At 39.0% G+C, this 57,671-nt stretch carries 51 protein-coding genes and 1 pseudogene (1 of these 52 running past the window's edge); 18 read left to right on the top strand and 34 right to left on the bottom strand.

Annotation, left to right across the window (positions count from 1 at the left end; genetic code table 11):
* Nucleotides 1-801, top strand: partial view of a YfcC family protein gene (locus IA57_RS11495; RefSeq protein WP_036123820.1) — the 3' portion only. 693 nt of this gene lie to the left of the window's left edge; the window shows 801 of its 1,494 coding nt (coding positions 694-1,494); its start codon lies beyond the left edge, outside the window; it ends in the stop codon at nt 799-801.
* Between the two features lie 293 nt (nt 802-1,094).
* On the opposite strand, the gene IA57_RS11490 is transcribed toward IA57_RS11495, so the two are convergent.
* Nucleotides 1,095-2,042, bottom strand: coding sequence for an alpha/beta fold hydrolase (locus tag IA57_RS11490; RefSeq protein ID WP_036123817.1), 948 nt, complete (start codon nt 2,040-2,042; stop codon nt 1,095-1,097).
* A gap of 111 nt (nt 2,043-2,153) precedes the next feature.
* Here IA57_RS11490 and IA57_RS11485 point away from each other — a divergent pair, with 111 nt between their 5' ends.
* A complete protein-coding gene (locus IA57_RS11485; protein ID WP_036123814.1) occupies nt 2,154-4,325 on the top strand; it encodes an endonuclease MutS2 in 2,172 nt (723 codons plus the stop codon).
* A gap of 152 nt (nt 4,326-4,477) precedes the next feature.
* Nucleotides 4,478-4,897: a thiol-disulfide oxidoreductase DCC family protein gene (locus tag IA57_RS11480; RefSeq protein ID WP_036123813.1), complete on the top strand. Its 420-nt coding sequence runs from the start codon at nt 4,478-4,480 to the stop codon at nt 4,895-4,897.
* Between the two features lie 564 nt (nt 4,898-5,461).
* On the opposite strand, the gene IA57_RS11475 is transcribed toward IA57_RS11480, so the two are convergent.
* The 3 genes from IA57_RS11475 to aroC all read right to left on the bottom strand — a co-directional run bounded on the left by IA57_RS11475 (nt 5,462) and on the right by aroC (nt 8,786).
* Nucleotides 5,462-6,274, bottom strand: a complete 813-nt coding sequence (locus IA57_RS11475; protein ID WP_036123810.1) for a sulfurtransferase — start codon at nt 6,272-6,274, stop codon at nt 5,462-5,464.
* Between the two features lie 58 nt (nt 6,275-6,332).
* Nucleotides 6,333-7,643 (bottom strand): dicarboxylate/amino acid:cation symporter, encoded by a 1,311-nt coding sequence (locus IA57_RS11470; protein ID WP_036123807.1) that lies wholly within the window; start codon nt 7,641-7,643, stop codon nt 6,333-6,335.
* Nucleotides 7,644-7,724: 81 nt separating this feature from the next.
* The gene (gene aroC, locus IA57_RS11465; RefSeq protein WP_036123804.1) at nt 7,725-8,786 is read right to left on the bottom strand and encodes a chorismate synthase; all 1,062 of its coding nucleotides are present in this window, start codon (nt 8,784-8,786) and stop codon (nt 7,725-7,727) included.
* 188 nt (nt 8,787-8,974) lie between these two features.
* Between aroC and IA57_RS11460 the strand changes: the two genes are divergently transcribed.
* Nucleotides 8,975-9,832 (top strand): UDP-2,3-diacylglucosamine diphosphatase, encoded by an 858-nt coding sequence (locus IA57_RS11460; protein ID WP_036123801.1) that lies wholly within the window; start codon nt 8,975-8,977, stop codon nt 9,830-9,832.
* Here the strand turns inward: IA57_RS11460 and IA57_RS11455 are convergent.
* Nucleotides 9,821-12,748: an FAD-binding and (Fe-S)-binding domain-containing protein gene (locus IA57_RS11455; protein WP_036123798.1), complete on the bottom strand. Its 2,928-nt coding sequence runs from the start codon at nt 12,746-12,748 to the stop codon at nt 9,821-9,823. The genes IA57_RS11460 and IA57_RS11455 overlap by 12 nt on opposite strands.
* Before the next feature lie 140 nt (nt 12,749-12,888).
* Between IA57_RS11455 and IA57_RS11450 the strand changes: the two genes are divergently transcribed.
* A complete protein-coding gene (locus IA57_RS11450; RefSeq protein ID WP_036123795.1) occupies nt 12,889-13,404 on the top strand; it encodes a hypothetical protein in 516 nt (171 codons plus the stop codon).
* 53 nt (nt 13,405-13,457) lie between these two features.
* Here the strand turns inward: IA57_RS11450 and bshA are convergent, their stop codons facing one another.
* Both bshA and IA57_RS11440 read right to left on the bottom strand, forming a co-directional pair.
* On the bottom strand, nt 13,458-14,591 hold the full coding sequence (gene bshA, locus IA57_RS11445) for an N-acetyl-alpha-D-glucosaminyl L-malate synthase BshA (RefSeq protein WP_036123792.1): 1,134 nt from the start codon (nt 14,589-14,591) through the stop codon (nt 13,458-13,460).
* Between the two features lie 16 nt (nt 14,592-14,607).
* On the bottom strand, nt 14,608-17,526 hold the full coding sequence (locus tag IA57_RS11440; RefSeq protein ID WP_036123790.1) for a glycoside hydrolase family 3 N-terminal domain-containing protein: 2,919 nt from the start codon (nt 17,524-17,526) through the stop codon (nt 14,608-14,610).
* Nucleotides 17,527-17,681: 155 nt separating this feature from the next.
* Between IA57_RS11440 and IA57_RS11435 the strand changes: the two genes are divergently transcribed.
* Both IA57_RS11435 and IA57_RS11430 read left to right on the top strand, forming a co-directional pair.
* Nucleotides 17,682-18,083 (top strand): hypothetical protein, encoded by a 402-nt coding sequence (locus tag IA57_RS11435; protein WP_036123787.1) that lies wholly within the window; start codon nt 17,682-17,684, stop codon nt 18,081-18,083.
* Between the two features lies 1 nt (nt 18,084).
* Nucleotides 18,085-18,885, top strand: coding sequence for a TerC family protein (locus IA57_RS11430; protein WP_036123783.1), 801 nt, complete (start codon nt 18,085-18,087; stop codon nt 18,883-18,885).
* A 61-nt stretch (nt 18,886-18,946) separates the two neighbouring features.
* Here the strand turns inward: IA57_RS11430 and IA57_RS11425 are convergent, their stop codons facing one another.
* From IA57_RS11425 to IA57_RS11405, 5 genes are all read right to left on the bottom strand, one after another.
* Nucleotides 18,947-21,598, bottom strand: coding sequence for a DNA gyrase/topoisomerase IV subunit A (locus IA57_RS11425; protein ID WP_036123780.1), 2,652 nt, complete (start codon nt 21,596-21,598; stop codon nt 18,947-18,949).
* Between the two features lie 9 nt (nt 21,599-21,607).
* The gene (locus IA57_RS11420; RefSeq protein WP_036123776.1) at nt 21,608-22,084 is read right to left on the bottom strand and encodes a hypothetical protein; all 477 of its coding nucleotides are present in this window, start codon (nt 22,082-22,084) and stop codon (nt 21,608-21,610) included.
* A 3-nt stretch (nt 22,085-22,087) separates the two neighbouring features.
* Nucleotides 22,088-23,941 carry a DNA topoisomerase IV subunit B gene (locus IA57_RS11415; protein ID WP_036123773.1) on the bottom strand — a complete coding sequence of 618 codons (1,854 nt, stop codon included), beginning with the start codon at nt 23,939-23,941 and terminating at the stop codon, nt 22,088-22,090.
* Between the two features lie 248 nt (nt 23,942-24,189).
* Complete coding sequence (ettA, locus tag IA57_RS11410; protein WP_036123771.1) at nt 24,190-25,881, bottom strand: energy-dependent translational throttle protein EttA; 1,692 nt, start codon at nt 25,879-25,881, stop codon at nt 24,190-24,192.
* Nucleotides 25,882-25,920: 39 nt separating this feature from the next.
* Nucleotides 25,921-26,103 (bottom strand): CAL67264 family membrane protein, encoded by a 183-nt coding sequence (locus tag IA57_RS11405; RefSeq protein WP_036123769.1) that lies wholly within the window; start codon nt 26,101-26,103, stop codon nt 25,921-25,923.
* A 161-nt stretch (nt 26,104-26,264) separates the two neighbouring features.
* On the opposite strand from IA57_RS11405, the gene IA57_RS11400 reads away from it, so the two are divergent.
* The 4 genes from IA57_RS11400 (at nt 26,265) to IA57_RS11385 (ending at nt 29,297) form a co-directional block, all read left to right on the top strand.
* The gene (locus IA57_RS11400) at nt 26,265-26,699 is read left to right on the top strand and encodes an RrF2 family transcriptional regulator (RefSeq protein ID WP_036123767.1); all 435 of its coding nucleotides are present in this window, start codon (nt 26,265-26,267) and stop codon (nt 26,697-26,699) included.
* Between the two features lie 58 nt (nt 26,700-26,757).
* Nucleotides 26,758-27,495, top strand: coding sequence for an iron-sulfur cluster repair di-iron protein (gene ric, locus IA57_RS11395; protein WP_036123764.1), 738 nt, complete (start codon nt 26,758-26,760; stop codon nt 27,493-27,495).
* Between the two features lie 154 nt (nt 27,496-27,649).
* The gene (locus tag IA57_RS11390) at nt 27,650-28,852 is read left to right on the top strand and encodes a hypothetical protein (protein ID WP_036123762.1); all 1,203 of its coding nucleotides are present in this window, start codon (nt 27,650-27,652) and stop codon (nt 28,850-28,852) included.
* Complete coding sequence (locus IA57_RS11385) at nt 28,833-29,297, top strand: hemerythrin domain-containing protein (protein WP_036123759.1); 465 nt, start codon at nt 28,833-28,835, stop codon at nt 29,295-29,297. Before IA57_RS11390 ends, IA57_RS11385 begins: the two co-directional genes overlap by 20 nt.
* 7 nt (nt 29,298-29,304) lie before the next feature.
* On the opposite strand, the gene IA57_RS11380 is transcribed toward IA57_RS11385, so the two are convergent.
* The 6 genes from IA57_RS11380 to IA57_RS11355 all read right to left on the bottom strand — a co-directional run bounded on the left by IA57_RS11380 (nt 29,305) and on the right by IA57_RS11355 (nt 34,618).
* A complete protein-coding gene (locus IA57_RS11380) occupies nt 29,305-30,564 on the bottom strand; it encodes an alginate export family protein (protein WP_036123755.1) in 1,260 nt (419 codons plus the stop codon).
* Between the two features lie 26 nt (nt 30,565-30,590).
* Nucleotides 30,591-31,307 (bottom strand): SCO family protein, encoded by a 717-nt coding sequence (locus IA57_RS11375; protein WP_036123751.1) that lies wholly within the window; start codon nt 31,305-31,307, stop codon nt 30,591-30,593.
* 13 nt (nt 31,308-31,320) lie between these two features.
* Nucleotides 31,321-32,094, bottom strand: a complete 774-nt coding sequence (locus tag IA57_RS11370) for a formylglycine-generating enzyme family protein (RefSeq protein ID WP_036123746.1) — start codon at nt 32,092-32,094, stop codon at nt 31,321-31,323.
* Between the two features lie 35 nt (nt 32,095-32,129).
* Entirely contained in the window at nt 32,130-33,596 is a 1,467-nt protein-coding gene (gene nirK / locus IA57_RS11365; protein WP_036123744.1) for a copper-containing nitrite reductase, read from the bottom strand.
* A 201-nt stretch (nt 33,597-33,797) separates the two neighbouring features.
* Nucleotides 33,798-34,082: a GNAT family N-acetyltransferase gene (locus IA57_RS11360; protein WP_036123743.1), complete on the bottom strand. Its 285-nt coding sequence runs from the start codon at nt 34,080-34,082 to the stop codon at nt 33,798-33,800.
* Between the two features lie 2 nt (nt 34,083-34,084).
* Complete coding sequence (locus tag IA57_RS11355) at nt 34,085-34,618, bottom strand: NADPH-dependent FMN reductase (RefSeq protein ID WP_036123740.1); 534 nt, start codon at nt 34,616-34,618, stop codon at nt 34,085-34,087.
* Between the two features lie 302 nt (nt 34,619-34,920).
* On the opposite strand from IA57_RS11355, the gene IA57_RS11350 reads away from it, so the two are divergent.
* On the top strand, nt 34,921-36,564 hold the full coding sequence (locus IA57_RS11350; RefSeq protein WP_036123737.1) for an acyl-CoA carboxylase subunit beta: 1,644 nt from the start codon (nt 34,921-34,923) through the stop codon (nt 36,562-36,564).
* Nucleotides 36,565-36,622: 58 nt separating this feature from the next.
* Nucleotides 36,623-37,045 carry a DoxX family protein gene (locus IA57_RS11345; RefSeq protein ID WP_036123735.1) on the top strand — a complete coding sequence of 141 codons (423 nt, stop codon included), beginning with the start codon at nt 36,623-36,625 and terminating at the stop codon, nt 37,043-37,045.
* A gap of 39 nt (nt 37,046-37,084) precedes the next feature.
* On the opposite strand, the gene IA57_RS11340 is transcribed toward IA57_RS11345, so the two are convergent.
* The 4 genes from IA57_RS11340 to IA57_RS11325 all read right to left on the bottom strand — a co-directional run bounded on the left by IA57_RS11340 (nt 37,085) and on the right by IA57_RS11325 (nt 41,894).
* On the bottom strand, nt 37,085-38,539 hold the full coding sequence (locus IA57_RS11340) for a vWA domain-containing protein (RefSeq protein ID WP_051881057.1): 1,455 nt from the start codon (nt 38,537-38,539) through the stop codon (nt 37,085-37,087).
* Nucleotides 38,540-38,622: 83 nt separating this feature from the next.
* Entirely contained in the window at nt 38,623-39,693 is a 1,071-nt protein-coding gene (locus IA57_RS11335) for an AMP-binding protein (protein WP_036123732.1), read from the bottom strand.
* 3 nt (nt 39,694-39,696) lie between these two features.
* Nucleotides 39,697-40,857, bottom strand: a complete 1,161-nt coding sequence (locus tag IA57_RS11330) for a CPBP family glutamic-type intramembrane protease (RefSeq protein WP_036123729.1) — start codon at nt 40,855-40,857, stop codon at nt 39,697-39,699.
* 2 nt (nt 40,858-40,859) lie between these two features.
* Nucleotides 40,860-41,894, bottom strand: a complete 1,035-nt coding sequence (locus tag IA57_RS11325) for an o-succinylbenzoate synthase (protein ID WP_036123726.1) — start codon at nt 41,892-41,894, stop codon at nt 40,860-40,862.
* A gap of 181 nt (nt 41,895-42,075) precedes the next feature.
* On the opposite strand from IA57_RS11325, the gene IA57_RS11320 reads away from it, so the two are divergent.
* From IA57_RS11320 to IA57_RS11305, 4 genes are all read left to right on the top strand, one after another.
* Entirely contained in the window at nt 42,076-42,978 is a 903-nt protein-coding gene (locus IA57_RS11320; RefSeq protein ID WP_036123724.1) for a sterol desaturase family protein, read from the top strand.
* Nucleotides 42,979-42,994: 16 nt separating this feature from the next.
* Nucleotides 42,995-43,789: an SDR family oxidoreductase gene (locus tag IA57_RS11315; protein WP_036123720.1), complete on the top strand. Its 795-nt coding sequence runs from the start codon at nt 42,995-42,997 to the stop codon at nt 43,787-43,789.
* Between the two features lie 77 nt (nt 43,790-43,866).
* On the top strand, nt 43,867-45,129 hold the full coding sequence (locus IA57_RS11310; protein WP_036123717.1) for a chloride channel protein: 1,263 nt from the start codon (nt 43,867-43,869) through the stop codon (nt 45,127-45,129).
* A gap of 220 nt (nt 45,130-45,349) precedes the next feature.
* On the top strand, nt 45,350-46,201 hold the full coding sequence (locus tag IA57_RS11305; protein ID WP_036123713.1) for a universal stress protein: 852 nt from the start codon (nt 45,350-45,352) through the stop codon (nt 46,199-46,201).
* A gap of 73 nt (nt 46,202-46,274) precedes the next feature.
* Here IA57_RS11305 and IA57_RS11300 read toward each other — a convergent pair whose 3' ends face one another.
* The 5 genes from IA57_RS11300 to IA57_RS11280 form a co-directional block, all read right to left on the bottom strand.
* Entirely contained in the window at nt 46,275-46,952 is a 678-nt protein-coding gene (locus IA57_RS11300; RefSeq protein ID WP_036123711.1) for a metal-dependent hydrolase, read from the bottom strand.
* A 188-nt stretch (nt 46,953-47,140) separates the two neighbouring features.
* Nucleotides 47,141-48,043 carry a 1,4-dihydroxy-2-naphthoate octaprenyltransferase gene (gene menA / locus IA57_RS11295; RefSeq protein WP_036123707.1) on the bottom strand — a complete coding sequence of 301 codons (903 nt, stop codon included), beginning with the start codon at nt 48,041-48,043 and terminating at the stop codon, nt 47,141-47,143.
* A 24-nt stretch (nt 48,044-48,067) separates the two neighbouring features.
* Nucleotides 48,068-48,907, bottom strand: coding sequence for a 1,4-dihydroxy-2-naphthoyl-CoA synthase (locus IA57_RS11290; protein ID WP_036123705.1), 840 nt, complete (start codon nt 48,905-48,907; stop codon nt 48,068-48,070).
* Nucleotides 48,908-48,968: 61 nt separating this feature from the next.
* Nucleotides 48,969-49,799 (bottom strand): CvfB family protein, encoded by an 831-nt coding sequence (locus tag IA57_RS11285; RefSeq protein ID WP_036123702.1) that lies wholly within the window; start codon nt 49,797-49,799, stop codon nt 48,969-48,971.
* Nucleotides 49,800-49,869: 70 nt separating this feature from the next.
* Nucleotides 49,870-50,664 carry a tRNA pseudouridine synthase A gene (locus IA57_RS11280; protein WP_036123699.1) on the bottom strand — a complete coding sequence of 265 codons (795 nt, stop codon included), beginning with the start codon at nt 50,662-50,664 and terminating at the stop codon, nt 49,870-49,872.
* A 90-nt stretch (nt 50,665-50,754) separates the two neighbouring features.
* Here IA57_RS11280 and IA57_RS11275 point away from each other — a divergent pair, with 90 nt between their 5' ends.
* Nucleotides 50,755-51,174, top strand: coding sequence for a hypothetical protein (locus IA57_RS11275; RefSeq protein WP_036123696.1), 420 nt, complete (start codon nt 50,755-50,757; stop codon nt 51,172-51,174).
* Between the two features lie 69 nt (nt 51,175-51,243).
* On the opposite strand, the gene IA57_RS11270 is transcribed toward IA57_RS11275, so the two are convergent.
* The 7 genes and pseudogenes from IA57_RS11270 to IA57_RS11240 form a co-directional block, all read right to left on the bottom strand.
* The gene (locus IA57_RS11270) at nt 51,244-52,059 is read right to left on the bottom strand and encodes a prohibitin family protein (RefSeq protein ID WP_036123695.1); all 816 of its coding nucleotides are present in this window, start codon (nt 52,057-52,059) and stop codon (nt 51,244-51,246) included.
* Nucleotides 52,060-52,069: 10 nt separating this feature from the next.
* Nucleotides 52,070-54,097, bottom strand: a complete 2,028-nt coding sequence (locus IA57_RS11265; protein ID WP_036123688.1) for a hypothetical protein — start codon at nt 54,095-54,097, stop codon at nt 52,070-52,072.
* Between the two features lie 3 nt (nt 54,098-54,100).
* Nucleotides 54,101-54,847: a 3-oxoacyl-[acyl-carrier-protein] reductase gene (fabG, locus tag IA57_RS11260; RefSeq protein WP_036123686.1), complete on the bottom strand. Its 747-nt coding sequence runs from the start codon at nt 54,845-54,847 to the stop codon at nt 54,101-54,103.
* A gap of 107 nt (nt 54,848-54,954) precedes the next feature.
* Nucleotides 54,955-55,827 carry a succinate--CoA ligase subunit alpha gene (gene sucD / locus IA57_RS11255; protein ID WP_036123684.1) on the bottom strand — a complete coding sequence of 291 codons (873 nt, stop codon included), beginning with the start codon at nt 55,825-55,827 and terminating at the stop codon, nt 54,955-54,957.
* Between the two features lie 92 nt (nt 55,828-55,919).
* Nucleotides 55,920-56,864, bottom strand: coding sequence for a UDP-3-O-(3-hydroxymyristoyl)glucosamine N-acyltransferase (locus IA57_RS11250; RefSeq protein ID WP_036123682.1), 945 nt, complete (start codon nt 56,862-56,864; stop codon nt 55,920-55,922).
* 6 nt (nt 56,865-56,870) lie between these two features.
* Nucleotides 56,871-57,437 (bottom strand): elongation factor P, encoded by a 567-nt coding sequence (efp, locus tag IA57_RS11245; protein ID WP_036123679.1) that lies wholly within the window; start codon nt 57,435-57,437, stop codon nt 56,871-56,873.
* Nucleotides 57,438-57,440: 3 nt separating this feature from the next.
* Nucleotides 57,441-57,671, bottom strand: a pseudogene (locus IA57_RS11240) (acyl-ACP--UDP-N-acetylglucosamine O-acyltransferase); the annotation flags it as partial.

The raw sequence follows: 57,671 nt of genomic DNA, 5'->3' as shown, positions 1-57,671 counted from the left end.
GGGCTTTATGGACGTATTGGTATGTTGGCCATTTGTACCCTTATTTGTATTATTTACATTTTACGATATGCCAATAATGTAAAAAAGAACCCCGAAAAGTCCCTGGTTTATGAACATAAGGACGAGATTCAAGCTCTTTTCGGAACCATTTCGGGAGGAACCATGTCCTTAACGTCAAGACTTAGGCTTATTTTAATTGTATTTGCTTTGTGCTTTGTTGTTATGATTTATGGCGTTTCGCAATTGGACTGGTGGTTTTTAGAAATGACTACGGTTTTTTTGGTTGGCGCCATTGTTATTGGGTTTTTAGGAAAAATAAAAGAAGCAGATTTTGTAGACACTTTTGTTAAAGGAGCAAGCGATTTGTTGGGTGTGGCCTTAATTATTGGAATTGCCCGTGGGGTTTCGGTTATTATGGAAGATGGCATGATTAGCGATACCATTTTGCACCAAGTTACCAGCATGACCAGTGGTATGGATAAAAGTATTTTTGCTAATATTTTGCTGTTTGCCTACAGCGGATTGTCGTTTTTTATTCCCAGTTCTTCTGGTATGGCGGTTTTAACCATGCCCATTATGTCGCCATTGGCCGACAGTTTTGGTTTTGGCCGTGATGTAATTGTAAATTGTTATCAATATGGCATGGGACTGTTTGCCTTTATTAATCCTACAGGTTTAATTTTAGCTTCGTTGGCTATGGTAAAAATAGGCTTCGACAAATGGTTAAAATTTGTAACGCCTTTACTTATTATTTTAACCGTTGTAACCATGGTATGGCTAACCCTTTCGGTTAACCTATAAGTTTGTTTTATAGGGTGTTATTGCGTTACAAAAACCTTACGCAAGGGTTTTGTTTAAGTAACCCCATTGCGTTAAATGTGATTAAATTAACAATTTATCCTCTAAGTTTTTGTAAGCCAAAATTATGATATACTTTTGCGGTGTAAGCGTTAATCAATTTGTATGCTATTAGTAATCATAGGCGTGTTAACTTTTTTAGTGGCTTTAAACTTTATGTTGTTGTTTTTTAGTACAAATAGAACAAACACTAGAAAAAAGCGCTCAACAGTACCGCCCTTAATTGTAAAAGAAGCTTAATGTTTCTTTAAAAAGGTTAGTATTTTATTGTTAACAGCCTCGGCTTGATCAATGGATATAAAATGTCCTGAGTTAGGCAATACTTCGCCTTTAACCGTTGTAATGGCTTCATTGGCATACGATAAACTTCGGTTGTTGTTAATTAAATCGTTATCCCCTATTAAGATATAAACAGGCATGTTTAATTTTGCCAATTCTTTTTTAGAAAAAGGCTGCATGGCTGCCACAAACTGATTTTCTATCTCTAATTTTTTTCCTAAAACGTATTGGTCTAAATATGTTTTAGAGATGTTATTCATGTTTACGGTCATGGTTTCTAAAGTGCGATAAACCTTCTTTCTTTCAGAAGAAAATGCATTAAAGATGTTGGTTAAAAGGTCTTGGCTTGGCGGAATCCATACAAAAGTTTGAGCCGGGCTTAAAAGAATTAGTGTATTAATTCGGTCTGGATTTTCAACCGCAAGTTTGGTGGCCAGCCAACCGCCCCTCGAAGCGCCAATTACATTAACCTGCTTAAGGTGTAGTTTGTTAAAAATGTCGTTATACCATTGTATTAGCTCATCTACACTATCGAAGTCTTTGGTTTTTTTTGATTTTCCTGGCTCTGTAATAAGGTCTATGGTAAACACGCAGTGGTCTTTACTAAGCGCCTTTATGTTGGGGTACCACATGGTAGAGCTTGCCTCCATACCATGCAGTAAAACCAATGGTGTTCCGCTGTTTCTACCACTTTTTGTAACATGTGCCATGCCATGCGATGTTGGGATGTACAATTCTTCAAAATCTACGTCCCACAATGCCAAAGATTCATTGTAGGCTTTATAGTATTGTTTGTAGGCCAGGCTGGAGGTTGTAAGGTACTCTGGCGTTTTGTAGTAACTGTCTGGAAACTCGTTTACATTACAGCTTAATAGCAAGATTACTATGGAAAAATACTTTTTCATTGCAAAAGGCTTAAATTTTTAATTAAAAATGACCTTAACTAAGGTACTATGGAAACAACACAAAAACTAAATTATCTGTACATTTGTTGAAAAAATTGGCAGAAAGGCGGTATGATTAACATTCATAAGAAAACATTACAGGATTTAGAATTTTACACGGTTTTAGAGCAAGTTGGCGAACATGCCCTTACCGCATTGGGGCACGAGGCTATTTTACAAACGTTGCCGTACAAAACCGAAGAAGAGGTTTTGTTTGCCTTGGGGCTAACCAACGAATATCTAGCGTCCTTTGACAATGAAAATCGCATTCCTAACCATCATTTCGAGCCACTAACCAAAGAGATTAAGTTGCTTAAAATTGAGAATTCCTTTTTAGAGGTTCATAGCTTGCAAAAAATAGCTTCGGTTTCGGCAACATCTAATACAATAATTCTGTTTCTTAAAAAGTTTGAAGTTTACTACCCTAAGCTCCATACTTTTGCTGCCAATATTGAGGTTACCAAAGCGCTTATTGATGCCATAAATGCCATTATTGATCGTTTTGGTGATATAAAAAACGAAGCCTCTCCGTTACTTCTGGAATTACGCCAAGGCATAAACAAGCTAAAGGGCACCATAAACCAAAGCTTTACAACCGCTTTAAATCATTATGCCGGTTTAGAGTATTTAGATGACATTAGGGAGTCTGTGGTGGACAACAAGCGGGTTCTGGCCGTAAAGTCCATGTATAGACGTAAGGTAAAGGGCGCCATTTTGGGAGGCAGTAAAACGGGAAGCATTGTTTTTATTGAGCCACAAACGACTTTGCAGTATACAAGAGAACTAAGTAATTTAGAGTATGAGGAGAAAGAAGAAATTACACGAATATTAAAAGAACTCACCAATTTTATTCGTCCGTTTGCCTTATTGTTACAGCAATACCAAACATTTTTGGTACAAATGGATGTTATTTCGGCCAAGGCCAAGTACGCCCAACAGTTAAACGCCATTTTACCAGAGGTTACAGAGGCACGTGAGCTTTACCTACGCGACGCCTACCACCCACTACTCTATTTAAACAATAAAAAAAAGGGAGAGACTACCTACCCACAAACCATAGTATTGGCCCAAGACAACCGTATTATTGTAATTTCTGGCCCCAATGCAGGGGGTAAGAGTATTACGCTAAAAACCGTTGGGTTGTTACAGCTTATGCTGCAAAGTGGTTTGCTTATTCCTGTACACGAACGCAGTAAAATGTGTTTGTTTGATCGGATTTTAAGCGATATTGGCGACAATCAATCTATAGAAAATCATTTAAGTACCTATAGTTACCGCTTAAAGCAGATGAATTATTTTCTTAAGCGGTGCAATGCCAACACCCTATTTTTAATCGATGAGTTTGGTACAGGTAGTGATCCCGAGTTGGGTGGCGCTTTGGCCGAAACCTTTCTAGAAGTGTTTTACGAGCGCGAAGCTTTTGGAATTATTACCACCCACTACTCCAACCTAAAAATTTTAGCCAACGAGTTGCCCTACATGCAAAATGCCAACATGTTGTTTGACGAACACTCGTTACAGCCCATGTTTAAGTTAGCCTTGGGGCAAGCGGGTAGTTCGTTTACCTTTGAGGTGGCTCAAAAAAACGGCATTCCATATAGTTTAATAAACAAGGCTAAGAAGAAAATAGAACGCGGCAAAGTGCGTTTTGATCGTACCATTGCCAAACTTCAAAAAGAGCGTAGTAAGTTAGAAAAGACCGAACGCTCCCTAAAAGAAAACGAGCGTAAAAAGCAGGACGAAGCCGATAAACTGGAGGGAATTAATGCCCGTATTCAAAAAAAATTAGAAGATTATCAGGAATTATACGATAGCAACCAGCGCTTAATTTACCTAGGGCAAAAAGTTAACGATCTGTCTGAAACCTATTTCGAAAATAAACGCAAACGCGATTTAATGAACGAATTGTTTAAGCTTGTTCAAATAGAAAATTCCAAACGCAAACAAAAAACAAAAAAGCAAAAGCAGGTTGAAAAGATCAAGGCGCAACAAGTAAAACAAGAGGCCGAAAAAACAGTTGAAGTCATCCGAAAGAAAAAGAAAGCCGAAAAGAAAAAAGCGGCCTCACAACCACAAAAGCCAAAGCCCAAATTAAAAGTTGGCGATCGTGTACGCTTGGAAGATGGTCGTGCTGTTGGCAGTATTGACAAGATTGAAAAAAACAAAGCCATAGTAAACTACGGTTTGTTTACCACCAATGTGGCTTTGGATCAATTGGAGTTGGTTGAGGCTATAAAAAAATAAACATAGTCTTTAAAAAGTTTTAATCACCAGATTTAAAATTCAAGGGCACCATCTAATCTAAACACCGTTTAAAAAGAAATTGGCATTAGGCAAGCTTAGGATTTAACCCTTTTTTTTAAATACCATTTAAGCATTTAAATTATTTTTGTATAGTGAAGTACAATGTTCCAAAAAACAAACAGTTGGTTCTTTTTGATGGGGTTTGCAACCTTTGTAACAGCTCGGTGCAATACGTTATTAAACACGATAAGGCAAACCGTTTTATGTTTGCAGCCTTACAAAGCAAGGTTGGGCAGCAGCTTATCGAGGACTTTAATATAGACACCTCCAAAACCGATTCCATTCTACTCTACTCCCCAGGCAAGGCCTTGGCATACAAGTCTACCGCAGCTTTAAAAATTGCATCAAAATTAGGGTTTCCAAGGTATTTAATGGCTGTATTTTTTGTAGTGCCTACATTTATTAGAAATGCAGTGTACGATTATGTTGCTAGAAACCGCTATAAATGGTACGGAAAAAGAGACCACTGTATAATGCCTACTCCAGAGCTTAAAAGTAAGTTTTTAGATTAAAAAAGCCTCTATACAATTTATATAAAGGCTTTTTTTAAACTTAACAACTAACCAAAAAATTAAACTAAAAAATGAAAAAAACAGAGTTTAAAATTTAGCACAAAAAAAACTCTAATGCTTTTTCAATAAATCAAAAGTATAAATAATTGATATAAAACAAGTTAAATATTCGATGAACGGATGCAATTACTTGTTTTGGCTGATAAAAGGTTTAAAAAATACCATAAAATACCTTTACTAAGTCTAGAGGTAATTTCCCTCATTCAACAGTAGGGTTCCCTCAAAATAGGTTTAATTAACACAAGGGTTGTACTATTTTAGTATAGCAAAAAGGGCCTTAAAGCCGTGTTAATTTGGCCCCAACTTCCGTTAGTTGGGATAGAACCAATTCTTATTTTATGCATGTCTACCCATAAAATAAGTTTCAGCAAGAACCTGCTGTCAAACAAAATAAACTTTAAGGCTTTTTATTTTTGAGTCATTTCAAAAACCAGAAGTTATCTTAAAAATTACGCCACCACCATCGCCATAAATTTCTTTAATTTTAGAAATTATGCGTTTCGTTTAAGCGTTTTTTAAGCTGCCGTATTCGGTCCAAGAACCATCGTAAACAGATAGGTTTTTATATCCTGAAAGTTCAGCTCCTAAGGCCAAAATGCAGGCAGTCACACCCGAACCACAAGTAAACACCATGCTTTTATTTTCAGGATTTAGTTTGTGGAAAATGGTTTTTAATTCTAACATTGATGTCATTGTATTTCCTGAAAGAAGCTCCTGAAACGGTAAGTTTACCGAACTTGGTATATGACCACTACGTAAACCTTCACGAGGCTCGGGAAGTGAGCCTTCAAACCTATCCTTTGAGCGAGCATCTAAAATAAGAGTTTCTGGATTGTCTTTTAAACCCTCTATATCATTAAAAAATTGAAAAAAATCAGGTTGCAGTGCGCCAGAAAAATCGCCTTTCTCATAATGACATGATTGCTTTTTTTCCAAAGGGAAGCCAGCCTGTTTCCATTCGGGTAGGCCTCCATTTAAAACCGCTACTTGCTTGTGTCCAAATGCTTTGAGCAGCCACCAAGCTCGTGCAGAGGAATAAAAGCCATAGTCATCATAAACCACAATAACACTACCCTTGTTAATGCCTAAATTTTGAGCTTCTTGATTAAATTGCTCAGCAGATGGTAAAGTATTAGGAAATCTGGCCCTAACATCGCTGAACTTGGTTTTAATGTCAAAATATCTAGCGTTAGGAATTTGCTGCGTTTCAGTGGGCTTGCCAATGGCTGTAGCCTTGGGGAGGGTTGCATTTAGAACGATTACATTTTCATCATTTAAATGTGCCTTCAACCACGAGACGGAAATCAAAGGGTTCATTTATAGGGGTTTTAAACGTTAATCTTAGCCATTTAGACCAACAATTCTTCAGTTGTAATTATTCCGCTTCTTTACGGTAATTGTCGTCCCAGTCTTTTACTTTAGGCGTTCCTAATTTCCCCACAGATTTTGCTACAAGCATCGATACGGCAGCATCGCCTGTAACATTTACGGTTGTTCTGCACATATCCAGAGGTCTATCAACAGCAAAAATTAAGGCCAAACCAGCTTCGGGTATGCCGGCCTGTGCCAATACAATAACCAGCATAACCATACCAGCGCCAGGAACTGCGGCACTACCAATAGATGCTAGGGTTGCTGTTGCAATAATCCCTAATTGCACTCCAAAACTTAAATCCATACCAAAGGCTTGGGCAATAAAAACAGCAGCAACAGCTTGATACAGACTGGTGCCATCCATATTAATAGTAGCGCCAATGGGCAATACAAAACTAGCCACTTCTTCTTCTACCCCTAAATGCTCTTCTACACGCTCCATAGTCACGGGCAGTGTAGCGGCACTGCTACTGGTTGAAAAGGCTAAAAGCTGTGCAGGTGAAATACCATTAATGAAAAATGCTGGTTTTTTCTTGGTGAAAATCCACACAATAAGGATGTAAACACCGATCATTAAGGCCAACCCTAACACCACGCACAGGGCGTACCACCCGAGTGCTTTAAAGAGGTCGACACTTGGCGATTCTACGACTAAAGCCGCCAAAAGAGCAAATACGCCAAAGGGCGCCGTTAGCATGATTAAATCAATAAGTTTTAGGATAACCTCGTTAAACCCATCGAAAAACTGCTTTACGGGTTTGGCTTGCGCTTCTGGGATTAAAATTAGGCCAATACCAAAGAAAATGGCAAAAAAGATAACCTGAAGCATGTTGCCATTATCGCTGGCTGCTTTAAAGATGTTGCTGGGAACCAAATCTTCTAGTGCCTTTAGTGGACCTGCATTTTTTTGGCTTTCGGCTGCCGAAATTTTCGAGTCGGCATCGCTTTTATAACTTTCTACAAGTTCGGTTCTGGTTTCTTCGGTGATGGATTTTCCCGGTTTTATAATGTTAACAATGGCCAAGCCTATTGAAACGGCTATAACCGTAGTAAAAATATAGGTTATTATGGTACGGCCACCCATTTTTGATAACTTAGAAATGTCTTTTAAATCGGAGACACCCTTTACCAGCGAGGCCAATATTAAGGGCACTGCAATTAGTTTTAAGAGATTGATAAAAATGGTTCCGAAGGGTTTTATCCAGTTTGTTATAAAGGTGCTACCCCATTCGAATTTTGCCATAATAAGGGCAAAAACAACCCCTAGTACCATACCTATTATAATTTGCCAATGCAATGCGAGTTTTTTCATTTGGTCTCTAATTTTTAGCCCCGATAGAGGCGGTATCCTTTTTTTGTGAAAAAAGATAAAGCCGAAAGCGGGATTCTGCTTCTAATTATAAATTTTATGTTGTAAATAATAATCTGCAAGAACCAAAGCTGCCATGGCCTCTACAATAGGAATGGCGCGCGGTACAACACAGGGGTCGTGCCGGCCTTTGCCTTGCATTTTAACGGTGTTTCCTTCGCTGTCTATGGTGGTTTGTTCTTGCATAATGGTTGCTACGGGTTTAAAGGCCACACGAAAATAAATGTCCATCCCGTTGCTTATTCCACCCTGTATGCCACCAGAGAGATTGGTTTTGGTGCTGCCGTCTGGGGCAAAGAGATCGTTGTGCTCGCTGCCTTTCATTCTTGTGCCACAAAATCCACTGCCGTACTCAAAGCCTTTTACGGCATTAATGGAGAGCATGGCTTTGCCTAATTCGGCATGGAGTTTATCGAAAACCGGTTCGCCAAGACCAATAGGGACGTTTTGTAAAACACAGGTTACGGTGCCGCCTATGGTGTCGCCTTCTTTTCTTATGGCTTTAATTTTTGCAATCATTTTTTGGGCTACCTCAGGGTCTGGGCAACGTACAGCATTGCTTTCGGTTTTGCTAAAATCGAGACTTTGGTAGGGTTTTTCTAAAAAGATGTCGCCCACCGAAGAGGTATAAGCTTGTATGCTAACATGCTCCAAAAGTTGTTTAGCAATGGCTCCTGCCACCACACGACAAGCAGTTTCTCTTGCCGAGCTACGCCCACCACCACGGTAATCTCTATGCCCGTATTTTTGGGTATAAGTAAAATCGGCATGACTTGGTCGATAAACCGTTTTAATGTGTGTGTAATCTTTGGATTTTTGATTGGTGTTTTTAATGATAAACCCAATGGAGGCCCCAGTGGTTTTACCCTCGAAAATCCCCGATAAGAACTCAACCGTATCGGGTTCCTTACGTTGGGTTACAATGCTGGACTGTCCTGGTTTTCGCCTGTTAAGCTCTTCTTGAATGGCGTTAAAATCGAGAGCTAAATTTGCAGGACAACCGTCTATAACGCCACCAATTGCCACACCATGCGATTCTCCAAATGTTGTGAGCTTGAATAGTTTTCCAAAGGAATTTCCTGCCATTGCTTTATTTTCCCGCTAAAATAACCCTATTCTTAAAGAAACAAAAATCCAGCAGTAACATATTCTTATTTTCTAATTAATGTTTTGGTTACAATAGTTTAACAAATTGCTCACAGTTAATTAATTAAGAGTTAAACTGGTTGTGGAAAATATGGTGGTACTTTGTATAAAACAATTCTCTTGGATTCTTGAAACTTAAACGTAAAGTTGAAATAGCAGTTATATCAGATGTGCATCTAGGAACTTACGGATGCCATGCCAAGCAGCTCCTTACCTATTTGAATAGTATTGAGCCTAAGAAACTTATACTTAATGGCGATATTATTGATATTTGGCAGTTTAGCAAACGGTATTTTCCGAAATCGCATTTAAAGGTGATAAAGAAAATCATGGATTTTGCCGCTGATGGCGTTGAAGTGATTTACATTACGGGAAACCATGACGAAATACTTAGACGCTTTACCGACACCACCATAGGAAACATCTCTATTGTTAACAAAATAGTGTTAAACCTTGATGGTAAAAAAGCTTGGATTTTTCATGGCGATGTTTTTGATGTTTCTATACAAAACGCTAAATGGTTGGCTAAATTAGGCGGGTATGGTTACGACTTTTTAATTCTGCTTAACCGCTTTGTTAATTGGATTTTAGAGTGTATGAGGAAAGAAAAGTACTCGCTTTCCAAAAAAATTAAGAACAGTGTAAAACGCGCTGTAAAGTATATTGGTGATTTTGAAGAAGTGGCCTCGGATCTAGCCATCGAAAATGGCTATGATTACGTGATTTGTGGCCACATACACCAACCAAAAATGCTGATAAAAGAGAATAAGTTTGGCAAGACCATGTACTTAAATTCTGGCGATTGGGTTGAGAATTTTACCGCTTTGGAATATCAGTTTAAACGCTGGAAAATATACAACTACAACAACGATAAGCTATCGCCTTTTTTCGTCGATGACGACCTAAAGGACATGGAAATTAACGATCTTATCGCCGCCATAACTGTGGTAAAACCTAGCGAGAATTCAAAAAAATCAGCGAATTAAAGCTTCCTTTAAGATGGTAACAGGATGTAGGGCCTTTCGCCCCGTACCGTCTAATATTTGGTGCCTGCAACTGGTGCCGTTTGCAGCAATTAGCACTTCTTTAGCGGCCTTTCTAACCTTTGGAAATAACGTTTGCTCGCCTATGGCCATACTTATGTCGTAATGCTCCTTTTCGTAACCAAAGCTTCCCGCCATACCACAGCAACCGCTAGGTATTATGGTAACCTTGTAGTTTTTTGGCAAGTTTAGCATATTAAACGTATCGCTAGGATTGCCTAAGGCTTTTTGGTAGCAATGCGCGTGAATTTTGATGTGCTTAACTTCGTTAGAAAATTGTTCACTACGAATATGCCCGCTTAAAATTTCACGGTTTAAAAATTCCTCAAGCAAATAAGTGTGTTTGGCAATGTTTAAAGCAGCTTGCTTGTTGTCTGCTAATTTTGGGTACTCGTCTTTAAAAGTATAAATAGCGGAAGGCTCTATACCAATTAATGGTGTTTGCTCTGACACCAATGCTTTAAAGATGGTTACATTTGCATTAGCCATAGCCTTGGCTTGCTTAAGAAATCCTTTAGAGATAAGTGACCGTCCAGATGGCTTATGGTTAATAAACACCACGTTATAATTTAATTTAGACAACAGTTCTAAAGCATCCAAACCAATGGCCGTATCTAAGTGGTTGGTAAATTCATCAACAAACAAGTAAATGGTTTTTTGTTTGGTGTTAGTAGGTTGTTTTTTAAGACTTTTAATGTGTTTGTTTAAACTTTTACCCGATGGTATTGGCAGGCTTCTTTTGGCTGCAATCCCGAAAGTGGTTTTAAAAATATTAGCCGTTGTTTGATTTTTTAATAGCGGATTAACCAACCAAGGCAGTCCATTGGCAATGCGATTAAAACGCACGTTAAAGGCAAACAGTTTATCGCGCCATGTGCTGCCGTTTGCTTTTTGGTATTGGTATTGAAATTCGGCTTTTAAAGCAGCTACATCCACGCTACTTGGGCATTCGCTAGAACAGGCCTTGCAGCTTAAACACAAATCGAAAACCGTTTTTAGCTCACGATGGTTAAATTTGTTAGGGTTTTCTGAATGGGTTAAAAACTCACGCAGCGCATTGGCGCGGGCTCGGGTGGTATCTTTCTCATTTCTTGTAGCACGGAAACTGGGACACATGGTTCCGCCAAATTCTGGTATTTTTCGGCAATCGCCAGAACCATTACACTTTTCTGCCGCTCTTAAAATACCCTGAGAGTCCGAAAAATCCAACATGGTTTTAATGTGGGGCTCTTCCCTACCCGGTTTGTAGCGCAAATTCTCATCCATAGGAAAAGGGGCTACAATTTTTCCGCGGTTGAAGATGTTGTTAGGGTCAAACGTGGTTTTTATTTGTTTGATGATGTCATAATTTTCTTGGCCAATCATCATAGGAATAAATTCTGAACGTACAATGCCATCGCCGTGCTCACCACTCATAGAACCTCGATATTTTTTCACCAAAACGGCCACATCGTTGGTTATTTCTTTAAACTGTTTAACATCGCTATGTTTTTTCAGGTTTAATATTGGACGTAAATGCAATTCTCCAGCGCCTGCATGTGCATAATAAACGGCATTTTGGTTGTATTTATCCATAATTTGGGTAAAGGCCTTGATGTAGCTTGCCAAATCTGGCAATGCCACTGCAGTGTCTTCAATACAGGCTACCGATTTTTTATCGCCTATCATGTTACCCAAAAGCCCTAGTCCGGCTTTTCTAAGCGCCATTGCTTGGTTAATGGCTTCACCTTTTAAAACCACATGGGCATAACTTAAGTTGGCTTGATCCAAATCGGTTACCAACAATTTTATTTGCTGTTCCAATTTAGCTGGGGTTTCAGCTTTTAATTCACACATTAAAATTGCTTTGGGGTCGCCTACCACAAATTGCCTGTTTTCTTGTTGGGTTTTGTTGTGTTTTGTAAGATCCAGGATGGTTTTGTCCATCATTTCACAAGTGTGCAGGTTGTGGGTCATAACCGTTTCTACAGCATTTAAACAGGCTTCAAGGGTATTGAAGTGGCACGCAACCAAAGCGTTTTCCTTAGGGGGAAGTTTGGCAAGCTGCAACGTAATGGCTGTGGTAAAAGCCAAAGTCCCCTCGCTGCCAGTTAGCAATTTACACAGATTAAAAGGGGCTTCCGTTTTAGAGAAAACATTGCTTTTAATGAGCTCGTCTATAGCATAACCTGTATTTCTTCGGTGTATTTCTGGTTTGGGAAAGTTGCTTGCAATTTGCTCTTGAACGTCATCATCTTTCAATGCATTGTATAAGGTATTGTAAATATGGCCTTCTAAAGACTTTAGGGTTAATTTTTGCTTAAACTCGGTTGGCGATACAGCTTCAAACAGCACTTGGCTCCCATCGCTTAAAATGGTTTCGAGTTTAAGAACGGCATCTCTAGTAACGCCATATTGAATGGAGGTTGTTCCAGAAGAGTTATTGCCCACCATGCCTCCTATCATGCATCGGTTGCTTGTAGAGGTATTCGGGCCAAAAAACAGCCCATAAGGTTTTAGGTAGTTGTTTAGCTCGTCCCTAACCACTCCTGGCTGTACGGTTACGGTTTGGTTGGCTACGTCTAACGCGATAATGTTGGTGAAATGTTTAGAGACATCTACAACAATCCCATCGCCAACACATTGCCCTGCTAAGGAGGTGCCTGCCGTTCTAGGGATTAAACTAATGTCGTTGTTATGGGCAAACTTAATCAAACGCTTAATGTCGGCGTTAGTTTTAGGATAAGCCACAGCCGTTGGTAACATTCTATATACCGACGCATCTGTAGCGTAAATGGATTTTATTAAATTGTCGAAAAACAACTCGCCTTCTAGCTGTGCTTCAAGCGTTTTAAGTTGTTGGATTGGTAGTTTGGCCATAAACAAGCTTTAAATAGGCTAAAGATATTCAATAAAAATGTGTTTTTAACGTTGTTTTAAGATGCTTTAGCATTTTGTTGTCATCCATCATGACAGAAAAAACGTATATATACACACATTAAAACATGAACAACTTAATTATGAAGAAGGTATTTTTTACAATTACAAGTGTATTAGCTTTTGTAACATTAACAAACGCGCAAGATATTTCTAAAAACGCCATAGGATTACGTTTAGGCGATAGCGATGGCTTTGGAGCTGAAGTTTCCTATCAGCGTGCCATTATGGAAAACAACCGCCTAGAGTTTGATTTTGGTTGGCGTGATGGTAAGCATTACGATGGTGTAAAACTTATTGGACTATACCAATGGGTGTGGAATATTGATGGCGGATTTAATTGGTATGCTGGTGCCGGTGGTGGCTTTGGTGCTTATAAAAACGAGTACAGGTACAATCACCCGGTGTATGGCTATGTTGAAGAAAAGCGAAGCGATTCTTTTGTTATTCTAGCAGGTGATGTTGGTATTGAATATAGTTTCGATTTTCCGTTGTTACTCTCCTTAGACTTTAGACCTGAATTAGGGTTTGGTGATGATTTGTACGACAATGACGATTTAGATTTTGATATAGGACTAGGTGTACGCTATCAATTCTAACCTCATATAACCCATATAAAAAACGCCCCAAAGTAAATTTTGGGGCGTTTTTTTTAAACGGTATGTTTAGATAAGGTTTCGTTGTAAATGGCTTCGTATTGAGGGACGATTTCGTGTATGTCGAATTTAGAGGCTTGTACCTTAGCCTGTTTTTTAAAAGTGGTTAAAGTGCTTTTATCCTTTAAAATAGACAGGGCATTTTGGGTCATGGCATCCACATCGCCAACAGGACTTAAAAACCCTGAATAACCATGTGCATTAACTTCTGGAATACCTCCAGAATTACTGGAAATAACCGGCACACCAGCAGCCATGGCTTCTAAAGCGGCTAAGCCAAAGCTTTCGGTTTCAGAAGGCAGTAAAAAGAGGTCGGAGAAGCATAAAATCCTATCAATTTCAAAACTATTGCCTAGAAACACGACATTTTCGGTAATGCCCAGCTGTTCACAAAGCGCTTCTGCTTTTTCTTTTTCTGGCCCCTCGCCTACCAGCATTAATTTGGCAGGAAGCTGGGTTTGAATGTTGTAGAATATTTTAATAACATCCTGAATGCGTTTTACCTTTCTAAGGTTGCTAATGTGTGTAATGATAAACTCGTGGTCTTGAGCCAACATGCCTCTTTGGCAATCTGAAAAGACTTCCTTTTGTTTTCCTGTATCGATAAAATTAGTAACCACATGAATGTCTTTCTTAATATCGAAAAGCCTTAAGGTGTCCTTTTTTAGACTTTCTGAAACGGCTGTAACCGCATCGGATTTGTTAATGCTGAATGTTACGGCTGTTTTGTAGAACGGGTGGCTGCCAACAAGTGTAATATCGGTGCCGTGTAGTGTGGTTACAATGGGCAGGTTAATGCCCTCTTCCAGTAGCATTTTTTTTGCCATATAGGCGGCATAGGCATGCGGAATGGCATAATGAACGTGAAGGACTTCTATTTTGTGAAGTTTCACCATATCGACCAATTTGCTTGAAAGCGCCAATTCGTATGGTTGGTAATGAAACAAGGGGTACTTGGGCACATTAACTTCGTGAAAATGCACATTGTTTCCTAAAAGTTCCAATCTTACAGGTTGCTTATAGGTAATAAAGTGCACTTCGTGGCCGCGTTTAGAGAGTTCTATCCCTAATTCTGTAGCGACAACACCACTACCGCCAAAGGTTGGGTAACATACAATGCCTATTTTCATGGGTTATTGGTTTTAGTTAGTCGGTAATCGCTTCATATATTAAACGTTGTATTTCTGTTCTAATGTTTTCCCTTAGCAGCCTGTTTTGTCCTGCCTTTGGGTAGGTTCTATTGGCTAAAAACACATAAATAATTTCTTCCTCAGGATCGGCCCAAGCGTAAGTTCCGGTAAAGCCAGAATGGCCAAAACTGGTCATGGAAATACAGCCGCAGGTTGGCCCCACATCACCCAGCTGAGGCTTGTCGAACCCAACCCCCCGTCTGTTGTCGTCGCTACAAAAATAACAGGTGTTAAATTTATCTATGGTTTCTGGTTTTAAATAGCGTTTTCCGCCGTAATACCCTTTTTGCAAGAACATTTGCATGATTTTGGCCACATCGTTTGCATTGCTAAAAATCCCAGCATGCCCACCTACACCGCCTTGCATGGCAGCACCCATGTCGTGTACGTACCCATGAACTTCTTGGTAGCGGTAGTAGTCGTCAATTTCTGTTGGAACGATTTTCTCGCTACTAAATTTGGTGTTGGGGTTGTAAGTGGTATAGTTTGCTCCTAAAGGTTTGTAAAAATGGTTATCGGCCAATTGGCTTAGGGATTGGTTGTAATGTTTTTCAATATACTGTTTTAGTATATAATAAGGCAAATCGCTGTACCTGTAACGCAGGCGATCCAGCAAATCACTTTCTTTTATAATGCTTTGAATGGAATCCATATAGTCCTTTCTCATATAAAGTGCTTTAGCTACTTTTACGCTAAATTTCCCTGAAGATTCCTTTCGGTAATACTCGTTACTAGGCTTGTTTGAAACAGAATCTAAAGTCGCATAATAAAAAGGAATCCATGGCTTTAGTCGGGCGTAGTGCGATAACATTTCCTTAATGGTCACATTTTCTTTGTTCGAATTTTGATAAGCGGGCAGGATTTCGGCAAGTTTGGTGTTTAACGACACAATACCCTGCTCTTCCATTTCCATAAGCAAAGGCAGCGTGGTTAAAATTTTTGTTAAGGAAGCCACATCGTAAACATCGTCGAAACCAACTTTTGGCGATGCCTTGTCGTAAGTGTGCCTTCCAAAGGTTTTGTTGTAAACAACCTTACCTTTTCTGGCTACCAACAGTTGAATACCGGGAGTCATTTGTTCTTGCACGGCATAATTGGCAACAGAGTCTAATTTTTCAAGCTTTTTCGAGCTCATTCCCACACGTTCGGGACTGCCATAGGTTAAGTTTAGCAGGCTGTTGTAGGTTATGCCATGCCCTGCATTTAAACCATTACCAACAGAGACCGGCAAGGTTCCTTTTGCTGGTAAAGCCCCAAATATTACTTGTGCTGATTTTTGTTGGGCAATCTCACTGTTTTGATAGCTCACCACGATGCTTTCAAAATTTTCTATTGTAGTCAGGTCTAATAACGCATAGGGCTTTACAAAAACATCTAAAATTAGGTCTTTGGTCCTGGCCAGTTCGTACAGCCACACCAGTTCTTTGTTAGAAAAATTACTGCTTTTCCACGGATTGGCATTAGAACGGTGAAATCCTGCAATAACAGTGTTGTAGCCAGAGAGTTTTTGAAGTAAGTCGTCTAGATTATCGGCCGATATTTTATGAACCTTGGTGTATTTTTGAAGGGCCTTAAAGAAGGTCGATCCATCATCGTCACCAAAACTCACATAAGCAATTTTCTTTTTTTCCAAATCCCTAATAGGTAGAAGATCGTTTTTGTTTTTTACAACAGTAATGGCACTTTCAAAAAGCTTTTCAGATAATATATGGTCTTCCAATCGGTTTAAATCTGAAATAAGGTGCTCTGTAGAAACCGGGCTATACTGGTTTAAGCCTACTTTATATTTTGCTTGAAGGATTTTTTTTACTGAATGCGCCAAGCGTTCTTCAGAAATTTCCCCATTGTTATAGGCTTCGGTTATTTTGGTAACGGCTTTGGGCACATCTTCAGAAATTAACAACACATCATTTCCTGCTAAAAAAGCTGCCAAATCAATGTCTCCCGGCTCGCTGTGGTTAGAGGCGCCTTTCATGTTTAAGGCATCTGTAAAAATAAGGCCTTTAAACCCGAGACGATTTTTTAAGAGATCGGTAACAATAGGTCTAGAGATAGACGATGGGTAATTTTCACGAGCTTCTAAAGCAGGCACATTTAAGTGGGCGACCATAACGCTAGACAAGCCTTCTTTAATTAATGTTCTATACGGGTAAAGCTCTATAGAGTCGATGCGTTTTTCAGAAAAACCAATGGTTGGCAGGGTTTTGTGCGAGTCGCTATCGGTATCGCCATGTCCAGGAAAATGCTTGGCATTGGCAAGAACGCCGGCCTCTTGCATGCCTTTCATAAACGCAAGGGCTTTTTCGGTAACATTATCTCTGTTTTCTCCAAAAGAGCGGTTGCCTATTATGGGATTTTTAGGATTGGTATTAATGTCTACCACAGGGGCAAAATTAAAATGAACCCCTAGGCGTTTGCAGTGCTCGCCAATGTGTTTGCCCGTTTGTTCTATAAGGGCATTGTCGTTTACGGCGCCCAAAGTCATGTTCCATGGAAAGGCATAAGTATCATCCAATCGCATGCTTAGCCCCCACTCGGCATCCATGCCAACCAATAACGGGACTTTAGCGGCAGCTTGAAGCCTGTTGTTTAGCTGAGCCTGGCGTATGGGGTCGCCAGTAGAAAAAATAACACCCCCAATATGGTTGTTTGCAACTTGTTGTATAATAAGGTTTTCGTGACGTATTCCTTTATCTGAAAATACCTGAACCATAAACAGTTGCCCAATTTTTTCATTTAAGGTCATGTGGGTATAAACACTATCGACCCATTTTTCTTGTGCTGGTTGATTGGTTGCGGCTAAGGGGTTGCTTTGTTGGGAAAAACTTAAAAAACATGAGAGTATTGAAATTATAAAGCAGACTTTTAAATGCATAAAACAACAGGTTAAGATTTTCTTTAAATGATATAAATAATCGTGCCAAAATACTATTTTTAAAATGAAGTTTATAGGACTTTATGATAGATTTATAAAGAATTAATCAACGGGTTTTAGTTAGGTTTTATAAAGGCTTTTAGTATTTTTGAAACATGAGAACAACAAGATTTATTTTTGGTTTTTTAGTGTTAAGTAGTTTGCTATTAACCAGCTGCTATAATGAAGCGCGCCACTGTGCTGATTATAAAACAGGCACATTCGAATTTACTTACATGGAAAATGGCGAGGAAAAAACAGCTAAATTTGTTAGAACACAAGATTTTAGCATAGACTACATTGGCGGTGTTGCCGATTCCTCATCGGTACGATGGATTAACGACTGTGAGTTTATCCTAAAAAAGTTACGCCCTACAACCAATTTGGAAAAGAAGCCTATTCACATGAAAATATTAAGCACCACAGCAGATTCCTATACCTTTGAGTACAAGTACGCTGTTAACGATTTAAACAGAAGCAATAGGACCGAACGGGGTGTCGCTAAAAAAGTAAAATAAGATGCTAGATTTTTTGCTTACCGGTGATGCTATTATGGCATTACTAACCTTAACGTTTTTAGAGATTATTCTCGGGATAGATAATATTGTTTTTATCTCTATTGCAGCCAACAAGCTCCCTGAACACCAACGCGGCAAGGCAACCAACATAGGTTTGGTATTGGCCATGATACAACGGGTTGTTTTGTTATTTTTTGTATCGTTTTTAACCAGTTTAAAAACCCCTTTTTATACTGTAAACCTGGATTGGTTGCACATAGCTGTTAGTTGGCAGGCTATTATCCTGTTTGCGGGTGGTTTGTTTTTAATTTACAAAAGTACTTCTGAAATTAGGGAAAAAGTAGAAACGCCAAACCACGATGAAGACAACATTAAAAGTAGAAAAATAAGCTCGCTATCGCAGGCCATTACCCAAATACTGATTATCGATTTTATTTTTTCGGTCGATTCTATTCTTACGGCCGTTGGCATGACAAACGGTTTGCATCCTAACCACAACTACGCATTGGTGTTGATGATTATTGCTGTGGTGATCTCTATAGTTATCATGATTGCCTTTGCTAACCCCATTAGAAAGTTTATAGATGTGCACCCAAGTATGCAGGTTCTTGGTTTGGCCTTTTTAATTTTAATTGGGTTTATGCTTATAACCGAGGCCGCACACCTGTCCAATACCTCTATTTTCGATCAAACCGTAGGAGCCATTCCAAAAGGCTATTTATATTTTGCCATTGCATTCTCGCTATTTGTAGAGTTCTTAAACTTCAGAGTTCAGAAAAAGCAACAGCAAACAAAACACTAAGTAAATGCTATAACTTTAATATAAAACCCCCTGAAATTAATTCAGGGGGTTTGTGTTGTTTTTAGAATAAACGGGTTTGTCCCTCTTCGTCATTTTCTGCTTCATCATCGTCTTGCGACGCTTTCTCTGAGGCGTTGTTTAGGGGTTTTTTAGGAGTAGCAACTTCCTCTTCATCTACCACATCAATGTCATCTGCTGGGGTTTCTTCTGGCGCTTCGTAAGGTAAAGGATCTAATAGATTAATCTGATTCACCTTATCTCTAGTTAGCTGATTTCCAATAGCATTAATACCTTTTATTGAAATGAATTCTTCAAGGTTAACTTCAAGGTTTTGTTTACGGTCCTTACCGCGTTCTTTGGTAAATTCTATTTCGGCTACAGGCCTCCAATCGGTTGAAACTACTTCCAGTTGGGTTTCTGGGTGTTCCGGCAAAAAGGTTTCTTCCTTACCTTCATTTTCTACCAGAAAACGTTTTACGTAATACAATTCACGTTCGCCATTGTAATACACTACGGAAATGGGTTTTTTAGGGCGCCACTTTTCCATAACAATCATATCGTCATCAAAATGTGTTGTAATTTCGGGGACTATGGTTTTTATGATTCCAGATTGGGTTATGATTAAAATGCGGTCTTCACCCCTAAATTCTCCAACCAGTTCGCCCCGACCGTCAACATTTAAGCGTTGTACGGTATCGTCAAACCATATTTTTCTAGGCTTTAATGTAGAAACGCCTTTTTCTTTAAGTTCAATGCGTTTTATGGCGTACTTGCTTACAATGTTTCCTCTAGAGTTACGTCCTTTTATAATTACATCGGCAAAATCGAGGTCCCATTTTAGTTTTTTCACACTTCCTACTTGTCTTAACAGTACGGTAACCACTTCGGCTTCGCCATTGGGGTTGGCCGAGAAATAATGCACCTTTGAGCCCTTTTTGTCGTTGGCAAGATCGTATTCGCGGTCTCTTGTTATAGAGGTTACGGCAAAACGCTTAACATAGGTGGTGCCGCCTTTACCGTCTTGGTAAATCATGTTGTAAATGGTGCGCTTGTCTTTCTTTTTAAAGACAGCCACGTGTATAATGTCTTTACCTATAAAGGTTTTGGTGTCTACCTTGGTCACCATCATCTTTCCTTCGGCAGTAAAAACAATAATATCATCAATATCGGCACAATCGCACACATATTCGTCTTTGCGTAACGAAGTACCTATAAAGCCCTCCTTTCTGTTTACATAGAGCTTAGTGTTTCGTATAACCACTTTTGTTGCTACAATGTCTTCAAAGAGTTTAATTTCGGTTTTGCGCTCCTTGCCTTTGCCATAATCCTTCATTAAACGTTTAAAATAGGCAATGGCATAATCTATTAAATTGTTTAAATGGTGCTTTATTTGTGCAATTTGATCTTCTAGAGCGTCTATTTTTTGTTGTGCTTTGTCGATATCGAATTTTGAAATTCGCTTGATGCGTATTTCAGTCAAACGGGTAATGTCCTCTACGGTTACCTCGCGTTTTAAATGGCCAATATGTGGTTTTAAACCTTTATCGATTGCCGAGATAACACCTTCCCAGGTTTCTTCTTCTTCAATATCGCGGTAAATACGGTTTTCAATAAAAATACGTTCTAAAGAAGCAAAGTGCCATTGTTCTTCAAGTTCTCGAAGTTTAATTTCCAACTCGCTTTTTAGGAGTTGCACGGTATTGTCTGTCGAGCGTCTTAAAATCTCCGAAACGCCTATAAATACAGGTTTATTGTCTTCAATTACGCAGCACAATGGCGAAATGGAGTTTTCGCAATTGGTAAAGGCGTAAAGGGCATCGATGGTTTTGTCTGGTGAAATACCAGCGTGTAAATGTATTAGGATTTCAACTTCGGCAGCGGTATTGTCTTCAATTTTCTTAATCTTAATTTTCCCCTTATCGTTGGCCTTTATTACAGAATCGATTAACGAAGTGGTTGTGGTTCCAAAAGGGATTTCAGAAATTTTGAGGGTATGCTTGTCGAACTGCGAAATTTTGGCTCTAATCCGCACCTTACCACCGCGGTTACCATCGTTGTAGTTTGTGAAATCGGCTTCGCCACCGGTAGGAAAATCCGGTAGTAACTTAAAACGTTTGCCTTGCAGGTGTTTTATCGAGGCTTCGATAAGTTCTATAAAATTATGGGGCAATATACGTGTAGAAAGTCCAACAGCAATACCTTCGGCGCCCTGTGCTAAAAGCAAGGGGAACATAACCGGCAGGTTAATGGGCTCGTTTCGTCTGCCATCGTAAGAGGCTTGCCATTCGGTTATTTTTGGGTTGTAAACAACGTCTAAAGCAAATTTAGACAACCGTGCTTCGATGTAACGGGAGGCTGCAGCACTATCGCCTGTTAGAATGTTTCCCCAATTTCCTTGGGTGTCTATTAACAGGTCCTTCTGCCCTATTTGTACCATGGCGTCTGCAATACTGGCATCGCCGTGTGGGTGGTACTGCATGGTATGCCCTACTATGTTGGCCACTTTGTTGTAGCGCCCGTCGTCCAGTTCTTGCATGGCGTGCATAATACGGCGCTGTACAGGTTTAAACCCGTCTTCAATAGCTGGCACGGCACGTTCAAGAATCACGTAAGAGGCATAATCCAAAAACCAATCCTTGTACATGCCTGTAACTTTGGTAATGGTGCCTTGGTCTTCGTTTTGGTCGTTTAAATCGTCTAACTCTTCACTCATAGACTCTTTTTATGTTTTTTGGTTGTGCTTAATCATTTTACTTAATGATTGCTTGATATATTTTCGTTTTTTCCTAGATACCAACGTAACGTTAAAGACGCTTTTTTTAGGCGCTCCTTTTGAGGGTTTAATTACGACTACCAGTGTTTTATAGAATATGTAATCTTTGTATTTAAACGCTACTAGGTGCGCTTTTTCAAATTCTATGGTTTTCTCGCGGTAATTAAAATAATCTGAAAGCAGCAGGCCTTTATTGGTGATTTTTACTTTAAGACCATCGCTGTCGTACTCGAAATATTTTGAAATAAAATGCACTAAAAAAAACAACACAGCAAACCCTAGGACAATAAGGGAAAACGTTAAAAACGAACTTTCGGTAAGTGTGCTAAATGCCTTGAATACGGTTGCTAGAAGTATGGCAAAGACAATCAGTATAAAATATACCGAGATAATAACATTTTTAACATGTTTGTTATTGGTTCTCATATTTTATTTCTCAACAATATCCAGCTCTACTTTAAGATTGTTTATAATAAATTCCTGTCGGTCTTGTGTGTTTTTTCCCATATAGAAGCTCAATAGGTCTTCTATAGATTTGTCCTTATCCAACATAACGGGGTCTAAACGAATATCTTCACCTATAAAATATTGAAACTCGTCTGGAGAAATCTCACCAAGTCCTTTAAATCGTGTAATTTCGGGTTTGGGTTTAAGTTCTTCTATGGCGTTTTTGCGCTCTTCTTCCGAGTAGCAATAAATGGTTTTCTTTTTGTTTCTCACCCTAAACAAAGGGGTTTGCAAGATGTACAAATGCCCTTCTTTTATAAGCTCTGGGAAAAACTGAAGAAAAAATGTAATGAGCAGTAACCTAATGTGCATCCCATCAACATCGGCATCGGTGGCAATTACAATGTTGTTGTAACGTAAATCGGCCATCGACTCTTCAATATTCAATGCGGCTTGGAGCAGGTTAAACTCTTCGTTTTCATAAACAATTTTTTTGCTCATCCCGTATGAATTCAGGGGTTTTCCTCTTAAACTAAAAACGGCTTGAGTGTTTACGTCGCGCGATTTTGTAATACTCCCCGAGGCCGAGTCGCCCTCGGTAATAAACAAGGTGGTTTCTAAGCGTCTGTTGTGTTTTAAGTCGCCTAAATGCACCCGGCAGTCCCTTAGTTTTTTATTGTGAAGGCTTGCCTTTTTGGCACGCTCTTTAGCTAGTTTTCTTATACCCGAAAGCTCCTTGCGTTCTCGTTCTGCTTGTAAGATTTTACGTTGAAGGGCCTCTGCCGTTTGTGGGTTTTTGTGCAGGAAGTTATCCAATTGTGTTTTTACAAAATCGTTAACATAGGTACGCACGGTAGGTAGGCCGCCTCCCATATCGGTAGAGCCCAGTTTGGTTTTGGTCTGGCTCTCGAAAACAGGCTCCATCACCTTGATGGATATGGCCGAAACTATCGATTTTCTAACATCGGAGGCATCGTAATTCTTGCCGTAAAACTCGCGAATGGTCTTTACCACAGCCTCCCGAAAGGCTGCTAAATGCGTTCCGCCTTGGGTGGTGTTCTGCCCGTTAACAAACGAATGATACTCTTCGCTATATTGAGTTTTATGGTGTGTTAGAGCGATTTCGATATCATTGCCACGCAAATGAACAATGGGGTAAATTTTATCGGAATCGTTAATGGTTTCTTCCAACAGGTCTTTTAACCCGTTTTCGCTATAATATTTTTCGCCATTAAAAACTATGGTAAGCCCTGGGTTAAGGTATACGTAGTTTTTAAGCATTTTAACCACGTATTCGTGGCGGTATTTGTAGTTTTTAAAGATGGATTCGTCTGGGACGAAGGATACCTTGGTACCTTTTCGTCTAGAGGTTTCATCTAAAAAATCCTGGGCTTTAAGTTCGCCTTGTTCAAAATCGGCCGAGGCCGATTTTCCATCGCGAGTAGACTCTACCCTAAAATGCGTCGATAAGGCATTTACGGCTTTGGTACCAACACCGTTTAGTCCTACCGATTTTTTAAAGGCTCGGGAATCGTACTTTCCTCCGGTGTTCATTTTAGACACAACGTCTACCACTTTCCCTAAGGGAATACCACGGCCATAATCGCGAACTATAACTTTATTACCTTGAATGGAAATTTCTATGGTTTTTCCTGCCCCCATAACAAATTCGTCTATGGAGTTGTCTAAAACCTCTTTTAGCAAGATGTAAATCCCATCGTCTTGCGAGGATCCGTCGCCCAGTTTCCCGATATACATTCCGGGACGCATTCTAATGTGTTCTTTCCAATCGAGCGAGCGTATGTTGTCTTCGGTATATTGAGTATGTTCTGTCATAAAATAAAAATCCTTGATGCTAGCATGCAAGGCTTTGGTTTGAAAGTTATTTTATTTATCGAGGCAACCCTCAGAATGGTTAAAATTTCACGTTGTGGGTAATATGGCATAAATGTTATGCGATAGACCGCTAATATACTATTTAGAGCAATAAAATAAAACTTAGGCGTTACAAAGTAATTAACAATAAAGAAGCCAACATTGTTGAGAACGTTGGCTTTAAGGGATTAAGAAAATAACTGTGAAAGTTACCTAATAAGTTTTTTGTACTTAATGCGTTTTGGCATGATGTCGCCCCCTAAACGTTTCTTTTTATTTTCTTCGTAATCGCTAAAACTACCTTCAAAGAAATACACTTGGCTATCGCCTTCAAAAGCTAGAATATGCGTACAGATACGATCTAAAAACCAGCGGTCGTGCGAAATAACCACGGCACAACCGGCAAAGTTTTCCAAGCCTTCTTCTAAAGCACGAAGGGTGTTTACATCAAGGTCGTTGGTAGGCTCGTCTAAAAGTAACACGTTGCCTTCTTCTTTAAGGGTCATGGCTAAATGCAAGCGGTTGCGCTCCCCACCCGATAGCAGACTTACTTTTTTGTTTTGCTCGCTACCAGAGAAGTTAAAACGGCTAAGATAGGCTCTGGAATTAACCTGTCGGCCTCCCATCATAACTAGCTCTTGTTCGTCGCTAAAATTTTGCCAAATAGTTTTTTCGGAATCTATGTTGGAATGACTTTGGTCTACATAGGCGATTTTTGCCGTTTCCCCAACAATAAATTCGCCTTTATCGGGGGTTTCTTCACCCATAATCATTCTAAAAATAGTGGTTTTACCAGCACCATTAGGCCCTATAACCCCTACAATTCCCGCTTGCGGCAATTTAAAGTTTAAACCTTCATATAATAATTTATCGCCATACGCTTTGCTTACATCCTTAGCTTCTATAACATTGGTTCCTAAGCGTGGACCGTTGGGGATGTAGATTTCTAATTTTTCATCCAATTGCTTTTGGTCTTGGCTCATTAATTTGTCGTAATTGCTTAAACGTGCTTTTTGTTTGGCCTGGCGTCCTTTGGGTGCCATTCTTACCCATTCTAACTCACGTTCCAGAGTTTTTTGGCGTTTGGATGCTGCTTTCTGCTCTTGAGCCATACGCTTGGATTTTTGATCTAACCAAGACGAGTAGTTTCCTTTCCATGGAATGCCTTCTCCGCGATCAAGTTCTAAAATCCAACCGGCAACATTGTCTAGGAAATAACGGTCGTGCGTTACGGCAATTACAGTGCCTTTATACTGTGCTAAATGGTGCTCTAGCCAATGTACCGATTCGGCATCTAGGTGGTTGGTAGGCTCGTCTAATAGCAAGACATCTGGCTCCTGAAGTAACAATCGGCATAGGGCTACCCGGCGGCGTTCACCTCCAGAAAGCACGCCAATTTTCTTATCGCCTTCTGGTGTACGCAGCGCATCCATGGCTATTTCTAATTTGGTGTCTAGTTCCCAAGCGTTAGAAGCATCTATTTTATCTTGTAGCTCGGCTTGTCTGTTCATAAGCTTTTCCATTTTATCGGGGTCGCTATAAACTTCTTCTAAGCCAAACATGTCGTTTATTTTATTGTACTCGTCAAGAATGGCCACTGTTTCGGCGGCTCCTTCTTTTACAATTTCTAAAACGGTTTTATCATCATCTAATTGGGGTTCTTGCTCCAAGTAGCCAACAGAATATCCTGGCGAAAACACCACATCGCCTTGGTAGTTTTTGTCTACCCCAGCAATAATTTTTAACAAGGTGGATTTTCCAGAGCCGTTAAGTCCCAGTATCCCTATCTTAGCGCCATAAAAAAAACTTAAATAAATATTTTTAAGTACAGGCGTATTGGCAGATTGAAATGTCTTGGTTACCCCAGACATTGAAAAAATTACTTTTTTATCGTCGCTCATAATCTTATTTTTTGTGAAAAATTTATGTGTTGTTTGTGTTTAAACCCGGCCTTTAAGAGCATTAAACACCCAGGCAACAGCAAAAAAACCAACCCCAACCGCGGCAAATCCCCAGCCAGCAACATCGTCGTAACGAAATGCCCCTAAAGCGATTAAACTTAAACCTACTAATATCATAATCCATGTGGCCCATGCCAACACGGTGTTTTTATTCATTGCCATGTTAGTTGTATTTACTTGATTTTTTAAGAATAGCAAATATCGGGATTTTTATAACATTTCTGAGAGAATTTTCAATACTTATTTTTAAATGGTTTTAATTAAGATAAAATTATCTCAATTTAAAATTTATGCGTAACTTTGTCACATAAAATAAACACTATATGTTTTCTAAAGCGTGCGAATATGGTATTAGAGCTGTAATATACATTGCAGCAAACTCTAATGAGGGTAGGCGCGTTAGTTTAAAGGCTATTGCCAAGCATATAGATTCTCCAGAAGCCTTTACCGCTAAAATATTGCAAATTTTAGTACGCCATAACATTATTAATTCGGTAAGAGGTATTAACGGTGGCTTTGAAATTGAAAAGCAAAATTTAGACGTTATTTTATTGGCCGATATTGTTAAGGCTATAGATGGCGACCAAATTTACAAACGTTGTGGCCTTGGGTTACACGCCTGTAGCGAAGCCCACCCCTGCCCTGTTCACTATCAATTTGTAACCATTAAAAACGGACTAAGAACCTTATTGGAAACCACTAATTTAAAAACCCTAGCCCTAGAGGTTAATTCTGGGCTGTCATTTTTAAAGATTTAAAACAAAAAAAAATTTAATTAAAAACAGGATAAAAACATCCTATATAATACATCAGATTATGGAAATAGTACAAGAAAACGCTAAAAGACAAATTGGAAGCTTTGTTGCAGAAGATTATAGAACTGCCGCCGTATTTTCTAAATATGGCATCGATTTTTGTTGCAAAGGTCATAGAACTATTGAAGACGTATGTGAGAAGAAGGCTATTGATACCGACCAATTGCTAGAGCAATTACAAGCGGCCATGAGCTCGCAAAACGGAGAAAGCATCGATTACAAATCTTGGCCCTTAGATCTACTTGCCGAATATATAGAAAAAAAGCACCACCGCTATGTAGAGGAAAAAGTTCCTGTACTAACACAATTTTTAGCCAAATTATGCAAGGTGCACGGCGATCGCCATCCAGAATTGTTTGAAATAAACGAGCTGTTTAACGCTTCGGCTGGCGAGTTGGCTGCTCACATGAAAAAAGAAGAGCTAATCCTTTTCCCGTTTGTTAAAAAAATGGTTAAGGCTACTATAGATGGCCAACCTATTGAGGCACCAGGTTTTGGCACTGTTGAAAACCCGATTGCTATGATGATGGAGGAACACGATAATGAAGGTGAACGTTTTAGAAAAATTGCAGCACTAACAAACGACTATAATCCTCCAGCAGATGCTTGCAATACATACAGAGTTACATTTGCTATGCTTGATGAGTTTGAGAAGGATTTGCATTTACACATCCACTTAGAAAACAACATTTTATTCCCAAAAGCTGCAAAAATGGAAAAACATTTTTTGAAAGACTAGGTTAATTTACCCTTATTTTATGTTTATGGTTGGAACACCTTTTCTATTTTAATGAATGAATCATGCTAACATTAGAGAATTAAGCGAGATGTTTTTTAAAGAAAGGGTGTTCTTTTTTTATGATTATATTTAACACTCACAAAAGAAGGTTTTTATGCCCAAAAAGCTGATTGTTACTTGTTTAATCAATTTTTTAATTGCTGCACTTTTAGGGCTGCTGTTGCGTTTGGCATTTATTGCTCCAGTAGCCATAAATTTTAGATATTTGGTGCATGCGCATTCGCATGTGGCCATGTTAGGTTGGGTATACTTAATGCTTTTTATCCTGATAACCCATTACTTTGTTCCAGAGAAGAAACGTTTTTACAACCGGTTGTTTTGGGTTACCCAATTTGCCGTTATTGGCATGTTGTGTAGTTTTCCTTTTCAAGGGTATGCGGCTGTGTCCATTACCTTTTCTACTTTGCATATTTTTTGCAGCTATGTATTTGCCTATCGGGTTTGGAAAGACTTAAAAACCGACAGCCCACTAGTTAGAAAAATGATTCATTGGGCCTTGCTCTTTATGGTATTAAGCACCCTTGGCGTTTGGTGTTTAGGGCCAGCAGTTGGACTCATGGGGAAAGCCTCGGCATTTTACCAAATCGCCATACAGTTCTTTTTGCACTTTCAGTTTAACGGTTGGTTTGTGTTTGCTACTATGGCCATATTGTTTTACCAAATGCACATTGCACCTAGCAGAACCTCTAAAAGATTTGTACAGCTATTAATTGCAGCCACAATTTGCACAATGGCCTTACCCATACAATGGTTTGCACCCCATTGGTCGCTGTATTACATTAATGCTTTGGGGAGCGTTTTGCAGTTAGTCGCCTTAATTTATTTTTTAAAACTCATAAAACAACCATTTAAGGCAGCTATAACCAAACGCCAAAAAACCATAAAGGCCCTTTACGTATTTTCGTTAAGCTGTTTTGTTTTAAAATTGGCATTACAGATGGTTGCAGTTTTTCCGCAGTTTACCCAAACTCTTATCAATCATAAGAATTTTATCATCGGGTTTATACACTTAATGATGCTGGGGGTTATTAGCGGGTTTTTATTTGCATTCCTTGTATTTTCGAACACCATCAAACCTTCAAAGCTTCTTAATTTGGGTGTGTATGGTTTTCTTATAGGAATTATTTTAACCGAAATCCTTTTAGCCTACCAAGGCGGCTTATTTTATTTTGGGATTGGTATGTTACCGTATTATTACCAATTGCTGTTTATTTTTAGTATCTTCCTTCCAGTAGGGATTGCCCTAATTTTACTAACCTATTTAAAACAAAAAAACAATGTCTACAAAACCACTTAAACGACACAAGGCTTTACAACCTTTAAGCAGAGAGCACCACCATGGATTGTTGTTATCCTGGAAGCTACGTGCCGGGTTTAAAAAAAACATTGAAATTGAACGCATGAAAACCTATGCCGATTGGTTTTACAACACCCATTTAATACCACATTTTGATACTGAAGAAGCACACATCTTTACACTGCTTGATAGCAACCACGACCTAGTAAAACGAGCCTTAGCAGAACACAGACGGTTAAAACGCTTGTTTAACGATGCCGATAATGTTGCAAAATCATTGGGTTTAATTGAAGAGGAACTGGAGCAGCACATACGTTTTGAAGAGCGGGTGCTTTTTCCAGAAATACAGAAAATAGCCACCGAGGAACAGCTAGAACATATTGAAAAAATTCATCATCCAGATGAAAAATTTGTGGACAATCTAGATGATGAATTCTGGAAATAACCTGAATTTATAGGTCTTTTTTAAAGCTAAAAACTTCCGGTTTTACGGTAATCATGGCCCAAGCCCAGTTTTGGGTTCTTTGAGCATTTCCCCCTTTTAGGATTTCCATAGTATCGCTACCAAAAAGTTGAGAATAGCCTAAGTTGGCACTAATAAATTTGTGTAGTTTGTAGGTTGCAACAACATCTATTTCGGTGCCTAGATAAGATGCCATTTTTTCATTACCATTATACACAGTTTCTGCCGAAGAGAACATGTGTGGCGCAACGCTTAGAGTTAATTTGTTTTTACTAAATTTAAAATTAGCATACACATCTATCAAGCCAACGTTATTGGCATGGTTCCCTACATAAAAATAGTCCATAAACCCATTAAACTTGTGGTTGGTTCCAAACAACGGATTAAACGATTTGTTTGTACCAGAGGTATCGTTTGTTGCTGTACCAGAAAGGTACTCACCTCCCAAGCCAAATTGCCAGGTGTTGTTTACCGAATAGTTTAGGGCTGCGGCGCCGTACCAAGCAGCAATATCTGTTTGGTTGCGTTCGCCAGTTTGGCCATAGGCAGAAAGTTCTCCCGACCAGTTGTTGTGTTTAAGCGCATAATAGGCGCCAAAGGTTTGTGTGTACTGGGTTTCTAATTCTAGATCTGCATTTTCAAACTCGAACCCATTGTTTAAAAACAAGGCGCTTAGTTTTGAGGTTCCAAAACGGTACTGATACCACAAAAACTGCATGCTTTTATAGTTGTTAACGGCATAAGCATTTTTCGTAAGCGTTTCGGCATTCGAGCTTACCGAAAGGCCAATATCTAGGGCGTGCTTTTTATTAGAAGTAAAAGAGACCAGAAAAGCATCGTGGCTTCTACCCTGTTGCGCCCAATTAACTTCGCCTAAAATACGCTGGTTGTCGTAAGAGAGTACTTGGCGTCCTACCTTAAAGCTCCAAAGGCTGTCTAAATGGTATTTTGCATAACCTTCAAACAAGGCCATGCCGTTGTGTGCATTGCTTTGGTTGGTGGCTACATCGCCCCAAACCCTAACATCTTGAGCGCGAACAACAAGGGTTAGTTTGTCGTATTTAAAATCTAGGTTTAGCCTACTGCGTTGCGATACAAACGAAGCGGCATCATTGGTGTCGTCTAACAAGGTTTTGTAGCCGTTTCTAAATTCATAGCGCGGCCTTAACTCTATACCTACATTTAATTCTTGGGCAAGAACGGTTTGTGTTAGTATTCCGAAGAATACAACATATAATAAATGTTTCATAATTTTAAAAAGGTATTATAGGGCTGTTACATGGCTTCAACAGCTTGGTTAATATGTTTAATCGTATTGTCTGAATTTACTCCTAAACCTTCTTGTTGAAAAACAAGCTCGCCTTTGTGGTTAAAGACACTTATAATATTTGAGTGTGAAAAATCTATAGGTGAAATCTCTTTGTAACTAACAGCAAGTACTGCGGCAAACTCTCTTGTGTTTTCTTCGGAAGACCGCAAGAACAGCCAAGGATCTTGATCCATAAAATTCTCTTTGGCGAAAGCTTTTAAACGTTTTGGAGTATCTACTTCTGGATCGATGCTTACAAAAATCATTTTTACACGCTCTTTTGAGGCTTCCGTTAGGCGCTCTTCAATATTGCGCATATCGGCCACCAATCTTGGGCAGGCTGCTTTACAGCTGGTGTATATCATAACCATGACCAGAACATCGCCTTGAAGGTCCTTTAGCTGGATGTCTTTCCCGTCTTGGGTGGTCCAAGTTGCAGGCAGGTTGTAGATAGACATATCGGAAAATGTTCCTTCGGGGTCTGCTTTTGTAGCGGGAGGTGTTACACGTACCAAATCCATTTTACAAACAGGGCAGCTGCCTTCCTTATCGTAAGTTTTATCGCCTTCGCAGTGCATAGGGCACTCATAGGCAATTGCTAGGTCTTCTGCAGTGGTCTGACCACGTTCTTTACAAGATGTTAAGGCTGTTAAGACGACAAGTAGTAGGGTTAAAATTCTCATTTCTTTTATAGGTTTAAGGAATTGTTTCTACGTCCTTGGCACATCTAAACCCTAAGTTTTTAATACTAAATCTGGCCTTTATACTTCCTCTAAAGGCATATCGCATAAAAGCGGCGTAGTTCATTAAATCGGTAGCGCCAATGGCGGCACTACCACAAAATAGGTTGCTGTCCTTATCGACATCCTTTCTGGATTCTCCAGAGATTAAAACCGAATTAAAATCTAGAGCCCACTCCCATACCAGGCCGTGCATATCGTAAACGCCCCAATAATTTTTAGGGGTTTTCCCTATTTCTTTTTTATCGGTTCTTGGCGTTTCGTACCAAGACAGTATTTTTTGGTTGTAAGAAGGTTTTATTCTGGCATCGGCAGTTACCTCATCGGCCATGGCTACATATTCCCACTCGTCTATGGTTGGCAATCTTTTGCCTTGGCATTCGCAATACGCTTTGGCAGCAAACCAAGAAACATAGGTTGCCGGGCTATTGGGACTGGCATTAAAAACGGTATCGTTTGTATATTGGCGAAGGTAATTGTCGTCGGCAAACAATTTAAGTATGTTTGCTTTCTGCCATTTGGGGTTTTTCTTTAAAAAGTCTAAAAATTCTTGATTAGTAACAGGATAAGCATCCATTAAGAAATCCTTTACTTCTACTACGGTAGAGTCTCTTCCGTATAAGGGGATGTAACGACTTCCTTTAATGTTTACCATACCTTCAGGTTGCGAAAACCCAACGGTTTGAAACGTTAAGATAACAAGAATCACTCTGAAGGTATGGGTAAACATAACACTAACTATATATTAAACTAAAAACCAATAACTTATTTATTTTTTACTTTGTCTACCATTTGTTTGGTAACAACTTGACCTGAGTTACCCCAGCTGTTGTAAACATAGGTTAGTACGTTGGCAACTTCTTCAGACGATAGCATTTGTCTGGTCATAACGCTGTTGTATTTCTCGCCATTAACCGTTATTTCGCCTGTTAATCCGTTAACTACGGCACTAATGGCACGATCTACGTCAGCGTTTAGATAATCCGATTTTGCTAAAGGCGGGAATGCGTTTGGCACCCCTTGTCCTTCGCCTTGGTGACAGGCAAAACAGGTTTGCATGTATACTTGCTTACCAAATTCCATTTGCTCTTCGAAGTTTTGTGCTGGAATTTCAGACTCTACAATTTCATTGGTTGTTGGCATTTCTTGAATTCCAGGTCCTTCAGGAAGGTAAATCCCTTCGTACTGTTCGCCCGAGTAAATTTTCTCATTCTCTTCACCTTGCACGTTAAGCATGCCTAAAGCTCCTTTGTTAAATGCTCTAAAAATAGAGTGGTCTACCAAAATAAAGGTACCAGGAACATCTACACGAAACTCTACAATGGCTGCACCTCCTGCTGGAATAATAGTGGTTTGTACGTTTTCGTTAACCAAATCGCCTCCTTCTACATAAACTTTGTCGAAAATCTCTCCAATTACATGGAATGACGATACCAAGTTTGGCCCACCGTTACCCACAAACAATCTAACGGTTTCTCCTACATTGGCGGTAATAGCATTGTCGCCTGTTAAGGCATTTACGGCGCCATTAAACACTACATAATCGGCATGTTCGTCAACTGCTTTCTGCATATCGAAAGGTTGCAAGCCACGCTCACCATTTTTTCCTTTAGTATAAAAATCACCCTGCATGATGTAGTATTCTTTATCTACAGGAGGTAATCCGCCTTCTGGCTCTACTAATATAAGGCCGTACATTCCGTTAGCAATGTGCATTCCTACTGGTGCTGTAGCACAGTGGTATACATAAAGTCCTGGGTTTAAAGTTTTAAATGAAAATACTTTTTCGTGGCCAGGTGCCACAAAAGACGATTCTGCTCCACCCCCTGGTCCTGTAACAGCATGCAAATCGATGTTGTGGGGTAGTTTGTTGTCAGGGTGGTTTTGCAAGTGAAACTCTACTTCATCACCTACGCGTGTTCTAATGAAACTTCCAGGTACTGTCCCCCCGAAAGTCCAATACACATAGCGTACGCCATCTGTCATTTCGCTTTCCTTTTCAATAATTTCCATCTCTACAATCAGCTTCTTTGCTTTACGCCTACCAACGGGTGTTGGTACATTTGGAGGAGCTGTCAGTTCGGCTGTCATTTCTAAACTAACTGGAATTTCAGAAGTGTCAGCAAGTTCTGTTTTTTTCTCTTCTACACAAGAAGAAATTACAAACATTAATAATAATGCTACAAGTAGCATGGGCATTTTGCTTTGGTTTGGTTGTTTTGGTTTTCTCATAATAGTGGCATTTATTAATTAGGACTAATTTATCCTGTTTATTACACAAATGTAATGATGATGAAATATACAAAATATGACGAATATCATAAAAACAAGAAATACAATAAGGAAATATAAGTTTATATAAAAGTTACCATTGTGTATATAAAACGGTACGATTAGACCTCAAAAAAAACATGTGTATTATTACTAAATACCCTAGTCAATAACATCTGAGTAAGCGTCGGCTTTCTTTTTAAAGACAGCTACGGCAAATGGGCAAACGGGCTGAATTTTAAGTTTTTTATCCCTTGCAAAAGCAACAGTGGCTTCGGCTAGTTTATAACCTATACCCTGCCCTTTTAAACTGGCATCTACAGTGGTGTGTTCTATTACAATGGTGTTGTTAGTTTGATAAACGTAGGTCATTTCGGCCAATTGCACACCATCTTGTGCTATAAAAAACTTTCCTGCTTTGCGGTTGTCTTCTTGTTGAATGGTCATGGTTATAGTGCTTTTTTAAGATTGTTTATTTCTGTTAACAATTGGTTGTTTAAAGTTTGGTCGGCAATACGTCCTTCTAAAAAATTCTCATTAAACTTAGGCAATGAAAAAACGCCTACTATATTGGCTTCGTGCCTAGGAAAACGGTCTTTAGCCATTGCCAGTACCGATTGTCCGCCTCGTGCGCCAGGCGAAGTAGCCATGAGTAGCATGGGTTTGTTATAAAAAACCTTCCTATCGATGCGTGAAATCCAATCGAACAGGTTTTTAAATGCCGCTGTATAGGCGCCATTGTGTTCTGCCAAAGAAACAATTAGGGCGTCTGCCTGCTTTAACTTATTTAAAAATTTATGGGCATTTTCTGGCTGTCCCGCCATGCTCTTTTCTAAATCGACACTAAAAAGGGGCACTACAAAATCGTTTAAATCCAGCACCTCGGGTTTAACATTATCAATAAGGTTTGCCGCATAAGTTACCAGTTGTTTGTTAATGGATGTTTTACTGCTGCTTCCAGCAAATGCAATTATGTGTTTCATTTTAATGTTTTAACGCGTTATATATTGCATTGGTAAATATAGATTAAAAACATGTATTTAAAGTGGCTTAATTTGTAAAGGCTTTTATATAACAACACTTTTGTAGCAAGGTTAAGTTTTGTATTTTTAGCCAAAATTAACTAACAGCGTTAGGGATTGTCCACAACTTAAGCCATGCTATAGTTTTGTGTTCGTGAATCTTACGGTTTGTAGTAACATCCTCATTATTTGGTGAGAGATGTAGCGAAAAGCCCAACCACTTTTGCGTGGTAACGCCCAAACTAAATACTTCTTTAATTAACATGGATTTAAACTTCAATAAAAACGAAGATCACAATAAACTATTGGTTTCTGAACTTAAGAAACGTTTGGCAAAAGTAAAGCTTGGCGGTGGAAAGAAACGTATTGAAAAACACCACGAAAAAGGTAAAATGACCGCTAGAGAGCGTATTGATTATTTGTTAGACAGCAAAGCAAGCAGTATCGAAATAGGCGCTTTTGCTGGCGAAGGGATGTACGAGGAGCACGGTGGCTGCCCTTCTGGTGGCGTGGTTGTAAAAATAGGTTACATAAAAGGCAAGCCATGCATTGTTGTGGCTAACGATGCCACCGTAAAGGCGGGCGCATGGTTTCCTATTACGGGAAAGAAAAACTTGCGAGCCCAGGAAATTGCCATAGAAAATAAGCTGCCCATTATTTATCTGGTAGATTCTGCTGGGGTGTATTTGCCCATGCAAGATGAGATTTTTCCCGATAAGGAACATTTTGGGCGAATTTTTAGAAACAATGCCGTAATGAGCAGTATGGGCATTACCCAAATTGCTGTTGTGATGGGCAGTTGTGTTGCCGGTGGCGCCTATTTACCCATTATGAGCGATGAGGCCCTTATAGTCGATAAAACCGGAAGCATCTTTTTAGCAGGTAGTTATTTAGTAAAAGCAGCTATTGGCGAGAGTATAGACAATGAAACTTTAGGAGGCGCAACAACACATTCTGAAATTAGTGGTGTTACCGATTACAAAGCTAAGGATGACAAAGATGCCCTAGACAGGGTTAAACGCATTGTGGATAAAATTGGTGCCTTTGATAAAGCCGGCTTTAACCGTAGCAAACCTGCCAAGCCTAAGGATAACCCAGAAGATATTTATGGTATTTTACCAAGAAGTCGCGCCGACCAATACGACATGTACGAGATTATTAAACGTCTTGTTGATGATAGCACGTTTGATGAATACAAAGCCGGTTACGGCAAGACCATTATTACCTGCTATGCCAGGATTGATGGCTGGGCTGTTGGTATTGTGGCCAACCAACGCCATATTGTAAAAACTACAGGCGCTAAAACCAAACCTGCCGAAATGCAGTTTGGCGGTGTTATTTATAACGATTCTGCCGATAAAGCCACTCGTTTTATAGCGAATTGCAACCAGAAAAAAATACCATTGGTATTCTTACAGGATGTTACCGGGTTTATGGTAGGTAGCAAGAGTGAGCATTCGGGTATTATAAAGGACGGTGCTAAAATGGTCAATGCGGTAAGCAACTCGGTTGTACCAAAGTTTACCGTTGTTGTTGGTAATAGTTACGGCGCCGGCAACTATGCCATGTGTGGTAAAGCTTACGATCCACGATTAATATTTGCTTGGCCAAGTGCCGAGTTGGCCGTTATGAGTGGAAACTCTGCCGCCAAAGTATTGTTACAGATTGAGAAGGCCTCGTTAGAAAAGCAAGGCGAAAAAATAACCGAAGAACAAGAAACAGCGCTTTACAATAAAATTAAAGCCCGATACGACAACCAGGTATCGCCTTACTATGCGGCGGCACGCTTATGGACCGACGCCGTTATTGACCCCTTGGAAACAAGAACATGGATTTCTATGGGTATAGAGGCCGCCAACCACGCCCCTATAGAGAAACCTTTTAATTTAGGTGTTTTACAAGTTTAACAGATTTTCTCAAGATTTTTTTGTATCTTAATAGTTGGTAATCAAAACCTTATTCACTATGGGAACAATAAAATCATTGAACAAATGGGCCAATGCCCATACGTACTATCCGTTGGATTTGTTGCGGTTTGCCTTAGGTGTGTTTTTGTTTATGAAAGGCATTAACTTTATGGCAAATAGCCAAATGCTTGTCGATTTAATTCAGCCAATCCAAAATTGGGGCGGCGGTATGTTGGCCATTCACTATGTGGCTCCTGCTCATTTTATTGGAGGGGTCTTGATTGCTTTTGGTTTGCTAACCCGTTGGGCTATTGTAGCACAGCTCCCAATATTAATGGGTGCCATACTTATAAACTTTATAGGCGAAATGCAAATGGGGAATTTAATTATGGCTACTATTACCCTATTGGTTTGTCTGTTTTTTCTTTTTTATGGCTCTGGAAAACATTCTTGCGACTATTATTTTAAAATGCAACAGTAACACACAAAGCGACCTTTTACAGGTCGCTTTGTGTTATGATTAGCTGTTAACTACGGTATATTTTTCTATAAGCCTTACAATTAGATCGTTTAGTTTTTCAACCTTAAACGTATCTGTGCTTGGTTTTAAATGCGGGTTTCCAATGCCACTATCATCTGTTAAAAACACATAGGTGCCATTTGTTGAAACGCTAAAAAACCGCATTAAAAACTCTAGGTCTTTGTTAGCCCCACTTGCTACTATAGGAATGATTTTTATGCCTTTTTCTTGGGCTATTTTTATTTGCGCCTTAATCGTTTCAACATTTTCTTGGGTATAATGTGGTGGAGCATCTAAAAGTAAAAAAAGGAGCTTTGCTTGGGCTTGACTGTTCCAGCTTTTTTGCATTGAAACTTTTAAAGCCAACTCTACGGCTTCTTCAAAATCACCACCACCAGAAGCGTATTGTAGTGACAGGGTTTCTTTTACCTTATTAATATCGGTGTTAAAATCGAAGTCTTTCACAACATATTCATCACCATGATCCCGATAAAATGTTAAGGCCACCCGCTTTTGTTCAATACTGGTATTAACCCTACTAATGATGTTTTTAAGCTCTGACTTTAAATACGACAGCTCATCGCCCATGGAGCCAGTAGCATCTATAGTTAACATGACATCTAGTCCGCTTGGTTGTACCGCTTCATTTAAAACAAATTCTACCGTATGGTGGGTGTTGGTAAGTTTTTTTCCTAAAACCTTGCCGTTTTGCCTTATTTGAACAGTGTAGTAATCCTGATGGCAGATATTATGTAAATCTTTAAAAATAGTGGCCTCTCCCTTTATATCTGTTCTGGCTTGCATTATTTTATTGTTTTCCACATCTAAAAGGGTAACGTTTACATTATTGGCTGGTTGCCCCATTTGGTTTTTCACCTTAACTAAAATTTTATTCTCTAGGTAAAAGCCCCAAGCCTTTTGGATTTCTTTTGCTTTTTTGTCTTTTAAAGTTTTTTTCCATTGTTCCCACTTTTCCAAATCGTTTATTTCTCCTGCGGTTAATTGCCCAGATTGAGGTGTATAACTCGAAGTACTTGATGTCTCACTAACCGAACTGCTTCCTCTTATGGCAATTTTTGATGATGCATCGTGAACACCAGACTTGGCGCCATACAACCGAGAACGCTTTAAACTCAAACCTGTAACAACCACCTCCTCTAACGTTTCTTTATCTGGCTGCATGCTAAAACTAATTGTATTTTGGGTTTCAACAGTCCGTTCAGCTGTTAAGTACCCTATGTAGGTAAAAACAAGCACGTCCCCTACATTGGCTTGTATGCTATATTCGCCATCGAAGTTTGTTTGTGCACCGGTAGTTGTAGTTTTTATTACAACATTAACTCCGGGCAGTGGCAGGCCGTTTTCGTCTGAAATAATCCCGGATATTTGTTTGCTTTGGGCTTGCAACTGAATGCAAACCAAGCCTGTTACGATAAGTAATAGTGTGTTTTTCATGGTTTGTGTGTTTTGGATTTGATATAAAACTAGATACAAATACCAAAGCACAAAAACCAGAATGAGTGAGTGAGACGGTTTGCTTAGTTAAGTGGTTTTTTTAGTAATTTTAACGTGGCATCCCTTTGAATTTTACCAGATGCGGTCTCTAGAAAAGTTTCAATAAAATAAACCGCTTTGGGTACTTCAAACTTGTCTAGACCATCAAAAAAGTGTTTGGGAATTTTTTGGGCTGGCCCTTCAATGATTAATACCACTTTTTCACCCAAATACGCATCGGGAAGACCAGCAATAAAAAAACGTTGCATGATGTGCTTTTGAAGCTTGTGTTCTATTTGCTCTGGAAGCAGCTTTACCCCGCCAGAGTTTATCACATGATCAAACCGTCCCAACCACTCAAAGGTCTTTGGGGTGTAAATTGTAACAAGATCGTTTGTTATTAGTTTTTCCGGCGTTAGTTTTGGTGCCTCAACAATTAAGCAACCTCTATGATCTTGGTCAATGGTAATGCCGGGTAAAACTTTATAAAGTAAAGGATGACTGGTGTGGTTAAGCGGTTTTAGGGCAATATGGCTAACCGTTTCTGTCATGCCATAGGTAGCAAAAACCTTTGTTTTTAAGCCTTTAATATTGTCTTCCAATGTTTTCGAAACGGCCGCTCCACCTACAATTAGGGTTTTAATAGAGGATAGTTGCTCCAGGTTTTTTTCAACCTGTATGGGAATCATCGCGCAAAAATGATACGTTTTTCCTAAAGGAAGGTTTAAGTGTACTTTGGGGTTAATCACATCGATATGCAACCCTAAAACCATAGCTCTGACCAGCATCATTTTTCCTGCAATATAATGGGCAGGTAAGCACAATAAGGCAGTGTGGCCTGGCTGTAAATTAAAGAACTGACCTGTAGCTAAAGCCGAGTTTACCATAGCTTGCTTAGGCATGCTTAAGGTTTTGGGCTGCCCGGTTGACCCAGATGTTTTTAGGGTTATAAAGGCATTGTCGTCTAACCATTCTTGTAAAAAGCCCCCTATTTGTTTTTCGTATTCCTCATGAGATTCAATAAGGGAAAAGGCAGTTTCCTTTAGTGATTTAAGGTTTAAATGCGTGCCATTTAGCTTAAATTCTGGATGAATGGTATTGAACGCTGCTTCCACGATTTATGGGTTTATCACATCAGACGGGGTGTTAGGCGCTTCTACCCTACCAAACAATTTTTCTCTCCAATTGGTCCATTTGTATTTTTTAGAAAAAATAAACAACAATATTGGAAACAACACAAAAACGGGCATAAAAACATCAATAAAGCCAGCAGCGGTTGGTTGCGAGGTGTCTTTTAAAACCGAATATGTTTGAAAAGCCGTCCAATCGGCAGTTACTAGCAGTGCCGTAAATAAGTTATTGGCCGCATGAAAACCTAAAGCTAACTCCATACCCTCATCCATTAAAGTCATAATCCCTAAAAAGAGTCCTGTACCAATGTAATACACCATAATTACATAACCCAATTGCTTTACCTCTGGATTGGCAATATGCAACAATCCAAAGACAGCCGATGTAACTAATAACGGTACCCAGTTCCTATTGAATACTTTGAATATGCTATCAAATTTTTCGCTTTCAAAACTGTTCTTGAAAACAGAATTTACTAATACCAAAACGATTAAACATACTAATACATATAACAGCTTAAAATACCATTTAAAATCAATTAAATAAGGTAAAGCAAAATATACTATTACTGCTATCAATAACACCTTAAAAGTAGCAGGAAATGTCCTATTTGTAGTAGATACCCCAATTCCCTGCATTAAATACCCTCTGAATAAATATTCTTCAAAACTGGTTTGCAACGGAATCATGACAATGGCTATCACACATAAGATTAAAAATGGTTGCAGTTGGAAATTAAGGGTGTAGCTGTCGGGACTTAAAACAAAATAGTCTAATAACGTAATGCCCGTAGAAAGTATGCCCCAAAAAATAAAGGCAAACCACACACGGCTCCAGTCTATTTTTTGGCGTGCTGTGGTAAGTTGGGTTATGGTTTGCTTGTGGAGCACTTTCACTACAAAAAACACACCGACCAAGCCTGCCGCAAACGATAATAACATTAAGAAAAGATTTAAGTTGGGCTCTAAAACAGACATCATGGCGGTTTCATCCATTTCAAATAAATTGGTGCCTTGATCCATAGCTTTATAAATTGCCACTACGGTAAAGGGCAACTGGCCAACAATAACTGCGGCCATAACAATTAAAAGTCCTATTAAATAACGCCACCAATCGTGTAGCCCCTTAAATGCTTGAGTTATATACATATTTATAAGTTAAAATTCCAATTTAAATTTTTATCATACTGTAATGTGCCATTTTTTACAACCAACGGACTATCAAAATTATTGGTGAACAAGCTACCTGTTCCCAACCCTTGTGGCATGGGGTTTTGCAAAGTATGGGCCCATTGGGCTATGGCATTTAGCCCCACATTGCTCTCTAAGGCACTGGTAATCCACCACCCGGTATTTTGATGGTTTGCCAGATTAATCCACGCTTGGCTTCCTTGCCACCCACCTATAAAACTTGGCTTTAAAATAATATATTGTGGTTGTATGGTTTGTAGTACGTTTTGCTTTTCTGTTACAGAAAAAACGCCAATTAACTCTTCGTCAAGTGCAATGGGTAATGGCGTGTCTTCACATAAACGCGCCATTTCCTGTGGCTGCCCCTGCTTAATGGGTTGCTCTATAGAATGTAAATCCAACTCGCTTAAATAGCTTAGCTTATCTAGGGCCTCGTTGTATTTAAAAGCGCCGTTAGCATCTACACGAAGCTCGATATCTTTTTTTGAAAATGTTTTTCTAATGGTTTTTAAGAGCGTGTATTCTGTTTGAAAATCAATAGCGCCTATTTTCATTTTAATACAGCTAAAACCCGCTTCAATTTTATCTTGAATTTGTTGTTTCATGAAGGCTTCGGTTCCCATCCAAATCAAGCCATTAATTGGAATGGTTGCTTTTCCAGTTGTAAATTCCGAAGGAAATAACGCGAAAGGCGTTTCGCTTTCCAGCGATTTAAATGCCATTTCCAACCCAAACTGAATGCTTGGCCACTCTAAAAGTCCGCTGTAAAGTGTCTCTAAGCCTAAATGAATGTTTTGGCAAACCCATTGTAGTTTGTCTTCGTAGCCAGGCCGGTCATCGGCGCTTAAACCACGTAATATACCACATTCGCCTATTCCTTTTTTACTTTCATGTTCTATCATCAAAAACCATGTTTCCTTGGTTTTAAGGATGCCGCGAGAAGTGCCGCTAGGTTGTTTAAAATTAAGAATGTGTTTGGTGTACGTGGCTTTCATGGGATATCAAAAATATACTTTAAATTTTAATAGTCGGTTAAAATAGGCATTGTATTTTGTAGCATAAAGTGATAAGGCTGTTAAAATTTATGGTGCATACTTAGTTGAAGGGGTATTAAAATCTAGACTATAGATTTTATTAAAAAAAGCGTTAATTTTAAAAACGCAAATATCCTATATAATGCCAGATTTTCCAAATATCATTGTGTTGGCCATCCCGTTTTTTATTGGAGCCATGTTAGTGGAATTGTTTGTTACCACCCGCGAAAAGTTTAAGGAGACCAAAGGTTACCAACCTAAAGATGCTTTTGCCTCTATTGCCATGGGCTTGGGCAATGTGTTTTTAGGGTTTTTAAGTAAAGCTATCGTTTTGGGTAGTTTTTTCTTGGTTTACGAACACTTTAGGCTTTTTACCATTCCTGTAGCTTGGTGGGGTTTTGTGCTTTTGTTTTTTGCTGATGATATTTCGTATTATTGGTTTCACCGTATTTCGCACGAATGTCGCTTGTTTTGGGCGTCGCATGTGGTACACCACTCGTCGCAACATTATAATTTAAGTACAGCATTAAGACAAACCTGGTCGGGTGGGTTTTACTCATTTATTTTTTGGTTGTGGCTACCGCTTTTGGGCTTTCATCCGGCTATGATTATGTTACAAATGTCCATAAGTTTGTTGTATCAGTTTTGGATTCATACCGAAGCGATTAATAAACTGCCCAAGTGGTTTGAGGCCATTTTTAATACCCCATCGCACCATAGGGTACACCATGGCAGCAACCCCATTTACTTAGATAGAAACCACGCGGGTATTTTAATAATTTGGGACAAGTTATTTGGCACGTTTCAGCCAGAATTGGAAACTGAAAAAGTACAGTACGGCTTGGTGAAAAACATTAACACCTATAATCCTGTAAAAATTGCTTTTGTTGAATGGGCGCACATGCTTAAAGATGCCTTTACTGGGAAAAAATCGTTAAAAGACCGTTGGCATTACTTAACCAAGCCACCTGGTTGGAAACATGATGGTACTGGGAAATTGAGTGAGGATTTAAGAAAGGAATGGTTAGATGCAATGGATAATTAAAAACTAAGTACCAACTATGAACTTAAACAACAAAGTCATTTGGATAACAGGTGCCAGCAGTGGCCTTGGTAAAGGTTTGGCTATAACATTATCTAAAAAATACGACTGCAAGCTTATTTTATCATCCAGACGAAAAGAAGCTTTAGAAGTCGTAAAATCTCAATGCCAAAACCCGCAAAACATTGCTGTTATCCCATTAGATCTGGGGCATTACAATACTATGGAAGTTAACGTTCAAGAAGCCATAAGCACTTTTGGAACCGTTGATGTTTTAATCAACAACGGTGGGGTTAGTCAGCGTTCTTTAATTATGGATACAAGTATTGAAGTTGATAAAAAGTTAATGGAAATAGACTACCTTGGTACCATTGCCTTAAGCAAAGCCCTGCTCCCCCATTTTATAGAAAAGCAAAGTGGCCATTTTGTTACGGTTACCAGTTTAATGGGCAAGTTTTCTTCACCTTACCGTTCGGCCTATTGTGGTGCCAAACACGCCTTACACGGCTTTTTTGATGCCCTGCGAATGGAACACCAAAAAGACCGCATAAACGTAACCCTCATCTGTCCCGGATTTGTAAACACCAATGTTGCTAGAAATGCCCTTACAGGCGATGGCTCCCAACAAAACACCCAAGACAAAGCTACTGAGAATGGACTTTCTGTAGACGTGTTTGTTGCACGTATGATAAAAGCCATAAAAAAGGAAAAGTTTGAAGCTTATATAGGGCAAAAAGAAGTTCTGGGCGTATACCTTAAGCGTTTTTTTCCAAAGCTATTACACCAATTTGTAATAAAAAGTCAAGTGCGTTAATGTGATTAACAAATGGATTTTGGTGTTCTTAATGAATGGTTATCTTTGCCATGTATTAGCCACATTATAATTTAACAATGAAATTAAAGCAAAAAAGGAAACTCATCACGTATTTAAGCATACTGGATCAGCCTATTCGCTTTAACCCATTTGTTTTTAGCAGATCTTTTGTATTGTGGGCTATTTTAGGATTATTAGGCGGTGTTATTGCTGGACTTTATTGGATTGTACTAGAATTTCTCACTCACAAAATAGCATTTTTTGAAGACTGGAAAGTCATTCCACTAATGGGAATATGTGGTCTTTTAGCAGGTATTATTATTCATTTTATTGGCGATCCAGGTGAGATTCACCTTATTGTAAACAACATTCGTTTTAATAAAGGGAAACTAGACCCCAAGAACAATCCTTCAATGGTCTTATCTTCCTTATTGTGTGTGGCATCGGGTGGTAGTTTGGGTCCAGAAGCGCCGTTGGTACAAGTTACAGGCTCGACCGGCACTTGGCTAGGAAAATTATTTAGGTTGAAAGGTGAAGAATTGCGTTCTTTAAGTATTGCGGGCATGGCTTCCGGCTTTACGGCTTTGTTTGGGGCGCCTTTGGGTGGTAGCCTATTTACTTTAGAAATACTGCACCACAAGCACGCTGTAGAATACTATCAAGCCATTATTCCTGCTTTTGTTGCCAGTTGCTTTAGTTATTTAGTTTTTGCGCTTATTATTCACTTAGGACTTGGCCCTATATGGGACTTATCGGCCTATGAATATTCTGGAATTTTTGATTTTGGGTATGCCATTTTATTTGCCATATTTGGTGCAGTGTTTGGATGGCTATTTATTTATTGCACCAAGTTTTTTAAATCGGTTTTTAATAGCAAACCCCTCCCTATTTATATAAAAACCCTTATTGGCGGCCTCTTATTGGGAACCATTGCATTTTATTTGCCAATTACGCGCTATTTTGGCCACCACCAAATAAACGATCTCCTGTTAAATAATTTTTCGTTAACCATGCTCTTTGCTATAGTGGCTTTTAAAATTTTAGCTATTTCAATTACGGTAACTTCAGGTTGGCGTGGTGGTTTTATTATTCCTTTGTTTTTTGTTGGCGCTGCATTAGGACTTATTATCCATAAATTATTTCCAACGGTTAACCTTACATTGGCAATTGTTAGTTGTATGGCCGCTATTAACGCTTGTGTTACCAGAACCCCTATGAGTACAACCATTTTATTGGCGACATTAACCGGTTTCGGTCATTTTGTGCCAATTTTGTTTGCGAGTTTAACCGGTTATTTTTTGGCGCCGAGAATTCCTTTTATCAAATCGCAATTAAAATAAAGTGTGGTTTCGTTTTTAAAAACACCAAGCCCTTCAATTTAAAAGCATTAGCCCCTAACCTCTTCAAGCGTTGATGTTTTCTAAAGAAAGCTTCATGAAATAATCCTATTAACGCAACAACATATATTAGCATACCCCACATTTTTAATTGATAAAAGTCATACCTTTTTCGATAAAAAATTTTTAATTTTAGCTTACAATCTATTTAACGCTAAGATTTATGAAAAATATACTACTCCCAACCGATTTTTCACAGAATTCTTGGGAAGCCATACAATATGCTATAACATTATTTAAGGACTACACCTGTACGTTTTATTTAATGCATTCTTATGAGCCACAAGTCTCGGCACCTTCTACCGCAGTAACCTCTAAACGTGCTAGTGCCATTATTTTGGAATCTATGCGTTCTGAAGCTACTTTAGGATTGCAAAACACCCTGAAACAAATAAAAAGCCTGCCCGAAAACAACAACCATACTTTTAAGACAGTTATGGTTAACGACTATTTTGTTAGTGCTGTAAAAAGCAAAATCGCGAAACTCGATATCGATGTGGTCGTGGTTGGCACCAAAGGAGCAAGTGGCTTAAAAGAAGTTACGCTTGGCAGCAATACAGCCCACCTTATAGGAAAATTAGCTTGCCCAATACTAGCCGTACCTACAGATGTTAATTTTAAAGGGTTAAGAGATGTTGGGTTTGCTACAGATTTTTCGATTACCGATTATGGCGATGGCCTAGCCCTGCTAAAGGACGTTGCCACAGCCCATAACGCTAAAATATCATTGGTTCACGTCTTGAAAAAAGAAAAAGAACTAACGCCCGAACAACTTACAAGCCAAGATGCCTTAGAAGCCTACTTAAATCCCTTACACGTTACCCTATTTATGTTAACCGATGTTCCTATTGAAATAGGTACCCGTATTTTTAGTGAGAGTAGACAATTGGACATGATGTGTGTTATTGCCAAAAAACACAGCTTTTTTGAAAAAGTGTTTAACAAAAGCCAAAGTAAATCGATTAGCCACCATGCGAAGGTGCCGTTAATTATCTTTAATGAAGCTGCTTTTTAAAAAATTTCATCTTATATATACAAACAGCCCCTAAAGTTATTTTAAGGGCTGTTTTTTTATATTATAGTCATGTTTATAACTCGATGCTCTCTCCTACGTCCAGAAGCATTAAATCTTTATTCTTGTCGAAAAACTTGCGTTTGGCCACTTCATGGTCTATTTCAATGTAGCCAAAGGTATCAAAATGATATCCCAGTACTTTATCGCAAGCTACAAAATCGCTGGCTAAAATGGCGTCATCAATTCCCATGGTGAAATTATCGCCAATGGGTAAAATGGCTAGATCTAATGTTGTTTGCATGGGGATAAGTTTCATATCCATGGTTAAGGCCGTATCGCCGGCTATGTAAATATTTTTATGCTCCCCTTCTATAACAAACCCCCCAGGTTGCCCACCATAACTGCCGTCTGGAAATGAGGAGGTATGAATGGCATTAACATATTTAACAACTCCAAAATCAAAATCCCAAGAGCCGCCGTGGTTCATAGGATGTACCTCTAAACCTTTATTTTGAAAATGTGTGGCAATTTCATAATTAGAGACAATTACCGCATCGGTATTGTTTGCTATGGCTTCTACATCAAGAATATGATCCTGATGCGCATGTGTTATTAGAATATAATCGGCTTTTAAGCTATTAATATCTATGTGAGACGCTTTCTCATTGCCGGTAATAAAGGGGTCGACAAGAATGTTAACACCGTCAACTTCAATCCCTAAACAGGCATGGCCGTAAAATGTAATTTTCATGAATACGCTTTTTTTATTGAAGTTTTAAAGTACAAAAAAACTCAGATAAATCTAACAATTCACCTGAGTTTTCAATCCCCAAAAAATGAAGTTGATAATACACTTCATACAGTTAATGCAATAGACGCATTAACCATGTTAAAGATACGCTTTACACTTCTGAAAAACAACGATTTAACAGCTTTTAACTATAGTAAATGTCCAACAGCTAAAAGCACACTAAGCAAAAATGTTGAAAGGGCTAATTTTTTAAGTTCGGGGTCTAAATCTGCGGGAACCGTATTGTTTTTAACGGTTTTTAAATGCTTAATCAACGGGATGTAAGCGATAAAAAATACCAAATTGTACACCGATGTATAATATAACACCCCAAATAAAAATGACAATAATATGGCTGTTCCTACCAAAAAGTAATGGTATTTCTTTGCTTTGTCGAAGCCCAATTTAACGGCTAATGTGATTTTTTGTGACTTTTTATCCGATATTATATCTCTTAAATTATTTAGGTTTAAAACGGCAACACTAAGCAATCCCAAGGCACAAGCGGGTAAAAAAACCACATGGTCTATTTGTTTTGCAAACAGCACATATCCTCCAATAACACTTACTAAACCAAAGAAAACAAAAACAAACACATCGCCTAGTCCCCTATAACCATAAGGCTTGTCTCCTATGGTATACTTAAGAGCCGCATATATAGATGCCAACCCAAGAAACAAGAACAAAAACCCTAACCAGACATGTTTTGCTCCAAAAGCAGCATAAATAAGAGAGAATGCCAGTACAATCGATACAAGAATGTTCATTTTAATGGCGTGGAGCATTTCCTCTGGAGTGATTGCCCCACTTTGTATGGCGCGTTTTGGGCCAACTCTATCATCATTGTCGGTTCCTTTGGTTCCATCGCCATAGTCGTTGGCCAAGTTTGATAGAATTTGTAAGCTTATGGTGGTTAGTATGGCCAAAATAAATATACTGTACTTAAACGTGCCATTATAGGCTGCTAAAGCCCCTGCTACAATCATTCCAGATACCGAAAGTGGTAAGGTTCTTAGCCGAAAGGCCGAAAGCCACTTTTTTATATTGCTCATAAAGTGAGGTTGTTTTTATTTAGATTAGGGAATCCATTTTTTATCAAAGTTAGGCTTCCTTTTTTCTAAAAAGGCATTGCGCCCTTCTTTGGCCTCATCGGTCATATAGGCTAATCGTGTTGCTTCTCCTGCAAATACTTGCTGCCCTACCATGCCATCATCGGTCAAGTTCATGGCGAACTTAAGCATTTTAATGGATATTGGTGACTTGGCTAAAATTTCTTGTGCCCATTGGTAGGCTGTTGTTTCTAGTTCGTCGTGAGGAATAACAGCGTTAACCATGCCCATTTCGTAGGCTTCTTGCGCCGAGTAGTTTCTTCCTAAAAAGAAAATTTCACGGGCTTTTTTCTGACCGACCATTTTGGCTAGATAGGCAGACCCATATCCGCCATCAAAGCTGGTTACATCGGCATCGGTTTGTTTAAAAATAGCGTGTTCTTTACTGGCTAGGGTTAAATCGCAAACCACATGCAAGCTATGCCCGCCACCTACGGCCCAACCTGGCACAACGGCAATTACTGCTTTTGGCATAAAACGTATTAAACGCTGTACTTCTAAAATGTTAAGTCGGTGGTAGCCATCCTCGCCAACATAGCCTTGGTGGCCTCTAGCCTTTTGGTCACCTCCAGAACAAAAACTCCAAATGCCATCTTTGGTTGAAGGGCCTTCTGCCGAAAGCAATACTACACCAATGCTGGTATCTTCGTTCGCATGGTAAAAGGCATCGTACAACTCGCTGGTGGTTTTTGGGCGAAAAGCGTTTCTTACATTAGGACGGTTAAACGCTATTCTTGCTACACCATTGCATGATTTGTAGGTAATATCTTCGTATTTTTTTACTGTTTGCCAATTTATGTCGCTCATAAGATTAAATTTCTGGGTAAAAATACATATTTAACAATAACCTGTTTCGCATTTTTAGCGATTATTTTAAATGAATGCCATCGTCTTTTATGTCGATAAGGCGTTGTTTGTAAAGAGATCCTATGGCCTTTTTAAAACTTTTTTTGCTCATTTCTAATATGCTTTTAATGGCTTCGGGTGAGGATTTATCGTGCAAGGGTAAAAACCCACTGTTATCTTCTAGTTCTTGTAAGATTTTTTCGGCGGTAGGCTCAATGTTTTTATACCCTATGGGGTTTAAGACTATATCCAGTTTATGGTCCTCGCGAATTTTCTTCACATAGCCTTTCATGCGGTCGCCAATATTCAATTCCTTAAAAATATCGTCGTTAAAAATAAGTCCTAGGTGCGTTTTGTTTACAACCACATTCATCCCAAATTCACTAGGGTGTGAAATAATAATATCGACTTCTTCAAACTTTTCGACAGTTAAGGAGGTGTTGTCTAAAAATTGGTTTGTCTTGCTAGAGGCCACCAAACGATTGGTTTCTTCATCTAAATAGCAGTGTACAAAATACCACAGCCCAGGGGTCATTTTAAAAGCCTGTTCCTTAAACGGACAAAATAATTCCTTAACCATGCCCCAATCTAAAAAGGCGCCGTATTTATTAACCTCATTGCATCGTAACAAGGCAAATTCCCCTTTCTTTATGTATGGTTTATCGGTGGTTGCCACCGGGCGCTCTTCATTGTCTAAATAAGCAAAAACCGTTATCTCATCGCCGATTTCGAAATGTTCTGGCACATATCTGTTTGGAAGTAATATTTCGTTATCCTCGTTGTCGCCAAGAAACAGTCCTGGTTCGCGTTCCCTAAGGATTGTAAGGGTGTTGTATTCTCCTAAATTTATCATACTACAAATGTAATCTTATTTAAGGAATTTAGTGCTTTTAAAAACACGGTTGTATTAAAGTACTTTAGAGTTACTTTTTAAAGTCTAATTTATTCAATATCAATCCGGAAGCTGGCGCAATATAGTAGAACGGGGTTTCGCTGGGTGTTTTAAGGGAATTCGCGATGTAGTTTAAATCGATATCGCCTTTCCCCAACCGAATTAAAGCACCCATCATTAATCTAATTTGGTTACGCCCAAAACCTTCTCCCAAAACGCGAAGCATGTATGTTTTTTCGGGAAAGAAACTCGCTGTATAGGCTGTATTTTCTACCAATTCGCAGGCCATTACCTCTCTGTAGTATTTGCCCTCTCCGGTTGCTTTATAGCAGTAATCCCTAAAGTTGTGTGTGCCCTTAAACAATTTGGCACCCTGTTTCATTAAATCGATATTTAAGGGATCTAAAAAAGTGGTTAATATAGGTGCACAAAACGGGTGGCATTTTTGCCCATGGGCAAACAAATAAATGTATTCTTTTACTTTTGGTTGCTGAATGATATTGAAGTTTTCATCGACTTCTTCAATGGCCAATGCCCTAATGTCTTGCGGTAAATTGTAATTAAAGAGCTCTAAAAAAGCCTCAAAATCTGTTATCGGCTCGTAAACAAACAACTCAAAAGCTGTTTCGTTGGCAGAGACCATGGCATCGGTACGGCCAGAGGTTAGCGTTTTAAATTTTTGGCCTTCTAGAACATATTTAAAGGTTCGGTCGACCATTAAGTGCAATGTTTTTAAATTGGGTTGTTTTTGCCACCCATGAAACCGGTATCCCAGGTATTGGATTTTAAAAACATAATAGTATTTTTTTGGCGCAAATGCAGACATGGTATTTTAAAAGGCCGAAAGTAGTTTATTTAATTTAAATGGCAAATTTTTACTACATTGTAAGATAAACCAACTAATATTAAATAGATTATGAACACACAAACTTCAACAAAACCACCATTTTGGTATTGGATTATTGCGCTTCTTGCCCTTGTTTGGAACGTTATGGGCGTTATGCAATACTTAGGACAAGCTTTTAACACAGAAAGTTGGCGAAGCCAATATACCGAGGCGCAAATAGCAGTGGTTAACAGCATGCCTGCATGGTATACTGCTGCGTTTGCTATTGCCGTATTTTGTGGCGCATTTGGAAGCTTGGCCCTTTTAATTAGAAAGCCAATAGCGCGTTTACTCTTTGGGTTATCGTTATTGGCAGTGGTTATTCAAATGGGGTATCTCTTTTCGCAAGGCCATACAGACAACATGGCAATCAGCCTTTCCATTATTGTAGTGGCCATGCTTTTAGTTTTGTTTTCGAGGTATGCCTCAAAAAAGCAATGGTTCGCTTAATAACAGAACAAACGCTATAATTAAACAATCCCATCAGTATTTATCTGGTGGGATTGTTTTTATATAAGGTTATTGATTTCCTAAAATAATAGGCATACCACTATCGCCAGAACCAATTACAATAACCTTACTATTGCTAGATTCTGAAAGTTTTACTGTAGCTTCAATACCTTTATCCTGAAGAATTTTATCTGTAAGCGACGCGCTTAAAATTTTATTGGCATCGGCCTTACCTTGGGCTTCAATAATTTGTCTTTCGGCTTCTTTTTGCGCGGTAACCAAACGAAACTCGTACTCTAAGGACTCCTGCTCTTGTTTAAGTTTACGTTCTATGGCATCTTTAATTGTTGGTGGCAATGTTACATCTCTAACCAACACTTCGTTTAATTGAATGTATTGATCGTCAACAATTTTTCTAGTTTCCTCATATATTTCCTGCTGAATGGCATCGCGTTTTGTAGAATACAATTGTTCTGGGGTATAACGTCCAACAACGCTACGGGCAGCAGAACGGATAGCCGGCAACAATACCCGGTCTTTATACATTTCGCTTTTCTCTTTGTGTAGTTTTCCTAAGTCCTCGTATTTTGGCTGAAACCATACCGATGCCTCCAGCTTAATATCCAAACCGTTAGACGAGAGTACATTCATTTTTTCTAGAGCCTCCTGTTGTCTTACTTCATAAATGTAAACCGAGTTCCAAGGGGCTACAATATGAAAGCCTTCACCTAATGGAGGCGCGTCTGTAACCACCCCTCCGCCAAAGGTTTTATATAAAACCCCGGCCTCACCCGAACCTATGGTAACGGCTGATTTGGTAATGATGATAATTATAACAATGATTGCTACAATAAAAGGGAATGCAATTTTTGGTAATTTTTCCATGTGTCAATTTTTAAGTTAATCCTCTATATTTTCTAATAAACCATTCGGCTGAAAAGCAAAAAACAATACAAGCTAGAAGGTACTTCCAATCAATAAGCGATAGCGTTGCTTTATGGCTTTTTTGAACGGGTTTATAGGTTTCATTTTCTAATAAGTCGGTAAATAGGGTTTCATAATTATCGGCAAAATAAAGTTGGCCGTTACTATCTGTTGCCACTTGGGCCAGTTTTGTTACATTGGCATTTAAAAATTGTTGCTCGATATTGTATTCCAGTATTCTAAAATGCCCCGATTTAGAAAGGTTCGATGCTGCTGTTTTAACCGTAAACTCGTAATTAGCTGCCGGTAAATGGCTTAAATCAACCTCGTAATACTTGTTTTTAAGAATAAAAGGGAATTCGAAGGTATTATCATTGCTGGTGTCTTTTAAGAAAATAGAAAGCCGCTCTCTAGCATCGAATTCATAATTTTTATTAAAGTATTGGGCTTTAACTATCACATTAGTAGTTCCTTCATAAAAAGAGTTGTAATCTAATACCAAACGCTCTTTACGCTTTTTTGAGGCCAAGTACTGAACAAGCTTTCCTATAAAATTATCGAAATTATGAAATGCCGATTCGTTTAAGTAACTCTGTGCCCGCCAGCGCCAAATATTCTCTCCTAAAAGCAGGGCGCTACGCCTACCTTCATTTTCTATGGTTGTTAAAAGCGGGGCTTGCGTGCTAACCTGACCTATTTGCTTGTAGAGTAATACCGTGTGTGGTTCTTTTAATGAAAGCGCTCCAAAGCTTCCTTTTAACGGCGGAAAACTTGAAAAATCAAGCTCGTCTATTATAAAATTTGAATAGCCTGTGTTTAAATTTGCCTGAAACTCTTCGGTTTGCTGGGTTAAATCGTGTACCATTCCTAGCGATTGGTTGTTTAAAAAGTTCCAATCTGTTTTTGTACCGGCAATGAGAAAGACATTTGCCGAAACTTCTTTTAAACGCTCTAGCACGGTAAGGAATGTTTGGTTGGGCTGGTACAAAATAACCAACTGAAAATCGTTGGCTCTAGCGGCAAACGCATTGGGTTTTAAAATAACACATTCCCGTTGCTCGTTGGTTTCTATGCTCTTTTTTAAAGCTCCCAAATCTGGATGAAGCATATCGCTTACTATGGCCACTTTTGTTTTTTCGTCGATAACTTCTACGGCAAAATTCTTACTGTTGTTAATGGTGTTTTTCTCATTGGCTATGGCACCAACGCTTAGGTGGTATGCTTGAACCCCTACGTGGTTTGCTGGCAGGTGAAACTTAACCATTTTAGAACTTCCGGTTTCTTTCGAAAACTCCAGAGGTTCGCTATGTACCGTTATTCCTGCTTGTTTTACCGATAGCGTAGTACGTACCGGTTCTTGACCATTATAGACCACAATAATTTCTACCGGAAACTTGTTTTTTAGGTACGCATATTTGTTTGTATTGACCTGTTGAATTTTTAGGTCGCTGTATTTTGTTGTATCGCCAACAACTATCGGGTAAACGTGTTGCGGGTATTTTTTAGCAGTATAACTAAAATCTGCACCATAGGTTTGGTTGCCGTCTGTTACCAAAACCGTAGGGGCATTTTGAGTGGCATAAATTTGCTGAAGCTCTGAAAATACGGCACTAATATTAGACTGTTTCCCTGTAAAGGTTAAGCTGTCCTCTTGGTTAAGGGCTTCGTCGAAGGTATAAACATCGATGTTGAATTTTTTGGCGAGTGTTTCATGGGATTTCAGCTGAGACAACAGTTCCCGCACAGTACTTTCCTGTTTAAAATGGCTTATGGAATGGGTATTGTCTACCACAACAGCCAAAGTAGGCTTTTCTACGTACGTTTGGTTGCTTTCTATTTTTGGGTTTACCAAAAGTAATAATATGGCAAAAACACCCAAAAACCGCAATATGGCCAATAGCGAGGCATTGCTTTTGGTTTTATATTTATACTGAAATAGCGCTATTGCTAGCGCTATAATTCCAGATAATACGATATATAATACGGTTTCCGTGTTCATATACTAGGTTAACATACCACCATCTACATTAAGGGTTTGTCCGGTAATGTAGGCACTCATATCGCTAGCTAAAAACACACAGGCGTTTGCAATGTCGTCTGGTGTTCCCCCGCGTTTTAACGGAATGGCATCTCTCCAACCTTGAACTGTGTTTTCGTCTAACTTGGCGGTCATTTCGGTTTCAATAAATCCTGGCGCCACTACGTTGCTTCTAATGTTTCTAGAGCCTAATTCTAAGGCCACCGATTTTGAGAAGCCGATAATCCCTGCTTTTGAGGCGGCGTAATTTGTTTGCCCAGCATTGCCTTTTACCCCCACAACAGAGCTCATGTTAATAATAGATCCTTTGCGTTGTTTTAGCATGGTGCGTTGTACGGCCTTGGTCATGTTAAAAACCGATTTAAGGTTTACTTCAATAACCTTGTCAAAATCTTCTTCGCTTATGCGCATTAACAAATTATCTTTAGTAATTCCTGCGTTATTAACAAGTATATCAATACTTCCAAACTCTTTAACAACTTCGGCTGCAAGGTCTTGCGCCTGATTAAAATCGGCAGCGTTGCTCTGGTATCCTTTAGCCTTAATTCCTAAAGCATTTAATTCGTTTTCGAGTGCTTGGGCGGCTTCTACAGAAGCGCTATAAGTGAAAGCAACATTGGCACCTTGTTGGGCAAATACTTTAGCGATGCCCTTGCCTATACCACGACTACCACCAGTAACAATGGCTGTTTTTCCTTCTAATAGTTTCATATGTTAGTTACTAAATTAGTTGATGTTCAAATATACTAATTACAAACTGCACGAAATAAAAAAAACCTCACAAATCTTGTGAGGCTTTTTAACAGTATGGTGTTGTTTTAGCCTAAAACTTCGGCTACTTTTTTTCCAATTTCAGCAGGAGAGTCTACAACGTGAATACCACATGCTCTCATGATTTTCTTTTTAGCTTGGGCGGTATCGTCGCTACCACCTACAATAGCACCAGCGTGTCCCATGGTACGTCCGGCAGGTGCTGTTTCGCCAGCAATAAACCCAACAACAGGTTTTTTGCTACCGCTTTCTTTGTACCAATTGGCTGCATCGGCTTCTAATTGTCCTCCAATTTCACCAATCATAACTACAGCTTCGGTTTCTGGATCGTTAATTAATAGCTCTACAGCTTCTTTTGTAGTTGTTCCAATAATTGGGTCGCCCCCAATTCCAATTGCAGTTGTAATACCTAAACCTTGTTTTACAACTTGGTCTGCGGCTTCGTAGGTTAATGTACCCGATTTAGATACAATGCCTACTTTTCCTTTCTTAAATACAAAGCCTGGCATAATACCTACTTTGGCTTCTTCTGGTGTAATAACTCCTGGACAGTTAGGGCCAATTAGCCTACAGTCTTTATTTTTTATGTAATCTGCAGCTTTAATCATGTCTGCTACAGGAATTCCTTCGGTAATGGTTATAATAACTTTAATTCCGGCATCGGCGGCTTCCATAATGGCATCGGCAGCAAAAGCAGGCGGAACAAAAATAATTGTGGTGTCGGCTCCAACTTGATCTACAGCGTCTTTAACGGTATTGAACACTGGTTTGTCTAAATGGGTTTGCCCACCTTTTCCTGGGGTAACACCACCAACAACGTTGGTTCCGTATTCAATCATTTGACCAGCATGGAACGTTCCTTCGCTTCCTGTAAATCCTTGAACTATTATCTTTGAATCTTTATTTACTAAAACACTCATTTAATCTGTTTTTTTATTGTTTTTATAACGAAAACAAAAGTAAGTTTTTGCTCTTTATTTATAAAGTATTTTTATGTTTTTATTTGAAGCCTTTAATTGTTGTCCTGACTTTTTAAGTGCTTCATTATATTGGGGATTTCCTTAATGTAAGCCAACTGTTTAAACATTTCGCGGGCTTCTCCTGCTGGAGAGCCAAAATAGGCTTTGTTTTGTTCTGTTGAGTGTCCTAATCCCGACTGCGCGTAAAGCACTGTGCCTTGTGCTAAAGTTATGCCGCTTTTTACACCAACTTGTCCCCAGATGGTTACTTGGTCTTCAATAACCACACAACCGGCAATTCCAGTTTGCGATGCGATTAAACACTTTTTGCCGATAACCGTGTCGTGCCCCACTTGAATTTGATTGTCTAATTTAGACCCTTCACCAATAGTAGTATCGCCTGTTACGCCTTTATCTATTGTACAGGCAGCACCTATATGAACATCATTTTCTATAATTACCCTACCTCCAGAAAGCAATTGGTCGTAGGCTTCGGGCCTATTTTTATAATAAAAACCACTGGCTCCTAAAACCGTTCCGGCATGTATGGTAACATTATCGCCTATAATGGTATCGTCGTAAATACTTACATTGGAGTGAATGATGCAATCTTCTCCAATAACAACATTGTTACCAATAAAGCAATTGGGCTGGATTATGGTGTTTTTGCCAATTCTTGCCGTTTCTGAAATGGCAGAACTACTTGGTTTAAAAGGTTTGAAATGCCTTGTAAGCGTGTTAAAGTCCCTAAACGGATCATCGCTAATTAATAAGGCTTTTCCTTTAGGGCAATCGACCTCTTTATTAATGAGTACAACGGTGGCTGCAGAATTTAACGCTTTATCGTAATACTTGGGGTGATCTACAAAAACAATATCGCCAGATTCGACCACATGTATTTCGTTCATTCCTAAAACAGGAAAATCCTTGTCTCCAACAAATGCGCAATCAATTAGCCCTGCTATTTCCTGAAGTGTGTATGGTTTGGGGAATTTCAAAATAGGTTATTCTTTAATACGCTCTTTATACGTACCCTTTTCGGTTTCAATTTTAATTTTGTCGCCTTCGTTAATAAACAATGGCACGTTTACTTCAGCGCCTGTTTCTACGGTTGCTGGTTTTGTGGCATTTGTAGCGGTGTTCCCTTTTATACCTGGCTCGGTATGGGTTACTTCCAGAATGACGCTGGCAGGCATTTCAACAGAAAGTGGCATGTTATCTTCGGTATTAATAATAACCGTTACCACTTCGCCTTCTTTTAAAAGGTCTGGCCTGTCTAGGGCTGCTTCGCGTAATTGAATTTGTGTGTAGTCCTCGGTATTCATAAAATGGTAAAACTCACCATCGCTGTACAAAAACTGAAACTTGTGGGTCTCTACACGAACGTCTTCAATTTTATGACCTGCAGAAAAGGTGTTTTCGATAACTTTTCCTGTGGTTACACTTCTAAGTTTGGTTCTTACAAAAGCCGGTCCTTTGCCTGGCTTAACGTGTAAAAACTCTATAATTTTAAAAATATCGTGGTTGTAACGAATGCATAGTCCGTTTCTAATATCTGATGTTGTTGCCATAAATTAATTTGATTTAAAATATCCTTTCATAATACCGCGCTGCGAATCTTTAATAAACTGAAGAATTTCATCCCGTTCTGAAGTGGCTTCCATTTCAGCTTCAATAATATCGGCAGCTTGCGTATTGTTGTAATTTTTTTGGTATAGTATTCTGTAAATGTCTTGTATTTCCCTAATTTTTTCGGTTGAAAATCCGCGTCGTCTCAGTCCTACGGAGTTAATACCGACATAAGA

This window comes from Mangrovimonas yunxiaonensis (genome assembly GCF_000733475.1).
Taxonomy (GTDB): Bacteria; Bacteroidota; Bacteroidia; order Flavobacteriales; family Flavobacteriaceae; genus Mangrovimonas; species Mangrovimonas yunxiaonensis.
This window is presented reverse-complemented; position numbering and strand designations above follow the sequence as displayed.

Excerpts from the sequence above, each read along its gene's own strand:
- sucD (WP_036123684.1), bottom strand. The coding sequence starts at position 55,827 with ATGAGTGTTTTAGTAAATAAAGATTCAAAGATAATAGTTCAAGGATTT.
- ettA (WP_036123771.1), bottom strand. The coding sequence starts at position 25,881 with ATGAGCGACGATAAAAAAGTAATTTTTTCAATGTCTGGGGTAACCAAG.
- IA57_RS11305 (WP_036123713.1), top strand. The coding sequence starts at position 45,350 with ATGAAAAATATACTACTCCCAACCGATTTTTCACAGAATTCTTGGGAA.
- IA57_RS11275 (WP_036123696.1), top strand. The coding sequence starts at position 50,755 with ATGAACACACAAACTTCAACAAAACCACCATTTTGGTATTGGATTATT.
- IA57_RS11375 (WP_036123751.1), bottom strand. The coding sequence starts at position 31,307 with ATGAGAATTTTAACCCTACTACTTGTCGTCTTAACAGCCTTAACATCT.
- ric (WP_036123764.1), top strand. The coding sequence starts at position 26,758 with ATGGAAATAGTACAAGAAAACGCTAAAAGACAAATTGGAAGCTTTGTT.
- IA57_RS11420 (WP_036123776.1), bottom strand. The coding sequence starts at position 22,084 with ATGAGAACCAATAACAAACATGTTAAAAATGTTATTATCTCGGTATAT.
- IA57_RS11270 (WP_036123695.1), bottom strand. The coding sequence starts at position 52,059 with ATGGAAAAATTACCAAAAATTGCATTCCCTTTTATTGTAGCAATCATT.
- IA57_RS11350 (WP_036123737.1), top strand. The coding sequence starts at position 34,921 with ATGGATTTAAACTTCAATAAAAACGAAGATCACAATAAACTATTGGTT.
- IA57_RS11300 (WP_036123711.1), bottom strand. The coding sequence starts at position 46,952 with ATGAAAATTACATTTTACGGCCATGCCTGTTTAGGGATTGAAGTTGAC.
- IA57_RS11265 (WP_036123688.1), bottom strand. The coding sequence starts at position 54,097 with ATGAACACGGAAACCGTATTATATATCGTATTATCTGGAATTATAGCG.
- IA57_RS11400 (WP_036123767.1), top strand. The coding sequence starts at position 26,265 with ATGTTTTCTAAAGCGTGCGAATATGGTATTAGAGCTGTAATATACATT.
- IA57_RS11290 (WP_036123705.1), bottom strand. The coding sequence starts at position 48,907 with ATGAGCGACATAAATTGGCAAACAGTAAAAAAATACGAAGATATTACC.
- IA57_RS11385 (WP_036123759.1), top strand. The coding sequence starts at position 28,833 with ATGTCTACAAAACCACTTAAACGACACAAGGCTTTACAACCTTTAAGC.
- IA57_RS11390 (WP_036123762.1), top strand. The coding sequence starts at position 27,650 with ATGCCCAAAAAGCTGATTGTTACTTGTTTAATCAATTTTTTAATTGCT.
- bshA (WP_036123792.1), bottom strand. The coding sequence starts at position 14,591 with ATGAAAATAGGCATTGTATGTTACCCAACCTTTGGCGGTAGTGGTGTT.
- IA57_RS11370 (WP_036123746.1), bottom strand. The coding sequence starts at position 32,094 with ATGTTTACCCATACCTTCAGAGTGATTCTTGTTATCTTAACGTTTCAA.
- menA (WP_036123707.1), bottom strand. The coding sequence starts at position 48,043 with ATGAGCAATATAAAAAAGTGGCTTTCGGCCTTTCGGCTAAGAACCTTA.
- IA57_RS11360 (WP_036123743.1), bottom strand. The coding sequence starts at position 34,082 with ATGACCATTCAACAAGAAGACAACCGCAAAGCAGGAAAGTTTTTTATA.
- IA57_RS11315 (WP_036123720.1), top strand. The coding sequence starts at position 42,995 with ATGAACTTAAACAACAAAGTCATTTGGATAACAGGTGCCAGCAGTGGC.
- IA57_RS11320 (WP_036123724.1), top strand. The coding sequence starts at position 42,076 with ATGCCAGATTTTCCAAATATCATTGTGTTGGCCATCCCGTTTTTTATT.
- aroC (WP_036123804.1), bottom strand. The coding sequence starts at position 8,786 with ATGGCAGGAAATTCCTTTGGAAAACTATTCAAGCTCACAACATTTGGA.
- IA57_RS11325 (WP_036123726.1), bottom strand. The coding sequence starts at position 41,894 with ATGAAAGCCACGTACACCAAACACATTCTTAATTTTAAACAACCTAGC.
- nirK (WP_036123744.1), bottom strand. The coding sequence starts at position 33,596 with ATGAGAAAACCAAAACAACCAAACCAAAGCAAAATGCCCATGCTACTT.
- IA57_RS11450 (WP_036123795.1), top strand. The coding sequence starts at position 12,889 with ATGAAGAAGGTATTTTTTACAATTACAAGTGTATTAGCTTTTGTAACA.
- IA57_RS11310 (WP_036123717.1), top strand. The coding sequence starts at position 43,867 with ATGAAATTAAAGCAAAAAAGGAAACTCATCACGTATTTAAGCATACTG.
- IA57_RS11475 (WP_036123810.1), bottom strand. The coding sequence starts at position 6,274 with ATGAACCCTTTGATTTCCGTCTCGTGGTTGAAGGCACATTTAAATGAT.
- IA57_RS11340 (WP_051881057.1), bottom strand. The coding sequence starts at position 38,539 with ATGAAAAACACACTATTACTTATCGTAACAGGCTTGGTTTGCATTCAG.
- IA57_RS11425 (WP_036123780.1), bottom strand. The coding sequence starts at position 21,598 with ATGAGTGAAGAGTTAGACGATTTAAACGACCAAAACGAAGACCAAGGC.
- IA57_RS11345 (WP_036123735.1), top strand. The coding sequence starts at position 36,623 with ATGGGAACAATAAAATCATTGAACAAATGGGCCAATGCCCATACGTAC.
- fabG (WP_036123686.1), bottom strand. The coding sequence starts at position 54,847 with ATGAAACTATTAGAAGGAAAAACAGCCATTGTTACTGGTGGTAGTCGT.
- IA57_RS11490 (WP_036123817.1), bottom strand. The coding sequence starts at position 2,042 with ATGAAAAAGTATTTTTCCATAGTAATCTTGCTATTAAGCTGTAATGTA.
- IA57_RS11330 (WP_036123729.1), bottom strand. The coding sequence starts at position 40,857 with ATGTATATAACTCAAGCATTTAAGGGGCTACACGATTGGTGGCGTTAT.
- IA57_RS11470 (WP_036123807.1), bottom strand. The coding sequence starts at position 7,643 with ATGAAAAAACTCGCATTGCATTGGCAAATTATAATAGGTATGGTACTA.
- IA57_RS11435 (WP_036123787.1), top strand. The coding sequence starts at position 17,682 with ATGAGAACAACAAGATTTATTTTTGGTTTTTTAGTGTTAAGTAGTTTG.
- IA57_RS11280 (WP_036123699.1), bottom strand. The coding sequence starts at position 50,664 with ATGTCTGCATTTGCGCCAAAAAAATACTATTATGTTTTTAAAATCCAA.
- IA57_RS11405 (WP_036123769.1), bottom strand. The coding sequence starts at position 26,103 with ATGGCAATGAATAAAAACACCGTGTTGGCATGGGCCACATGGATTATG.
- IA57_RS11440 (WP_036123790.1), bottom strand. The coding sequence starts at position 17,526 with ATGCATTTAAAAGTCTGCTTTATAATTTCAATACTCTCATGTTTTTTA.
- IA57_RS11285 (WP_036123702.1), bottom strand. The coding sequence starts at position 49,799 with ATGATAAATTTAGGAGAATACAACACCCTTACAATCCTTAGGGAACGC.
- IA57_RS11430 (WP_036123783.1), top strand. The coding sequence starts at position 18,085 with ATGCTAGATTTTTTGCTTACCGGTGATGCTATTATGGCATTACTAACC.
- IA57_RS11415 (WP_036123773.1), bottom strand. The coding sequence starts at position 23,941 with ATGACAGAACATACTCAATATACCGAAGACAACATACGCTCGCTCGAT.
- IA57_RS11455 (WP_036123798.1), bottom strand. The coding sequence starts at position 12,748 with ATGGCCAAACTACCAATCCAACAACTTAAAACGCTTGAAGCACAGCTA.
- efp (WP_036123679.1), bottom strand. The coding sequence starts at position 57,437 with ATGGCAACAACATCAGATATTAGAAACGGACTATGCATTCGTTACAAC.
- IA57_RS11485 (WP_036123814.1), top strand. The coding sequence starts at position 2,154 with ATGATTAACATTCATAAGAAAACATTACAGGATTTAGAATTTTACACG.
- IA57_RS11380 (WP_036123755.1), bottom strand. The coding sequence starts at position 30,564 with ATGAAACATTTATTATATGTTGTATTCTTCGGAATACTAACACAAACC.
- IA57_RS11355 (WP_036123740.1), bottom strand. The coding sequence starts at position 34,618 with ATGAAACACATAATTGCATTTGCTGGAAGCAGCAGTAAAACATCCATT.